This is a genomic window from Paenibacillus sp. YAE3 (assembly GCF_057546105.1).
The window spans coordinates 288358-337571 of the sequence record NZ_BAAIYF010000008.1; the positions used below are offsets into that span (position 1 = coordinate 288358).

General features: G+C 54.3%; 39 protein-coding genes and 1 pseudogene (1 of these 40 running past the window's edge). 6 read left to right on the forward strand and 34 right to left on the reverse strand.

Annotation, left to right across the window (positions count from 1 at the left end; translation table 11 throughout):
* From AC27KL_RS17540 to spoVAC, 7 genes are all read right to left on the reverse strand, one after another.
* Nucleotides 1-446, reverse strand: the 5' portion of a protein-coding gene (locus AC27KL_RS17540; RefSeq protein ID WP_487170485.1) for a YqeG family HAD IIIA-type phosphatase. It extends 79 nt beyond the left edge of the window; only the first 446 of its 525 coding nucleotides appear in the window; the start codon lies at nt 444-446; the stop codon falls past the left edge of the window.
* A 142-nt stretch (nt 447-588) separates the two neighbouring features.
* Complete coding sequence (locus tag AC27KL_RS17545) at nt 589-2814, reverse strand: transglutaminase TgpA family protein (protein ID WP_487170486.1); 2226 nt, start codon at nt 2812-2814, stop codon at nt 589-591.
* Nucleotides 2811-4055: a DUF58 domain-containing protein gene (locus tag AC27KL_RS17550; RefSeq protein WP_487170487.1), complete on the reverse strand. Its 1245-nt coding sequence runs from the start codon at nt 4053-4055 to the stop codon at nt 2811-2813. The genes AC27KL_RS17545 and AC27KL_RS17550 overlap by 4 nt, the downstream gene beginning before the upstream one ends.
* Before the next feature lie 5 nt (nt 4056-4060).
* Nucleotides 4061-5017: an AAA family ATPase gene (locus tag AC27KL_RS17555; RefSeq protein ID WP_339324036.1), complete on the reverse strand. Its 957-nt coding sequence runs from the start codon at nt 5015-5017 to the stop codon at nt 4061-4063.
* A gap of 339 nt (nt 5018-5356) precedes the next feature.
* Complete coding sequence (spoVAE, locus tag AC27KL_RS17560) at nt 5357-5707, reverse strand: stage V sporulation protein AE (RefSeq protein ID WP_036715182.1); 351 nt, start codon at nt 5705-5707, stop codon at nt 5357-5359.
* Nucleotide 5708: 1 nt separating this feature from the next.
* Nucleotides 5709-6722 (reverse strand): stage V sporulation protein AD, encoded by a 1014-nt coding sequence (spoVAD, locus tag AC27KL_RS17565; RefSeq protein WP_487170488.1) that lies wholly within the window; start codon nt 6720-6722, stop codon nt 5709-5711.
* Complete coding sequence (spoVAC, locus tag AC27KL_RS17570) at nt 6719-7219, reverse strand: stage V sporulation protein AC (RefSeq protein ID WP_339324034.1); 501 nt, start codon at nt 7217-7219, stop codon at nt 6719-6721. The genes spoVAD and spoVAC overlap by 4 nt, the downstream gene beginning before the upstream one ends.
* 486 nt (nt 7220-7705) lie before the next feature.
* Between spoVAC and AC27KL_RS17575 the strand changes: the two genes are divergently transcribed.
* Together AC27KL_RS17575 and AC27KL_RS17580 are read left to right on the forward strand one after the other, a co-directional pair.
* Nucleotides 7706-8779 carry a M42 family metallopeptidase gene (locus AC27KL_RS17575; protein ID WP_487170489.1) on the forward strand — a complete coding sequence of 358 codons (1074 nt, stop codon included), beginning with the start codon at nt 7706-7708 and terminating at the stop codon, nt 8777-8779.
* A gap of 189 nt (nt 8780-8968) precedes the next feature.
* On the forward strand, nt 8969-9322 hold the full coding sequence (locus tag AC27KL_RS17580) for a LytTR family transcriptional regulator DNA-binding domain-containing protein (RefSeq protein WP_036715185.1): 354 nt from the start codon (nt 8969-8971) through the stop codon (nt 9320-9322).
* Between the two features lie 78 nt (nt 9323-9400).
* Here the strand turns inward: AC27KL_RS17580 and AC27KL_RS17585 are convergent, their stop codons facing one another.
* From AC27KL_RS17585 to AC27KL_RS17640, 12 genes are all read right to left on the reverse strand, one after another.
* On the reverse strand, nt 9401-10222 hold the full coding sequence (locus AC27KL_RS17585; RefSeq protein ID WP_487170490.1) for an SDR family NAD(P)-dependent oxidoreductase: 822 nt from the start codon (nt 10220-10222) through the stop codon (nt 9401-9403).
* A 191-nt stretch (nt 10223-10413) separates the two neighbouring features.
* Entirely contained in the window at nt 10414-11382 is a 969-nt protein-coding gene (locus AC27KL_RS17590) for an ABC transporter permease (RefSeq protein WP_487170491.1), read from the reverse strand.
* Nucleotides 11383-11593: 211 nt separating this feature from the next.
* The gene (locus tag AC27KL_RS17595; protein WP_487170492.1) at nt 11594-12553 is read right to left on the reverse strand and encodes a carbohydrate ABC transporter permease; all 960 of its coding nucleotides are present in this window, start codon (nt 12551-12553) and stop codon (nt 11594-11596) included.
* A gap of 47 nt (nt 12554-12600) precedes the next feature.
* Nucleotides 12601-13485 carry a carbohydrate ABC transporter permease gene (locus AC27KL_RS17600; RefSeq protein WP_487170493.1) on the reverse strand — a complete coding sequence of 295 codons (885 nt, stop codon included), beginning with the start codon at nt 13483-13485 and terminating at the stop codon, nt 12601-12603.
* Nucleotides 13482-16046, reverse strand: a complete 2565-nt coding sequence (locus tag AC27KL_RS17605; protein WP_487170494.1) for a DUF5696 domain-containing protein — start codon at nt 16044-16046, stop codon at nt 13482-13484. The genes AC27KL_RS17600 and AC27KL_RS17605 overlap by 4 nt, the downstream gene beginning before the upstream one ends.
* 15 nt (nt 16047-16061) lie before the next feature.
* Complete coding sequence (locus AC27KL_RS17610) at nt 16062-18146, reverse strand: YIP1 family protein (protein ID WP_487170495.1); 2085 nt, start codon at nt 18144-18146, stop codon at nt 16062-16064.
* A 20-nt stretch (nt 18147-18166) separates the two neighbouring features.
* Nucleotides 18167-19054, reverse strand: a complete 888-nt coding sequence (locus AC27KL_RS17615; RefSeq protein WP_339324026.1) for a carbohydrate ABC transporter permease — start codon at nt 19052-19054, stop codon at nt 18167-18169.
* Between the two features lie 5 nt (nt 19055-19059).
* Nucleotides 19060-20040, reverse strand: coding sequence for a carbohydrate ABC transporter permease (locus AC27KL_RS17620; RefSeq protein WP_487170496.1), 981 nt, complete (start codon nt 20038-20040; stop codon nt 19060-19062).
* A gap of 5 nt (nt 20041-20045) precedes the next feature.
* The gene (locus AC27KL_RS17625) at nt 20046-22991 is read right to left on the reverse strand and encodes an extracellular solute-binding protein (protein ID WP_487170497.1); all 2946 of its coding nucleotides are present in this window, start codon (nt 22989-22991) and stop codon (nt 20046-20048) included.
* A gap of 75 nt (nt 22992-23066) precedes the next feature.
* Nucleotides 23067-24413: an ABC transporter substrate-binding protein gene (locus tag AC27KL_RS17630; RefSeq protein WP_487170522.1), complete on the reverse strand. Its 1347-nt coding sequence runs from the start codon at nt 24411-24413 to the stop codon at nt 23067-23069.
* A 427-nt stretch (nt 24414-24840) separates the two neighbouring features.
* Nucleotides 24841-26265, reverse strand: a complete 1425-nt coding sequence (locus AC27KL_RS17635; RefSeq protein WP_487170498.1) for a response regulator — start codon at nt 26263-26265, stop codon at nt 24841-24843.
* Complete coding sequence (locus AC27KL_RS17640) at nt 26240-28054, reverse strand: sensor histidine kinase (RefSeq protein ID WP_487170499.1); 1815 nt, start codon at nt 28052-28054, stop codon at nt 26240-26242. The genes AC27KL_RS17635 and AC27KL_RS17640 overlap by 26 nt, the downstream gene beginning before the upstream one ends.
* A 150-nt stretch (nt 28055-28204) precedes the next feature.
* Between AC27KL_RS17640 and AC27KL_RS17645 the strand changes: the two genes are divergently transcribed.
* On the forward strand, nt 28205-29809 hold the full coding sequence (locus tag AC27KL_RS17645) for a type 2 periplasmic-binding domain-containing protein (protein ID WP_487170500.1): 1605 nt from the start codon (nt 28205-28207) through the stop codon (nt 29807-29809).
* Between the two features lie 138 nt (nt 29810-29947).
* Here the strand turns inward: AC27KL_RS17645 and AC27KL_RS17650 are convergent, their stop codons facing one another.
* The 8 genes from AC27KL_RS17650 to nirB all read right to left on the reverse strand — a co-directional run bounded on the left by AC27KL_RS17650 (nt 29948) and on the right by nirB (nt 39644).
* Complete coding sequence (locus AC27KL_RS17650; RefSeq protein ID WP_487170501.1) at nt 29948-30922, reverse strand: metallophosphoesterase family protein; 975 nt, start codon at nt 30920-30922, stop codon at nt 29948-29950.
* A 565-nt stretch (nt 30923-31487) separates the two neighbouring features.
* Nucleotides 31488-33230, reverse strand: a complete 1743-nt coding sequence (locus AC27KL_RS17655) for an ABC transporter ATP-binding protein (protein WP_487170502.1) — start codon at nt 33228-33230, stop codon at nt 31488-31490.
* A 219-nt stretch (nt 33231-33449) separates the two neighbouring features.
* On the reverse strand, nt 33450-34151 hold the full coding sequence (sigK, locus tag AC27KL_RS17660) for an RNA polymerase sporulation sigma factor SigK (protein ID WP_036712481.1): 702 nt from the start codon (nt 34149-34151) through the stop codon (nt 33450-33452).
* A gap of 233 nt (nt 34152-34384) precedes the next feature.
* The gene (locus AC27KL_RS17665) at nt 34385-35011 is read right to left on the reverse strand and encodes a LysE family translocator (protein ID WP_487170503.1); all 627 of its coding nucleotides are present in this window, start codon (nt 35009-35011) and stop codon (nt 34385-34387) included.
* A gap of 131 nt (nt 35012-35142) precedes the next feature.
* Complete coding sequence (cobA, locus tag AC27KL_RS17670) at nt 35143-35910, reverse strand: uroporphyrinogen-III C-methyltransferase (RefSeq protein ID WP_487170504.1); 768 nt, start codon at nt 35908-35910, stop codon at nt 35143-35145.
* Nucleotides 35907-36779, reverse strand: a complete 873-nt coding sequence (locus AC27KL_RS17675; RefSeq protein ID WP_487170505.1) for a formate/nitrite transporter family protein — start codon at nt 36777-36779, stop codon at nt 35907-35909. The genes cobA and AC27KL_RS17675 overlap by 4 nt, the downstream gene beginning before the upstream one ends.
* A 60-nt stretch (nt 36780-36839) precedes the next feature.
* A complete protein-coding gene (gene nirD, locus AC27KL_RS17680; protein ID WP_487170506.1) occupies nt 36840-37196 on the reverse strand; it encodes a nitrite reductase small subunit NirD in 357 nt (118 codons plus the stop codon).
* A 12-nt stretch (nt 37197-37208) separates the two neighbouring features.
* Nucleotides 37209-39644 carry a nitrite reductase large subunit NirB gene (gene nirB, locus AC27KL_RS17685; RefSeq protein ID WP_487170507.1) on the reverse strand — a complete coding sequence of 812 codons (2436 nt, stop codon included), beginning with the start codon at nt 39642-39644 and terminating at the stop codon, nt 37209-37211.
* 328 nt (nt 39645-39972) lie between these two features.
* Between nirB and AC27KL_RS17690 the strand changes: the two genes are divergently transcribed.
* The gene (locus AC27KL_RS17690; RefSeq protein ID WP_487170508.1) at nt 39973-40596 is read left to right on the forward strand and encodes an ANTAR domain-containing response regulator; all 624 of its coding nucleotides are present in this window, start codon (nt 39973-39975) and stop codon (nt 40594-40596) included.
* Nucleotides 40596-40754 (forward strand): annotated as a pseudogene (locus AC27KL_RS17695) (anthranilate phosphoribosyltransferase); the annotation flags it as partial. The gene AC27KL_RS17690 and the pseudogene AC27KL_RS17695, both read left to right, overlap by 1 nt.
* A 123-nt stretch (nt 40755-40877) precedes the next feature.
* Here the strand turns inward: AC27KL_RS17695 and AC27KL_RS17700 are convergent.
* The 4 genes from AC27KL_RS17700 to AC27KL_RS17715 form a co-directional block, all read right to left on the reverse strand.
* Nucleotides 40878-41510: a VOC family protein gene (locus AC27KL_RS17700; protein WP_487170509.1), complete on the reverse strand. Its 633-nt coding sequence runs from the start codon at nt 41508-41510 to the stop codon at nt 40878-40880.
* Nucleotides 41511-41823: 313 nt separating this feature from the next.
* Entirely contained in the window at nt 41824-42891 is a 1068-nt protein-coding gene (locus AC27KL_RS17705; protein WP_487170510.1) for a lactonase family protein, read from the reverse strand.
* 212 nt (nt 42892-43103) lie between these two features.
* Complete coding sequence (locus tag AC27KL_RS17710) at nt 43104-44819, reverse strand: GMC family oxidoreductase (RefSeq protein ID WP_487170511.1); 1716 nt, start codon at nt 44817-44819, stop codon at nt 43104-43106.
* Between the two features lie 25 nt (nt 44820-44844).
* On the reverse strand, nt 44845-45645 hold the full coding sequence (locus AC27KL_RS17715; protein WP_487170512.1) for a gluconate 2-dehydrogenase subunit 3 family protein: 801 nt from the start codon (nt 45643-45645) through the stop codon (nt 44845-44847).
* A 149-nt stretch (nt 45646-45794) separates the two neighbouring features.
* Here AC27KL_RS17715 and AC27KL_RS17720 point away from each other — a divergent pair, with 149 nt between their 5' ends.
* Nucleotides 45795-46556: a hypothetical protein gene (locus AC27KL_RS17720; protein WP_487170513.1), complete on the forward strand. Its 762-nt coding sequence runs from the start codon at nt 45795-45797 to the stop codon at nt 46554-46556.
* 67 nt (nt 46557-46623) lie between these two features.
* Here AC27KL_RS17720 and AC27KL_RS17725 read toward each other — a convergent pair whose 3' ends face one another.
* The 3 genes from AC27KL_RS17725 to AC27KL_RS17735 all read right to left on the reverse strand — a co-directional run bounded on the left by AC27KL_RS17725 (nt 46624) and on the right by AC27KL_RS17735 (nt 49024).
* Nucleotides 46624-46824 carry a twin-arginine translocase TatA/TatE family subunit gene (locus tag AC27KL_RS17725; RefSeq protein WP_339324001.1) on the reverse strand — a complete coding sequence of 67 codons (201 nt, stop codon included), beginning with the start codon at nt 46822-46824 and terminating at the stop codon, nt 46624-46626.
* Entirely contained in the window at nt 46817-47572 is a 756-nt protein-coding gene (tatC, locus tag AC27KL_RS17730; protein WP_339324000.1) for a twin-arginine translocase subunit TatC, read from the reverse strand. Before tatC ends, AC27KL_RS17725 begins: the two co-directional genes overlap by 8 nt.
* 405 nt (nt 47573-47977) lie before the next feature.
* On the reverse strand, nt 47978-49024 hold the full coding sequence (locus AC27KL_RS17735) for an AIPR family protein (protein ID WP_487170514.1): 1047 nt from the start codon (nt 49022-49024) through the stop codon (nt 47978-47980).
* Between the last annotated feature and the right edge of the window lie 190 nt (nt 49025-49214).

Here is a 49214-nt window from a genome sequence, read left to right on the forward strand (position 1 = left end):
CTCGTCCCCCAGCCCTCGTCGCCGACCGATATCGGAAGCACCAATACCGTAAAAAGTCCCAAGCGGTTGCCGCCGTACACGTCGGTCATCATCTGGTCGCCGACGACGATCGTTTCCTGACCGGTCAGCCCCATCATGTTCATCGCTTTGCGGAACGGCGCATTGCTGGGCTTGCGCGCCTCATGGACGAATTCGATGTTCAGCGGCGCGGCAAACGCCGACACTCGCTCCATGCGGTTGTTCGACACGATGACGAGCTTGAACCCGATCTTTTTCACCTGGTCGAACCAGGCGACCAGCTCCGGAGTCGCAAGCGGTTCCTTGGCCCCGACGAGCGTGTTGTCCAGATCGGTGATGATACCCCGGTAACCTTTGGCGTATAGGTCCTCCAAATCGATATCAAATACGGTATCCACCCTTAGTTTAGGGATAAACATTTCAAACAAGTTGTTGTCACCTCAGTTTCATAGGACAAACTATACCATAATCCGCGTAGTTAGCAAAATAATCCGATGAAAGCAAATCGCCCGTTTCCGGGCTTTTCCAAAAAGAAAGCGCCCGCGAGGGCGCCAGGTATAAACCCGCGTGTCATGCCGCAAAATCTTGCGTCTTTTTGAACGCATCCCAAAGCTCCCGGCTGACCATGTGAACTTGTTTCCATTCGTCTTCGGTGACGGCCGCGGGGCTGTATCTTGCCTTCTCGAACAGCGCCAGCAGCCGGTTCAGGGAAGGAGCCAATGCAGGCATGTCCTTGTTCCATCTTTTGACCGATTCCCGCAGCGTTTCGTGCGAATCCCTGCGGATTCCCTTGCGCTTCAGCTTCCGGAGCCACCGCTCCGTCAAAACGACGACCTTCTGGTCCGGCGTCAGTTTCCGGCCCGTCCGGAAGCCCACGAGCAGGAAGCGGAGCGGAATCCGCAGCAACCATGCGGAATATGCGGCAAACAAGGCGACGATCACAATCGTGGTCCAGAGAACGACCGCGCCGGAAATGCCGGACGGCTGCGGTGCGGTTTCCGCGGGTTGCACGTCCTTCTGCACCTCGGGCTCCTGCTCCTCGACGGCCTCCGGAACGGTGACGGGCTTGCTGTCTTCCGCATGCGTAAGCAGCGGCATATTGAAGCCGGGCGTCGCTTCGACCGGAATCCAGCCGTAAGGGCCGAAATAAATTTCCGCCCAGGAGTGGGCATCGGCATTGGTTACGGTATAGGTCCCGCCGTCCGGAAAATCGCCGCCCTGGCGGTTCATCATGTCCGAATCCGCTTGCTGCATGCCGGGAGCATACCCTTTGACCCAGCGAGCGGGAATGTGAAGCGAACGGGCCATCATCACCATGGAAGTGGAGAAGTAATCGCAGTACCCCTCCTTCACTTCGAACAAAAAGCCGTCCACGAAATCCTTGCTCGTTTTGGCGGACAAATCGGGCTGGTTCGTATACCGGAAATTGTTTATTAGGTAGTTTTGCAGCAAACCGATTTTTTCATACGGCGTATCCGCCGAAGCCGTCACCTGCTCCGCAAGCTTGCGCGTCCGTTCCGGAAAGTCCCTCGGAATCTGCAGATAGCTGTCGTCGACGCCATGGTCGCCGTAGAGCTGCTTAAACGTTTTGCGGCGGATTTCATCCTCCGGAATGACCGGGATCTCCGAGACGACCGTATACGTTTTCGGATATTCCGGCTGTTTGGTCGAGGTGGTCCAGTGCAGGGCCGACTGCTGCGGGTCCCACAGCAATTTTCCCCCATCCGCGTTGTCGATGCTTTTGAGCTGGGACACGTGGTAAGCGCCGAACAGCACGGGATAGACATTATCGCTAAGCATCGTCACCGTCTGCTCCAGCTTTTCGGTTTCGGGGGCTTGCGGGGTTTCGCTCGGGAGCGTCTCTCCCGCTTCCACTTCCTCGTAGCCGCCTTTGCCGCCCTGGTCCGACCAGCCGCTCCCCGTATAAATTTGCCTCGTCTCGCCGCGCCAATAGCCGCGTTTGTCGGATTGAACCAGCATGACGGGGGAATAGTCGAAATTAAATCCCCCGCCCAAACGGCTGTCGTTTCGGCTGTAGCCCGAGGAACTGCTCTCCTTGGCGGAATCGAGCTCGCCGCCGATATCGGACGCGCCCCCCGCTCCGCCCGAAGTATCGATCCAAGCGGTATACGGGTCGGTCAACGTCGGAGGAACGTTCGGCATGCTGACGCCGGCGATGAACATGACGGAAAACAAAACGGCCGCATGGATCAGGATTTTGGCCGGGTACTTCCGCAGGCGCCGCCATCCGGCCGGAAAACGGGCCTGGAACCGACGGAAATGCTCGCTGACGAGCCAGCCGAGCGAAGCGAAAACCGTCCATGCCACCTCTTGCCAAAGGTTAACGGGCGTAAAGGAATCCAAAATGCAAAACGCGATCACGTTCATCCCCGAAAAAAGAAGGATCCTGCGCTTCGTGCCGACAAGCGATGCGCTGAGCACCATCAGCAGCCACGCTCCGAGCGCAATCCAAACGTAAGGCGACATATGTTCGATGTACTGCCGGATCCTGTCCGCAAAAGAGCCGGAAGGCGTGTACACCCAATACCGGACAAGCTCCCGGTGAATGATGTATAAAATAACGACGGCTTCAAGCACAACGCGGTATATCCTTTTAATAGGAAGCAGCATTTCCGCGATGGCAACGAACGTAATCGTCAGCCATACGATCGATTTGGTTTCCTCAAACCACGTAAAATCCATAAAAAAGATCCATTGCTGGCCTATGATCCAAATCCAAAACATGGACAAGGAATAAAACAGCGATTTTTTCGCAAAAGACAGCCAGTCGCTCATGCCGCTCCTCCTCCCAATGCCGCGGGCAGATCCTTTAAGTCGGCAACGGCGCAGCCGAACGTTCCCGCCGCTTTAAGCATCGAAACCCAGCCGTTTTCCTTGCCGGCATCGCCGGACGAACCGACCAGGATATGGGAAGGGGTGAACCCGCGCGTTCCGGCCCAACGCAGCGTTTCCAGCGTTTTGCCGCCGCTTTCCGGGCTGATCAGGACGAGCAGGGATCCGGACGGGATGAGCCGCGCGTGTTTCTCCAGCTTGGGCTGAAGTTCGCCGAAACCGTCCGACGTCACGTCCACCAGATGATGCATCATCCGCTGAAGTTCGCCCGGATTTTCGCTCGGAACGAACATTTTCGTCGGCTCTCCCGCCGTCAGCAGCCCGAGGCACAGCCTCTTTTGCATGGCGTAATGAATGAGCGAGGCCGCGGTCGACACGGCGAGCTCAAACTGCTTGTCCGAAGCGTAATGCCCGGAGATCGCGTCCAGCACGATCATGATTTTGGGCACCGAATCGTATTCGAATTCCTTCGATTTCCAGGATCCGGTTTTGGCCGTGGCATTCCAATGGATCCGCGAAATCCGGTCCCCGTAGACATAGTCCCTGACGCCGTTGATCTGCGTCGTTTCCCGGCGGGAAGCGATCGACCGCTGCGGCCCGGCAAGCCTGGAATTCCGGTCGATCATCTGCCAGCCCGGGATGGGCACCGTGCGCGGAAACACCCGAAATTGTCCGGGCACATGGAACGTGCCTTTATGTTCGACGAAGCCGAAGATATCCTCGGTCACGCACTGGGTTTCGGTGAAATAGTACCTCCCCCGCTCCAGCGGCGGCGTTTGGAATACCAGCTCGCCGCCGCCGCGAAAATCGGGGATGACGCTTTCCTCGAACGACCACGTCTCCCCGTTATGCCTTTTCATGACTTCGCGGATCACCACGTACGGCATCGGCAAAAATCCCGGCACGGCAAAGTTCAGGCTTACCTTCACCTGCTCGCCCGCCTGCAGCGTGTGGTCCTGCTCGAGCCCGGCGGAGAGGGTCCGCCGCCCGTGCACCCGCCGGATGCCGCCAAGTCCGCCGGCGATCAAATACGCGACAAGGACGGAGATCATGACAAGGAGCATCAGCGACGTTTTCCCGCCTTGAAACAGCACGAACAGCAGGCTGGCAGCCCATACCGCAAGCACGATCCAGAAACGGACATTCCGCAAAATCGGTCTTAAGGTCGTCAGCAGCGCCTTCATTCCGATCAACGCTCCAGCGCCACAGGCACATGAACCTGCTGCAAAATCTGTTTCACGACCGATTCCGCGCTGACGTGTTCGAGGCGGGATTCCGGACGCAGGATGATGCGGTGGGAAAGGACGAAAGGCGAAAGCACCTTGATGTCATCGGGCAGCACGAAATCCCTTTGCTGGATGAACGCATAGGCTTTGCCTGCCATCATCAGGGACAACGAAGCGCGCGGGCTTGCGCCCAGCATGACGGAAGGATGCTTGCGGGTCGCGCGGACGATGTTCAGGAGATAGTCGGCAACGGCTTCGTCGATGAACACGTTCCGGACTTCCTTCTGAAGCTCCGCGATGTTGTCCATCCGGGTTACCGGCTGCAATTGGTCGACAGGCTGTCCCTGCTTATGCTTCAGGAGAAGGTTTCGCTCTGTCGCCGCATCCGGGTAGCCCAGGCTGATCTTCATCATGAACCGGTCGAGCTGCGCCTCCGGCAGCATGTATGTTCCTTCAAAATCGATCGGGTTTTGGGTCGCGCACAGCATAAACGGTTTGGGAAGTTCGTACGTTTCACCGTCCACCGTGACGTTCCGTTCTTCCATGACTTCAAGCAGGGCCGACTGCGTTTTTGTCGTCGCGCGGTTGATTTCGTCGGCGAGCAAGATGTTCGTCATCACCGGCCCCGGACGGAAAAAGAACCTCTCTTCGCGGGGATGGAATACCGATACGCCGGTAATGTCGCTCGGGAGAATATCGGGATTGCACTGCACCCGTCGGTAATCGCCGCTCATGGATCTGGCCAGCGCCTTGATCATTTGGGTTTTGCCCGTTCCCGGGACGTCTTCGATCAGGATATGCCCTTCTGCCAGGAGAGCAGTAAGCAAGAGCTGGATTTCAAAGGCTTTGCCTAAGATGCAGGATTCAAGGTTCGTTCTTAAGGCTGCAATGGTTTGCAGGGATTCGCTGCTTACGGGCATAGATCCGTGCCTCCTTATTTCGTTCGTTATCGTTGGATTAAGGGAATGATCGTTCATCGAATATTGCTAAATCTTGAGATAAGAAGCATATATCTTACATTGTACATGATCCTTTCCCGAAATGTATATTGTGCAGGACTCCTAAATTCGTCGTATACCTCGACATTCCCCTTCCCCCGGGCCAAAGAACGCATCAAGAAACAAAAAATCCCGGCTCGCCAAAATCGCTCCCCTGCATCGGGTCGCGCAACGCAAAAAAGGCTCGCCCTGCAGTTCGAACGCTGCTAGGGAGAGCCCTTTGCTGTTGCTGTTGCTGTTGAGTTTTGAAAAACACGGCGGTTATCCGCGCGGACGGACGATCAAGGCTGCCAAAAACGAGAAAATGATCGCGGCCGATATCCCGGCGCTCGTCACCTCGAAGATCCCGGTCACGATTCCGACCCAGCCGTCCCTTTGCAGCTCCGACAGCGCGCCGTGCACAAGCGAGCTTCCAAAGCTCGTAATCGGAACCGACGCTCCGGCGCCGGCGAATTTGACCAGGGGGTCGTACAGGCCGAACCCGTCCGCGACCGCCCCGGCCACCACCAGCGTGCTCATCGTGTGCGCCGGCGTCAGCTTGAACGCGTCCATCATGATTTGCCCGATGACGCAAATTAATCCCCCGATGATAAATGCCCATAAAAATTGCATGTCAATCCTCCATTTCCAGCGCCACGGCATGGGCGATGCAAGGAATGCTTTCTCCCTGCTGGTAGGACAGCGGGGACAGCAGCGCTCCCGTCGCCACGACGAGCACCTTTTTAAGTTCTTTATTGGCCATTTTTTTCAGCAGATGTCCGTAAGTGACGACGGCGGAACAGCCGCAGCCGCTGCCCCCGGCTCTCACGTAAGTCTGGTTTTGACGGTCGTATACCATCAGGCCGCAATCGCCGAACTCCGTCTCGTCCATGGGGACGCCCGCTTTTTGCAAAAGCTCTTTGGCGATCGGCAGGCCTACGGATGCAAGGTCCCCGGTAACGATCAGGTCGTAATGTCCCGGCGTCAATCCGGTATCCCGAAAATGGGCTTCGATCGTGTCCGCTGCCGCCGGCGCCATCGCCGCACCCATGTTGAACGGGTCTTTGACTCCCAAATCCATGACCCTGCCGATGGTTGCCCTGGCGATGACCGGTCCGTTCCCGCTTTTGCCGACGATGCCGCAGCCGGAGCCCGTCACGGTATATTGCGCGGTGGGCGGTTTTTGCGCCCCGTATTCCGTGGGGTAGCGGAACTGTTTCTCCGCCGTGCAGTTATGGCTTGTCGTTCCGGCCAGCACCCGTTCGGCAGCCCCGGAATCGACGAGCAGCGCCGCAAGCGCCAAACTTTCCATCGAGGTGGAGCAGGCTCCGAACACGCCCAAATAAGGAGCTCCGAGCGTCCTTGCCGCAAACGTGCTGCTGATGATCTGGTTCATCAGGTCGCCGCCGATGAAAAACTGGATTTGCTCCTTCGTCAGCCCCGCCTTGACGACGGCCAGCTGGGAGGCCTGCTCCAGCAGCTTTCGTTCGGCTTTTTCCCACGTTTTTTCGTTGATTTCGAGATTATCGTAAATATAGTCAAAATCGGAGGCCAGCGGTCCCTGGCCTTCTTCGGGGCCTACGACCGTCGCGCTTGCAAGGATGCGGGGTTTCGCCTGAAACTCCCAAGTCTGGCCCTTGAGCCTCATTGGTGATGCACTCCCTCCAGTCCGAAAATGGCGTATACCAGCCCCACGAAAAATGCGGCGACGGTGCCGAACACGATGACGGATCCGGCCAGCTTGAACATATTGGCGCCTACGCCGAGGACGTATCCTTCGGCTTTGTGTTCCAAGGCGGCGGAGCACATCGAGTTGGCGAATCCCGTAACGGGAACCGCGGTCCCCGCCCCAGCGACCTGGGCGATTTTGTCATACACCCCGCAGCTCGTCAGGATCACGGAAATGATGATCAGCACCGCCACCGTCGGACTTGCCGCTTCCTTCGTCGACATGTCGAACAAAGCCATAAAAGCCTGCTGAATCGCTTGTCCGAGCAAACAGATGGCCCCGCCGATCAGAAAAGCCAAAATGCAATTTTTGAATATGCTCCGCTTCGGCTCGTGTTTTTGCGCTATGCTTTTGTAATCTTGGCTCGAAAGGTTGTCCAGCGAAAATTTTGCGCCTTTTTTAGTGCTCGCAGGCAAATGCGATACCCCCTCTTCCTCTTTTTTGGGCTCACGGAAAAATACGCGGTCCGGCTGTGTTGGAATGCCCTCGATGTGGCTTATTATTTGTCATGCGAAGGAGAGTTATGTATTTTGCGCAAATGCTTCCTGACGGCGAACAGCCGCCTCGCAAGCTTCACGGGCAGCCGTTTTACGCCAAAAGCTTCCTGATTTTCGCCATCGTGGCAATCAGAAACACATCAAAACGATGACAAGCAAAATAAGCAGTACGCAAACAAGGATGACCGCTTTGTTCATCTGTATGAACTCCATGGCATGATGCTCCCTTCTGCACCTGATCAGGGCGTTCATCTATATCTATCGTATTCGGGAAAAAGCGGGAGGTGCTTCACCGCGGCAACATGGACAATCCGCTTCGCGGAGTTCATACTATAAAAATGGGAAGTACATAAGAAATGAGGATGGCATCCATCCGGATAGCAAAGCGCAAAGGAGATCAAAAGCATGGACCAAAAAACAATGGACTTATTCCGCAAGCTGACCGAATTCCCGGCCGCTTCGGGCTTTGAAAAAGAACTTCGGGCATACGTCAAGGATTTGATGGCCCCGTATACGCAGGAATTCGTTCAAGACCGTCTCGGCAGCTTGTTCGGCGTGCTCCGCGGCGACGAGCAGGGACCGAAGGTCATGGTGGCAGGCCATTTTGACGAAGTCGGCTTCATGGTGACGGGCATTACCGACGCCGGAATGATCCGTTTCCAGCCGCTGGGGGGATGGTGGAGCCAGGCCGTATTGGCCCAGCGTCTGCAGATCATGACGCCAAACGGACCCGTGATCGGCGTCGTCGGCTCGATTCCGACGCATCTGCTGGACGAATCGCAGCGCAGCAAGCCGGTGGACATCAAAGCGATGTACATCGACGTGGGCGCGGACAACCGCGAGGATGCGGAATCGTTCGGCATCCGTCCCGGACAGCAAATCGTGCCGATTTGCGAATTCACCCCGCTTTCCAATCCGAAAAAAATCATGGCCAAAGCGTGGGATAACCGTTACGGCGTAGGCCTTGCCGTCGAGCTGCTGGAGGCGCTGCACAAGGAAAAGCTGCCGAACACGCTATATTGCGGCGCGACGGTACAGGAGGAGCTTGGACTGCGCGGTGCGCGGACGTCCGCCAACCTGATCCAGCCCGACATCTTTTTCGCTCTTGACGCAAGCGCCGCCAATGACATGACCGGGGATAAAAGCGCCTTCGGCCACATCGGGCAAGGCGTGCTTCTTCGCATTTTCGACCCGTCGATGCTGACGCACCGCGGCCTGGTCGAATACGTGCAGGATACCGCAGAGACCCACAAGATCAAATACCAGTATTTCGTGTCGCAGGGGGGCACCGACGCCGGGCAGGTCCATTTGAGCGGCATCGGCGTGCCGTCGACCGTCATCGGCATCTGCTCCCGGTACATCCATACGTCGTCCTCGATCATCCACACCGACGATTACGACGCGGCGAAGGAGCTTTTGATCAAACTGGTGAAGGGCCTTGACCGCACGACATTAAATACGATTTTGGAAAACGCGTAGTATCGCCAAAGAAACCGTCCGATCGATTCGTTATGAACGAAGGACGGTTTTTTGTTTGGCATCAACCGATTTTGTCCAAGCTTACAAAAAAAATCATAAAATTCACAAAAAAAGTAGCATACACCGCACAAAAATATGATAAAATGAAAGCGCTAACAGCTATCATCTTCTAAAGGGGGCTTTTGCAAGATGAACCAAAACGATAAGGTGATTACCGAATATTACGATTTCGATCCGGTCACCGACGCCTTTTTCTTCAAAACCGGCGCACAGGAGCAGGTTATTTTCCACGGCAGGAACTACATCATAAAAAAAAGACTGTCCTCCGCAGAACTCGCTTCGCTCAAATCCCAGCCCAATTTCGTCCGCGCCGCCTCAAATCTCTACGTCAATGTGAACAAAATTACAAATATCGACGGCACTACGCTGCATTTCCGGGACGAATTCGCCTACCCGCGCACGATTACGGTTTCCCGGCGCATTTTGGACCAAATCAAACGCCGCATGCCAAGCGCTCCCGACATCGCGTTGCCCAAGCAATGAATCCGGGTCCGGTTTTGTGAAGCGCCAAACGGCAGCCCCCCTACCGGGAGACTGCCGTTTTTTCATGAACGGATGATGTCAATTGACCCGGAAAGGTTCCACTTTCCGATATCCCCACGAGCTTTTTCCATCCTCCGGCATGCCCGGCAGGATCAGTCCCCCGTCGATCCGGATCGTGATTCCCGTAATATAGGAAGCCTGCTCGGAAACAAGCCAAAGCGCCGCCTGGCCGATATCCTCCGGCATGCCGATCCGGCCGAGCGGAACGAGGGAGCCCATTTGGTCTGCGGAAGGTTCCGGGTCCCGGACGAGGATGCCACCGGGAGCAATGCAATTGACCCGGATGCGGTACGGCGACAGATCCAGCGCGACGGATTCGGTCGCCCGCTTGAGCGCCGCTTTGATCCCTCCGTATACGGCGTCTCCGGGATACGCCCGTTCGGCGTGCGTCGATAGGATGTTGACGATATTTCCTCCGCGTCCGGCCGCGATCATATGCTTCGAAACCTCCCGCATGAGCAGCATCGGGGCACGAAAGTTCAGCTGCATCGTATAATCCAGATGTTCCAGCGGCAGTTCCGTAATCGAAGCGTACATCCCGACGCCCGCATTATTGATCAAGCAGTCGATTTGCCCCATCGTGCGCACCGCTTCCGCCGCCGTTTCCACCGCTTCGTCCGCTTCCGTCAAATCGCCTTCGCGCACGATGCACGCGCGGCCGGATAATTTTTCGATTTCCTCCGCGGTTTGTTCGGCCATGACGTCATCCCGGTAATGGGTGATCATGATTTCGTATCCCGCTTGCGCCAAAGCAAGCGCGATGCCGCGCCCGATGCCCCGGCTGCCCCCCGTAACGAGGGCCGTTTTTTTGGCCGTCTTTGCCTGATCGTGATGCTCCATGATTTACGCCTCCTTCTCGTGCTTCAATATCAAGACCGATGTTTAGAATTCACGTTAGCGTGATCCAAGGATGCTCTATACTGATCAAAACGCATAAAGAAGAAAAAGTCAAACATGGATATTTCATCAAATTCAGGGCGGACGAAAAGCCGGTCCGGGCGAGCCTCCCGCCGCCCAAACCGGCTTTTCCTTTATTTTGCCATGCTTTTTTTGCCCGTCGCCCGCACTCGCGGATCCACCAACGTATACAGCATGTCCGCCGCCCAGTTGGCTACAACGACAACCCCCGAAACGGTCATGATGATCGCGATCAAAACGGGGAAGTTGCGCTTCAAAGCGGAGGTGACCATCAACGTGCCCAGGCCCGGCCAATTGAACACGTTTTCGACGATGGCCGATCCGCTGATCAGGACGGGAATGTCGAGCGCAATGAGCGTGATGACGGGAATGAGCGCATTTTTGAGCGCATGGACGTAGATGACTCTTCGTTCCGAGGCTCCTTTCGCCCGCGCCGTCATCAGAAAACCGGCATCCAACACCTCCATCATGCCGTCTCGGACAAACTTCAAATAATAAGCGAGCATGCCGATCGCCAAGGTGGCCACGGGAAGAATCATATGCTGGATCAAATCCCATAACTCTCCCTCTTTGGAAGGCGTGTGCATGCCGCTCGGGGGCAGCCATAAAAGCTGCATCGCAAAAATCTGCTGCAGCCAATAACCGAGCACGAAGCCGGGAACGCTGAATCCGATCACGCTTAAAAACAGCGCCGTTCTGTCCGAAACTCCGTATGGTTTGGTGCTGTTATGTATTCCCCACGGGATGGCGACCAAAAGCGTAAGGAGCCATGCGATGCCCAAAAGGAAAAAGCTGTTTTTGGCATGCCACCAAATGTAATCGTCGATCGGAACAAAGTTATAGTCGACGCCCAGATCCCCTTTTGCAAGTCCCTTCAACCAGCGAAAATACTGTTCGTAAAGCGGCAGATCCAGCCCATGAAGATGCTTCTGCTCATCCACCCACTTATATTGCTCTTCGGTCATGCCGATGCTCGCCCATGGATTTCCCGGCATGAGATGCATGAGGACGAACGCAATTGTTGAAACGGCAAACAGCACGACAACGGATTGCACCGTCCGAAAAAGGATGTACTTCCACATATGGGGTGCCCTTCAAGCTCCTTTCCTCTGAAAAGTCACTCTATCAACTTCCACATATTAGTAGGATACACCAAGATCACGCAAACCTAAAGACAAAGTTCTGCAGAAACCGGCGGCTTTTGCGAAATGGAACGCAAAGGGCTGCCGCATATGCGGCAGCCCGATTGGATTGCAAACGACCAAAACATAACTTTATCGCAAACCTCAGCCGTCAGCCGACGATGCCGGTCCGTTCCACGCTTTCGACGAAATACCGCTGCACGAACACGTACAAAATAATGATCGGCGCGATAAACAGCAGCTCCCCGGTATTTTTGATCATATAAGCATACAGTCCGTCCTCGAACTGCGTGGCCGTCCACATCGTCGGCAGCATCGTCGAAAGCACCTTGATTCTCGTCAGCAGCAGCGACACGTAATAATTGTCGTTCCACATCCAGACGAAGGAAAACAGGAAGACCGTCACGATCGCCGGAACGGCGTTCGGCAGCATGATGCGGTAAAACGTCTGGAATACGCCGCAGCCGTCGATATACGCGGCTTCCTCCAGCTCTTTCGGGATTCCCCGGAAAAACTGCCGGAATATGAAGATAAACAAGCCGCTTTTGATCCCCATCCCCGTCGCCGCCTGCAAAATGAACGGCCAATAGCTGTCCAGCAGGTTGATGCCGTGCCCGCCGAATACCGACAAAAGACCGGCCAAGTCAAAAAAGCGGTAGTTCAAATAGGTCGGGATCATCAGCGTCTGCGGCGGGACGACGATCGTAAACACCGCAAGCGCAAACAGGATGCCGCTCCCCCGGAACCGGAGCCGGGCGAAACCGAAGGCCGCCAGCGAGCAGGAGATGACCTGGAGCAAAGTCGTCAGCAGCGCAATGAACAGCGAGTTAAAAAATGTATCGGCATAATGCAGCGTCTCGGCCGCAAACCGGAAATTGTCGAGCGTAAAATGCTTCGGGATCCACAGCACGGTCGGGTCGAGCATATCCGCTCGTTCTTTAAAGGAAATCGAAATTTTAAAAAATATCGGATACATAATGACGAAACATAAGCCGGTCACCAAAACCGCCCGAATCAGAACCCATGCGGCATGCTGCATTTTGAGCAGCGGTTGCTTTTCCCTGGAAAAACGGGCGGCGCCCGCCGCCGCCTGAACCACAACCTGTTTCAAACCTTTCCCTCCTTTAAGAACCCAAAAAGATGCAGGTCCGCCTTGGATCAATCGAAATAAAACACTTTTCGGGACACGAGACGAACCAATACGAGCAGAATGATGGAAGTCACCGCAAAATAAGCCCACGACATCGCCGCGCTCAGGCTGAAGTTCAGCGCCTTGAACGCCGTGTCGTTAATGAGCACGCTTAATTGGTTGTAATTGTAGGAGTCGATGACGGTATAAACGATGTTCGTCAAAATGAGCGGGCTCACCATCGGGAACGTAATTTTCCAAAACGCCTCGTATCCCGTCGTGCCTTCGATTTTGGCGGCTTCGTACAAGGCGGGAGGCACGGATTGAAGCCCGGCCAGAAAGATCAGAATTTGCACGCCCGAATGGCTGATGATTTCGTAAATGCGGTTGACGGAACCCGTGATGTACATCGTCACCCCGCTGCCGAAGCCGGACTCCAGCAGGAGCGCTTCCAGCTCGCTGCTTTTGAGGCCCGCGTCCCCCCCGCCGGTCACCGTTTGCGCCACTTCGGCCAAATTGCTGCTCTGCTCGATGGACAACAGATTCGTGGCAAGCAGCACGGGCAGGAAAAATATCGCTCGCGCCAGCACCCGTCCCCGGAACCTCTGGTTGAGCAGTGTTGCCGCAAACAAGCTGAAAACGACGATCGAAGGGATATTGATCAATAAATCCGCCACAGCGTCCAGCAGCACGCGGTTAAAGGTCGGGTGTTTGTAAAAAATCTCCTTGTAAAACTGCAGTCCTGCGAACTTGGTATCGAATCCGCTCATCGCGACGGTCAAATGGTTAAAGCTGTAGACCAGCGACTCGTACAAAGGGACGGCAAACAGAAACACGAAGCCCAAAAACCATGGGCCGATAAACAACACGCCTAGCAGCGACTTTTTTTGCGACAGCGTCCAGTTTCTTTTCATCGCTTTGCACCGCCGATCCGGTAGCTCTCGGCTTCCAGGAGGCCGCCGTCAACGGCAACCGCCGAGGCGTTGTAGTTGACCGTAACGGTTTTGCCGTTTTCGTACGTCGTCCGGAATACGCCGGCCGCCAATTTTTCGTGGTTGACGATCCGCTGATTCCGCACATCCTTCAACACCGCGTTGGCTTCCCGGTAATAATCCGCCGCTTCGTCCAGCCAGTCTTCGTAGCTTGCCGAATACAAATCGTTAAAATCGGTGTCCCGTACGGCCGACCCCTGTTTGTAAAACCATTGATAATACACGCTCGAGCCGGTCTCCAACGTCTTGAGCAGGCTGGCCCGGGCGCTTTGATCCCTGTCCAGGTTGATGGGCGAACCCGAATAATCGATATACCCGTGCACGACCATTTGGTAAAAAGGGATTTCTTCGTCCGCAATGTTAAGGCCGCTGCTCCGGGTCGGCGCATTCACGATGACATCCGCATAAGGCAGCACGCCCGCATTTCCGCCGTTCACCATCGTTTTCCCCGCCCCCTCCTTCAGCATTTCCACCGCTTCCCCGATCAGCGCCGCGCTTGTCTGCCGATCGGTCGTCCCGCCGGATGTCACGTCGGAATGGAGCTTGTCGCCCAAGTCCCGCAGCGATATCCCGCCTGCGTCCCATGGCCTGTAATCCCGCAAAAATTCGTCCACAAGCCCGGAAAGCTTTTTGGGCGACAGCAGGTAATAATCCAAATCGCCCCTGCTTGCCGTCACCGGATCCGTCTTGTACTGCGCGACCCCGTCCCGGAACAAAAAGCTCGCCCCGTCGCGCGAAGGCTTAAATCCATGTCCGCTGCGGTAAACCTGCAGGAAGGAAACGTCGGGATACAGCTCAACGTTTTGCGCCTTTGCGTAAGCCACCAGTTGTTTGAATCCTTTATTTCCTCCAAGCGCGGCATCGACGTCGATATCGTCCGGATAATGATGGGCCAGCCCGCCGTTGAACCATCCCGAATAACGGAGTTTGATGCTGCCGACGCCGTTTTCCTTCAGCATGCGGAGGATCGTTTCGGCTTCTTTGAAGGTCGTCAGCGGCTTTACGGACCGGTACGGGATGCCGAGGAACGTGTCGCGGACCGGAATGGAGCCGACAAGTTCGAGCACAAAAGGCGTGTCTTGGGAAGCTTCAAGCTTGGTCAGTTTACCGTTTTGCACAAGATAATCCTGATAATAGCGAGCCATGCCGACGTAATCCGCCGGCTTCCCGGCGAAAAACGCGTAACGAAGCTTGATCCCGCCCCGGTACATCTCCGGAAACATCGGGCTGTCCTTTTTGACGCTGCCTGCGCGGTACGTGAACAATTCCATCGGCTTCAGCAAAAATTGGGCGCTGACCCGGTTATAGGAGTTGACCCGGCCGCTGATATCGGCATGGACCGAAGCGATCGCATCCCCGTCCTCGATGATGCAGAAAAACGCTTCGTCCCCTTTTTTCATGCCGAAAACGGGCAACCTTGCCGTCTCGGTGAATTCCTTGAATTCCGCCTCCGCCGTTTTTTCTTTTAAGGTCCGGTCTTTGCCGTATATCGGCATGCCGAACGGCAGCGCGGCCGTTTTTCCGTTGTTCAGCCGGATGAGCGCCCCCGACCCGTCGGGGACGAACATATACCCGTTTTCTTTCGTCCCGGCGGCGCCGAACATTTCGAGCAGCTGGATCGACTCGATCGGAAACAGCTTCGTATCCCGGATTTCCTCCACGGGCACCCGAACGATCAGGTTCGGTCCGTCCAGCAGGTATTCGATCGGAATCGTAAACTTCGCGGCCGCGGCGGACTGCTGTTCGCCCGCCTGATTCATCTCATTGTCCTTTTTGGCTTCTTGCGCGGTGTAACCGACGGATTCGAGGATCGCGACGACGTCCTTGACGACATATTCGGGCATTTCCTTCCGTTTGTAGACCTGGGTTTCCTCATCGAGGAAAAACCGTTTCTCGATCTCGAATTTGACGGCCTCCTCCTGGATTTTGCTCAAAATCAGCCGGTCCATCCGTTCCTTCGAAATGAATTGCGGAATCGCCTCGAGTCCTTTCTGAAAATTTCCGAGCTGGTACACGACTTTGGCGCCCCCGTCCGTTTTTCGGATTTCGAACTGCTTGCGCTTGACCGCTTCGGTATAATTGTTCGCGTAAAATGTCTGCCCCTTTTCGTTGTTGTAGACGATGGAAAATTGCGCGGACAGGTTTTCAAGGTTCACTCCCTCCGCTTTTTTGTCTTCGTCCCGGTCCTGCGGATTGGAATGCCACGTCCGCCCGCCTCGTTTGTCTTTGACGGCGATTTCCGTCGTTTCCGGATCCATGTAGAGGGCAAGGTATTCGTTTTCGGCCATCAGGTTCAAACCTTCGGTTTTGCTTTCGAAACGGGCGGATTCGTCTGGTTTATGATCCCCGGTCAGGCTGGCCGGCTCCTTGGCGGCTCCCGCCGCTTCGCGGTCGTCCCCGGGCTTCATGATCTGAAAGCTTGCAAAAGCGATAAGCCACACGCCGAGGAGTCCCGCCAGCCACCATCTCGTTTTGCTTCTCAACCGTTTCTCCCCCCTTTACAAACGAACGATGATTTCGCGGTACAATGCCTGAATGAACGTCGCCATCTGCTGCACCAGGCTGAAGCAAAGAATGCCCAGGAAGACGATAAACGCCATGACCAGCACGGTTAAAAACAGCGTCGCGACGGTTTTGCCGATCGAATATTGATGCACCGTCATCGTGCCGACGAAAAGAAGCCAGGCAAACCAAAGATACGCGACGGAATCGAGCAAATAATAAAACGGGCTTTCGGCTTCTGTCATCACATTGCTGATCCCGATTTGCGGCAAAAAGACGATGACGAGCGGCAGCGCCGCATACCCGGTCGCCGTGACGATTTCTTTGAATTTCCCCTCGCCGTCCATCAGCGTCGTCAGCGACCAGTTCGAAATACAAAACAGCAAAAACGGCAGAATGATGTATTTCAGCTCATCGATGCTGCTGAGTTCGGTCGGCTTGTTGAAATTGACGACGAACCCGGCGTACTGGCGTTTCAGTATCATCGTGACGACCAGCATAAGCAATATGAATAACGCGATGGCCACTTTCCCTTTATTTTCGTATTTCAGCTCCCAAAAGCTGCTGAACGGGCGGACCATCGTGCGCAGCGGCATTCTCCACGCGGCCGTGTCCGCGTAATGGATGACCGCCTTCCGCCGGGCCCGGACGATCCGCAGCGCGAGCAAGGCTCCCGCCGCCCCGATCACGACGCTCATGACGGTTCCGAAATGGTTCCATAAATATTCCGAACGATAACGGTTTAACGCCTCGGAATAATATTTGCGGTTGTTTCCGTTCTTGAAAAATTGCAGCGCCTGCTTGTTCTCGCCCTTTTGCAGCATCGATTTGCCGATGCCGATATACGCGATGTCAAAATTGGCATTCAGCTTCAGCACTTCTTCCCAATGCGTGGCGGCCTCGTCGTCTTTCCCGTTAAAATGGGCCTTCACCCCGTCCCGGATCAGCGATCCGTAGCGGGTAGGGGCAAAAACGGCAAGCCGGTTCATCCCGGCATCCAGCACGGCCACCCGGTCGCCCAGCATCGCCAAGGCCGTCGGTTTTTGGAACCGGTTTTCGCTCATGCCGACGCCGCCGAACTGGTACAGCATGTTGCCGTCCCCGTCGTACGTGAATATCCGGTTGCGCCTTGAATCCAAAGCGCTGTACATGCCGCTCCCGTCGTATATGACGTCGATGAACGTCGAGCTGCCGGCGTTTTGGACCGTTTTTTGCTTGGACGCGTCCACCTGGATGGCGGAAACGTCCCCGGCCGGATCGAAATATCCTTCCCGCCGCAAGACGTCCTCTCCGCCCGGGTTAATACGTTTAATCGGATTTGACGCATTGACTTCCGAAGAGACGGCATAAATAAATCCTTTGTCGTCCAAATCCATGTTGGCGAATTCGATCGGCAGGAACAACTGCATTTGGCTGCTTTGCTCCCGGGTGGAAAAGCGTTTCCAGAACAAATCGACGGGACTGAACCGGACCTTGTTCGTGCCGACGTACCCCCGGAAATTCCCTTTGGCGTCGAACTCCATAATGCCTTCGTACGCGCCTTGGGCGATAACGTACAGCCTCTGGGTTTTGTCCACGGCTACCTTTAACGGAAAATATTGAAATCCTTTCGGAATCATGTCGGATACCGGAGCCCCGTAGACCCGGATCAGCTTGCCGCTCCGCTCCATTTCGACCACCCGTCCGTTTTGCGTGTCGGCGACGAACAGATGCTGCCGGGTCCGGTCGACGTAAACGCCGCTCGGTTTATTGAACGTGTCCTTGGTTCCGCCGTTGTCGAAAGAAGCGATCACCCCCGCCAGGTTTCCCTTTTCGTCCAAATGGACGATCCGGTTGTTGCCCGTGTCCGCAATGTAGATGTGCCGGTCTCCGTCCACAAAGACGTCCTGCGGCTCATTCCAATTGCCGATGCCCAAATCGGAGCCGTAAATCGTTTGTTCCGCCACATACGGATAAGGCGCGGGTTCGGCTTCCCTCCAGTACGAATAGTTGTAACCGTGGTCCGGCGCTTCCGCCTTCACCGGAGTCCCGACGGCAAGAAGCGCCAAAACGCATAGCCAAACCGTCCATCTTCTGATCACTAGCGCGCTCCCCCTTACCATCAGTCTTTCATCCCCGATGTCGACATCGTTTGAATGACGTTGCTTTGCGTCATGATGAAAATCGCTACGGGCACAAGCATCATAATCAATGCCGCCGCGGCCATCGGCCCGGACCGGACGAAACCGCCCGACAAAATTTGGCTGAACGCGTAATCCATCGTTTTCAGCTGCTCGCTGTAGATGAACGACGCGCCCTGTCCGCCCGTGCCGGTTCCCCACAAGCCTTTGAACGAAAAAATGATCAGCGTCAGCCACGCCGGTTTGACGGTCGGCATCACGATGTTCCAGAAAATGCGGTACTCGCTGGCACCGTCGATTTTGGCCGCTTCCAGCAGCGAGTCCGGGATCTGCTCCATGAACTGCTTCATCAAAAACAATCCCAAAGACGTGGCGAAAGCCGGAAAAATCAGCGACCAGTACGTGTTCAGCAGTCCTAGCCAGCTGACGGTCAAATAATTCGGGATCGACGTGACCTGAGGGGCGAACATCAGCGACAGCACGACGAGCGTAAACAACAGGTTGCCGCCGGGCAGCTTTAATTTGGCCAGCGGATAGGCGGCCATCGAAGCCAGGACGACATGCCCGGCCGTCCCGAGAAACGCGACGAAAAAGGTGTTGAAAATATACCGCGACAGCGGCACCCAGGAATTCGCGAAAATGAGGAACAAATCATAAAAGTTATCCAGCGTCGGATGGCGAACGATAAACGTCGGCGGAAACAGGAACATCTCGTCCAAAGGTTTCAGCGCGGTGCTGACCATAAAGACGAACGGCGCGGCCATAAACGCCCCGGCGCAGGCCAAAAGCACGAAAATGGCGATGTCTGCCGGCAGCGACCGGTTTACTTTCTTTTCCCTGCGCAGCCGCAGCTGAAGTTTTGCCTGCATGGGATCTACTCACCCACTTTCCTGAGCAGTTTCTGGATCACCATGTTCGTGCCCAACATGATGATGAACAAAACGCTTGCGATGGCGCAGGAGTACCCCATTTCGAACCGGATCGTGCCGTAATCGTTCAGATGGGTCACGATCGTGTGCGCCGCATATTGCGGGCTCGGAAATCCCGCCATATTGGTCGCGACGTCGGCAACCGCAAAGGAGCTCGTAATTTGCATGACCGCCCCGAACATCAGCTGCGGGCGCATCGACGGCAGGGTAATGTGCCACAGTTCCTGCCAGCGGTTTTTCACGCCGTCGATCGCGCCGGCTTCGATCAAGGTTTTGTCAAGGCCCTGCAGGCCGGCGATAAAAGCGAGAAAAGCGGTCCCGAGGCTCAGCCAAAGCTGGACGAGCATGATGATGAACAGCATGTATTTCGGGTCCTGCAGCCATTGGACCGGCTCCAGGATGAATCCCCATTTCATCAAAAAAGCATTCACGTAACCGAAGGAATCGCCCGAAAAAGCAACCTGCCAAATCAAATAGACGTTGCCCGAAATCGACGGCGCATAAAAAAGGAGCGTTACCACCGCCCGCAATTTCGGCGACAGTTCATTGATCAGCCATGCGAGCATAAAGCAGGCGATATAGCTGACCGGTCCCGTAATCACCGCAAACAGGAGCGTGTTTTTCAGCGCGATCAGAAACACCTCGTCCTTGATGAACAACGTCGCGTAATTGTCCCAGCCGATCCACTTCGGCGGCTCCAGCACGTTAAAATACGTGAAGCTTAAGGCAAACGCCATCAAGACCGGAAATGCCGTAAAGATGAAAAACAAAACGAAATACGGGGCAAGCAGGACGTACCCCTGCTTCTGCTGCCTCATTTGCTGCATCAGCGCTGCCATTTTGCCCGGGTTTCGGCCGGGGGCGGGCGGCGGGACGCTCCTTGTCGGATCTGGAAGTTTCATATGAACTTGCTCTGCCTCGGACATCGGAATCACCTCTCCTTTTCGCCTGCCGGCAGCCCGAATTCTTTCCGTTTTTTCGTGATTTCGTCGTTGACGAATCGCGTGTAATTGCGGATCGCCTCCCGCGGATCCTCATTGGAAATGACCACGCTGCGGAAGGCGTTGTCCAAATGCCGCCCCGTAAAATAACCGCCGGGCACTTCCGGAATGCCTTTCGCCCATTTCCACTGTTCCATAAGAACCCTGTAATCCTTGACCTGCCAGGGCAGTTGCCCGGCCGCTTCCAGGTTCGCCGTGGCAAACCGGCCTGCTGGCCCGAAAATGGCCTCGCTTTCCCATCCGAACTTCGCCTGGACTTTCGAACTCGACCACCACTGCATAAACTTCCAGGCTTCCGGCTTGTTTTGGCTGCCCTTAAGCATGACCGCCGCGTTCCCGGATGCCGGCACGTCGCGCCGAATGGAGCCGTCTTCCCGTTTCGTGCCGGGAACGGGGCCGATATCCCACAGCCCTTTCAATTCGGGAGCCGTGACGCTGATCATGTTAAAGCGGGTGTAATCGGCGATGCCGATCGGCATTTCCCCGCTGCGGAAGCGGTTCGTGAAGTCGGTTTCGATCGGCAGCTTGTAGGTCGTGTACAGCTCCGACCATTCGATGAACGCCTGAACCGACGTTTCCGAATCAAGCGCGCTCGTTTTGCCGTCTTCGCTATATAGCGTTCCGTCCTTCTGGTAAAGCAGCGTGCCGAAGGTCGGATTGACGGGCAGGCTGCCGCTCTCCTGGACGTTGGAGCCCGTTTTGACAAGAACCTGGATCGGGAACCCGAACAACAGATTGTTTTTTTGCAGCTCCGGAATCATGGCATACACGTCATCCCAGGTTTGGGGAACTTCGAGGTTCAGCTCGTCAAGAATATCCTTGCGGTAAAACAGCACCGGGAAATATTGCTCCACCGGCAAACCGTAAACGGCGCCGTCAAACGCATACGGAACAAAAGCGCTCTCGCTGTACTGCCGCTTCACTCCCTCAAAACCGGGATATTTCGATAAATCCTCGACGCCGCCGCGCAGCGCATAATTCAGCGGCTTATCGTTGCCTACGGCGAAAGCGACGTCCGGACCGCGGCCGGCCAGCATCGCCTGCAGCAACACCGATTCGCTTACGACCTGGATCTCGACGCCGATGCCGGTTTCCGGCGTGAAGGATTCCTCGACCATCCGCTTCAAGATTTTGGCTTGGTCGAGCCCCATCGTGATCCAAACCTTTATTTTTTTTCCGTTTTTGCCGTTGGACGAGCCAAGCGCGTTGTAGTCGTTAAAAAACGATAACGCAAACGAACCGACCTGATGTTTTACGTTGTTCCATACGCTCGCGCCTGCGGACGGCATGCGCCGCTCGGGAGAGGCGACGACCAAGTAGTCGATGGATAAAGGCATGTTATTGATGGAGTAAATCCAGGAGCCGAGCGAGCTGACGTTCGATTTGAACGTCTCCAGCCGGCGGGCTACCGTATCGGGATGATCGGCCATATCGCGAAGCTGGTAGACGATCCGCTTCAGCGTAGCGGTCCGGTCGCCGCTGCCGCCGGCCTGTTCGATCCGCCGGGTAATCGAATCGATCAAGTCCGCTTGCCTGCGGAATGCGTCAATCATGTCGGGGAGCTTCGTTTCAAGCTGGTAGTCGCGGTATTCGTCCGGCACGACGCCCGTGATCATGACGATCCGCCGGTACATGTTGTTGAGCTCCAGCACGCTTGATTCGATGGTGCGCAGGTAAAGCGACATTTCGCCCAGCGTGACGTCCATCCGGATTTGATGTTTCCCTTTGCTCAAATAAAACAGGTACGGGCTTTTGCCGTCGCCGATTTCTTTCAGTTTCCAATCCGGGGAAAAGTGGAACGCGATGTTTTCCGCTTCCTTGAACGGAACGCTGCCGTCGATCAGCAATTTGCGGTACGACGCGGCTCCCCGCTGCATGCTTTGATTGTATTTCACGCCGATTTTATACAATCCGTCTTCAGGCACCTCGATGTCCCACGAGATCCACTGGCCCGCCTTCGACCAATTGAACGAGCCGATCGTATTGAACCTGATTTTGGTCATGTCGTAAGGTTCGGTGGCCGGGCTGCTGCGGTCCATCATCGGGTACAGCACGGCGCTCGACTTCAAAGCTGCCGCTTCGCCCTGGATTTTGATGAAGGCGTCCGGCGCTGCCTTGTACCCGTTGGCTTGGTAACCCTTGGACACTTCCTCGTACGCAGGAGCTTCGGGGAGCTGAAAAAGCTTGATATAATCAATCATCATCGGCTCCTTTTCGGAGACGAGGGAGATGACGTGTTTTCCTTTTGAAAAATAAAACGAATACGGTTCTTCATGCCGCCCGTCCGAGCTTTGAATGCTGACCTCCTGCCACATCGCTACTTCCGCCTGCCCGGTGTAGATGTCGTTTCCTTTTTCATCCTGCACGGTGCCGCCTTCATTTTTCCACAACCGGTAAAACACAAGGTTTCTGGCCTCCGCAAACGGAAGTTTCCCGTCGATCAAAAGCTCCCGGTCCATGTCCGAGCCTTTTCCCGGCATGGCCCGGTAACGCAGCGCCATATGGTACAGGCCACCTTCGGGAACATCCACCGTCCATGAAACGCTGCCCGATTCGCCGGTTTGGATCACCCTGCCCTCCGCCCCGTCGATGCCTTCAACCACCGTGACGTTCATGCCTTCCGCGCTCGAATAAGCGTCCCCTTTGACGAGCAGCTCGCGGTCAGGCCGGCCGGCGCCTTCGTATTGGCGAATGTAATCGTCGTAACTGTCTTTGCTCGTCGACCCGAGCTTCAAGCCTGCGAGCGGCGAATCGACGGGTGCGGCTGCCCCCTTCGCATCCTGAAGCGGGGCGAACGGCAGCGGCTGCGGAAACAAGAAACATATCGCGGCCAGCAGCGCAAGCAGCGCGATCCGGCGGTTCGACTTCCGCGTCATCGGTGCATCCCCTCCATATGTAATCCAGCACCCCGGCCGAATCCGCCGGAGTGCTGAACCACAGCAACTTTTGCCTTATTTTTTGGTCGTGACGTCGATCGCTCCCTGCGCCATCGGCTTGATCCGCTGGACGGCCTGAGAAGGCGATTCTTTGCCGCTCGCGATGTTTTTGAACGCTTCCTCCAGCACGTCCGGCAGACCGACGTACGCCTGGTAGTTGATCAGCTTGAACGAACCGTCGAACATCTTTTTCATCGTATCGAGCGATTCTTTGTTTTTCATGTTCGGCTCTTCTTTCTGCAGCTGGATCTGCTTGCCCTTTTCCACGTCGAATTCGTACAGCTCGCTCCAGGCAGCCAGCACCGCCTTCGGATTTTCGACGCCTTGCGGTATGAACCACAGGTTCATTTTGTCGTACGGGGTGACGTATTCGGCGGCTTTGGGTCCTTTCGGGAAAAAGACGTATCCGATATCGTTCGGTTTATCCTTGACGTAACCGAGGTTATCCCAGCGATAACCGTTGACGAAAGCCGTTTTCCCGCTGCCGAAGTCGGCTCCGTCCGACCGCCCGACGACCTTGTGGACGTTGTAGAGATCGTTGAAAAACTGCAGGGCTTCCATCGCGTTCGGTTCGTCCATCACGAATTTGTTCGTCGCTTCGTCTTCGATTTTGCCTTCGTTGGTGTAAATCAGCACGGACGCGAGCAGCGACTCGCTGTCGAAATACAGCGGAACTTTCCCGCTTGCTTTGACCTGCTTCAGCATGTCGAGGAACTTACCCCACGTCCATTCCCCTTTTTCCTGAAGTTCGTACGGGTCCGGCAAGCCCAATTTTTGCAGCAGCGTTTTGTCGTAGTATAAACCGTGGCTTTCCGTATACGGCAGCGTAACGCCGTATTGCTTGCCCTGGTATTTGCCGTTGGCAAGCGTCACCGGGTTTTGGCCGAAGGCCGGATTGTTCATGTCGATCACGCCGTCGAGCGGCTGCACGTATCCTTCGATGACCAGCTTCGGAAACGCCTCGCGGATCGGAATCATGACGATGTCCGCGAATGGTTCGCCCGCAACGGAGGACGTAATCAGGCGTGCCGTCGTGTCCTCGACCGTCACGTATTCGATTTTGGTGTTGTATTTTTCTTCGACTTTCTTTTGCAGCGCTTTTTCCTCGTCGTTCAAATACGCGTCCATCCCCCACCACTGTCCGATGCGCAGCGGCTTGCCCCCGAAATCAAGCTTTTCTTCCGGTTCCTTCGCGGGCTGTTCTTCCTTCGCTTCCTGCGTTACCGGAGCGCTGCTATCGTTTCCGGCGGCATTTTCGGCCGGTTTGGCATCGCCTCCCGTCGTTCCCGCCGCGCCTTGGCCGGAGCAGCCGATCATCGACAGCATCGCCGCAAACATCAACGCCATGGACCATGCTTTCATCGTCTTCAAGCGATTCCCCCCTATAATGTTCAATGATTTGAAAAATCCTGCCTTCACCGGATGTTTCCGCTTCGATCGCTCTCCCGACAAGGCCCCCTTTCCGACATGGCGGGTACGGCCGGAGTGTAACCGCTTTCATTACTGGCAAACGGGAAATCAGGCTTTCATCTCCCTGCCAATAAGGGCAAAGCGGCCGCCCTTCCCGTCCATCTACGCTGCGTTCATGCGACGCATTACCGCCTTCCTCTCCAATATAGCTTGAAAGCTTTTTCCCTTGTATTCATCCGATAGAGGCATTCCCGTACATGCTCATCCTGCCGCACTAGCCAAGCTTCCCGCCAAACGGCTAACAATCGTCCATAGGATTCTAACGTTCATCCATACCGAAAACCATCCGCCCCGTCTGGCAAACGCTGTCCGCAGCGGTTCACGAAAATTGTTCCCGGAATTGGGTCGGCGTGCGGCCGGTCACCTTTTTGAACATTCTCGTAAAATAAAAATAATCCTGGTACCCGGCCTTTTCGGCAATTTCGCCGACCAAATCCCCCGTTTGCTTGAGCAGCTCGCAAGCATAAGAAATCCGCAGCCTGGTGACGTAGGAGGTGAACGTTTCGCCCGTTTCCTTTTTGAACAGCTGGCTGACGTAGTTCGGATGGACGTAAAATGTTTGCGTCAGCGTTTGGATCGAGATGGCATTGCGGTAGTTGTCGTGCACATACTGCAAAATCGACTTGAAGGTTTCGTTGCCGCTTTCCTTCGCTTCGTATTCGGTATGCGGGCCCATGCCCCTGATCGCTGCCATGCTCAAATCATCGATCATGTCGAATCCGCTGGCGAACTGCTCCATCAACTGCTCGTAGTTCGGCAGCATGCTGTCGTTTTCGTCCCCATGAACGCTGTACAAAAACGCAAAAGCGGCGTTGTACAGGTGCAAAGCTTCCTGAACCGTCACCCGTCCCTCCCGGAACAACCCTTTGATGTCGTCAAAACAGCGGAGCAGCGCCGTCAAGTCTTTATTTCCGATGGCGGCGCCGATTTGCCGGATGCGTTCCTTCACTTCCCCTTGGGCATCCCCCCGGTCCCAGAACACCCCCGGCTTCCCTGTAATGAAATATTGGTTGGACAGCAAAGAAGCCGACCCGATCGCCTGCTTCAGCATGCGAACCTCGCCGCATCGTCCGCTGATTCCGGCGCCTTTGAACCCCTGCCGCGCTGCAAGTTCGCCGGCAGCGGGCCCGAGCCGGTCGTAATCCATGACGTACAGCATTTTCGATCTGCCGATTTTCAAGCGAAGCCCGGGCCCGGGCAGCGGGTCCGGCTGCGTTCCGTCTTCGAAAGCCGCTACCAACGCGCCGATGCCATGGGCGGGGTCCAACTGAAGCCCCCATTTTGCGAGTTCGGCATGCAGGCGGTCCGAATCGGCATCGGTTCGTTCGGTCAGCAGGTGTAACAGGCGCGATTCGGCGTGAACCCGTTCCGTATCGAGCGTTTTTTTCAATTTGGCAAGCACGCCGGCAATTTCTTGCTCGTCATACGGTTTCAGGCAATAAGCCGATGCCCCGAAATTAAGGGCCCTCTGCGCATAGGCGAATTCCGCGTACCCGCTGACGACCACGAATTTCGGGGCCCAAGGAAGCTCGCTTCCTTTTTTGATCAGCTCGAGTCCCGTCATGCCCGGCATCCGGATATCGGTAAACACCACTTCCGGTTTGGCGCGTTCCATCCATTGAAGCGCTTCCAATCCGCTATATGCAGCGCCTGACACTTCGAAGCCATGGCTGCCCCAATCCACGCTTGCCTTCAAGCTTTCCACGACCCAGCTTTCGTCATCGACGATCAATACCTTGTACATGAACATTCCTCCTTGCCGGCATCCTTAATCTTATTTTCGTTCCTTCCCCCAGGGTGCTGCCGATGTGGAGCCCGTATTCGCTGCCGAACGTCAGCTTGATCCGGTTGTTGACGTTGGCGAGCCCGATGCTTGAGACCCTCGGCTCGTTCCGGCTTCCGATGTCACGATCCTGCCGGTGCAAAGCCTCGGCTACCTGCGCCAGCCGCTCGGGCTCCATCCCCAAACCGTCGTCTTCGACCGTAAGGACCAGTACCTGATCGTCATGCACGCTTCCGCGGATAGTTAGCGTCCCCTGGGATTCCTTTAACTCCAACCCGTGAAACACCGCATTTTCCACGAGCGGCTGCAGGATCATTTTCGGGATCAGGCACCCCAGCGCCTCCCCCGACATCTCGTAATCCACCTTAAATCGCCCGCCGAAACGAATTTGCTGGATTTGCATATACGACTCGACGATGTCCATTTCCGTCTGAAGCGTCACCATGTTTTCCCCTTTGATGCTGTAGCGGAAGATTTGGCCGAGCGATTTGGCGATGTCGCGAATTTCATGCACGCCCCGAACCGCCGCCATCCCTTTGACCATCTCCAGCGTGTTGTACAGAAAATGCGGGTTGATCTGGCTCCGCAAAAACGTCAGCTCCGATTTTTTGTTTTCCAGCTCGGCTTCGTACAGCATCGCGTTTGTCTCGAGCAGTTGATGCGTCAAATGGTCGACCTGATCCAGCATGCTGTTCAGGCCGGTCGACATGACGGTGATTTCGGCGTATCCCTGAAGGGAAATCCGGTTTTTCAGCTTGTCCAAATCCCCCCTCTTAATGTTATTCATGAAGGACATCAGCTTTTTGAGCGGGAGCAAAATGTTGTTCGCGACCAGCCTGAACAGCACCAGCATAACGGCCGCTCCGGCAACGGAAATGACCAGCTCCAGCCTGCGTATTTTGGATATGTCGGAGAACAGCTCGGACATGGGAATCATGCTGACCATCATGCTGTTGATTTCAGGCAGATTCTCTTTTTGCACGACATAGGTCTGCCCGTTCAGCTCGAGGTTCATCGGCTTCGTGGAAGCCGGGCGGCCCGCAATGATGCCGCTCAGCCTGCTTCCGACCTCTTCCGGATCGCCGCTCGACATGATGTTGTTGTCGCCGTCGACGAGATACACAAGCGTGGCGGATTCGCTCGACAAGGAACCGGCCCTTCCGATCAGCGCTTTCGGGTCGATGACGAAAAACAGCGTGCCGATGACGGAATGAAACCGTTCGCCGGGCTGCAGCGACCTCATGTTCATGCCGACCGGAATGACGTTGCGGGACGGGTACATATCCCCGAAATCCTTGAGGCCGAAATAACGGATGGAATCTTCGGGCGCAATCGAATTCGCGTAATACGATACGAGCTTGTTCCCTCCGTACAAATCGTACCAACGCCCGTTTTCCCCCAAAACGACGATATCCAAAATACCTTCCTTCAAGTTGCCCATATTGATCAGCAGGCTGTTGATTTTTTTCGAGTATACGTAGGCTTCGGCTGCGTTTTGCTCGATCAGGAATTTTTGCACGTCCTCGTTATAAGCAATATTCGTCATCAGCCGGTCGATGACGTCTTTGTTCGCATGCACCGTCTCTTTGATTTGCGCGCCAAGATCCTTCGTATACCTTTCGTTGTTGTCCCGGATGATTCCGGACATTTGAAAATAAGTCGCGACGATAATCGTCAATATGACGGCGGCGATGGATGCGGCAATAAAAGACAGCTGCGAACGTATCGATAATTTCCGGTAAAAGGACACGGCCCGATCCTCCGTTGATTTTAATGGATATGGACGATAATTAGGAACATATTAACATAGTTTGGCAGACGCTAGGAGAATTCTCTTTACTCGCACTTTCTTTTCCATTACGATCTGTAGGAGAGGACTTCTTTCAAAGGAGTTGATCGTTTGATCCGGTTCAAAGCTTTGATGTTGGTATGGATGGCGGCCTTCATGGCCGTAAGCGGAGCGGCATGCAGCGGCAAAGAACCGCTTGAGCCCGCAGCCCCGCCCCGGTCGGACGGCTATGAGCATCTGGACGTTTCCATCGCGTTTTGGGACATCGGCAGAGCGTTTGAAAAAAACGATGAAGTGCTGCAAAAAATCGAACGCGATTTCAACATCACGATCAAGCCCGTGCAAGTAAACGACGCCGACGATGAGGAAAAATTCAAAATATGGGCCGCCTCCGGCCAATTTCCCGACCTGTTTGCGCATTCGCTCGTCAGCGACTCGCCGGGGATTTATGCCGATTGGATCAAACAGCGCTTGATCCGGCCGCTGCCCGACGATCTGACTCCTTATCCGAACGTGTACCGGGTGGCGCAAATTCCCGATACGCTCGCGCTGCGCCGCAACAAAAAGCTGTACATGCTTCCGCGCATCGCGTACCCGACCAACGATTTGTGGATGCTGGAGCGGGTCGTGTTCGTACGCAAGGACTGGATGGAAAAACTCGGCTTCACGGACCCGAAAAACTTCGGGGAATTCTCCGATATGATGAAAGCGTTTACCAAGAACGATCCGGACGGCAATGCCCTTCATGATACGGTCGGGCTGACGGCAGCGAACCTCGATTATTTGTCCTGGGTGTTCAGCCCCGCGTTTCCGCAATTTGCCGCAAGCAAATGGGTGCAGGAGGACGATCAGTGGATTCCGTATTACGCCTCCCCCAAAATGAACGCCGTCGCGGCCCAGTTCCGGCAGCTGTACGCGGACGGCGGCCTCGACCCGAACTTTTACCTCGTCAAAGAAATCGATGCGCTCGAACAGTTCGCCCAAGGCAAAGCCGGCGCGCTAGCTTATAAGGCAACGCCCCAGAGTTTGAGCAAAATGGTGCAGATGTGGAATCAATACCATCCCGGCAAAGATTTTTACGATTCGGTCAAAATTTTGCACCTGTGGCCTGCGGAAGACGGCAACCGCTACTATTACGTCGCGTCGACGTATTGGACGGAAAGTTATTTCAGCGCCAAAGTGGATGACCGCAAAATGGACCGGATTTTAAGGCTGTACGATTATTTGCTGTCGCCGGAAGGCAAAATGCTCATGAAATACGGGATCGAAGGAAAGGATTACGAGTACCGGGACGGAAAGATCGTCATCACCCGGCCGCGGGAAGAGACGGGAGAATATGTCAGCCTCCAAAAGCTGTATCCGTCCACCGAAATTTTCCGCAACCTGGCTTCCTGGGGACGGGAGCAGTCGTACCGGCTCGACCCGGTCAACCAAGAGCTTTACGGCGAAAAAAACATCCGTACCAGCCTGGAGGAAATGCGGTGGCTGCTGAACAACGCAAGGGCAACGCCGTTTATGTATTCGATCATTTCGCTTTCCACCGACAATAAAGACAAGCTAAGCGCCGCCATCCATCCGATGGAAGATTTGACGAAAGCGGTGCTGGGCACGGGCGACCCCGTGAAGTTGTGGCAGCAAAACCTCATCAAGTATAACCAAATGGGACTGCAGCAGGCGATCCGGGAGGTCAACGACAAACTTGCCTCGGGCCAATGACCGGCGTAAGTCGGGTCAGCAGTCGGATGCGCGACAAAAGGCGGCGGACATTCAAATTCCGCGCGCCTTTTTTTGATGTGCTTACCCTCCGGGGACTCGGAGCGGGCAACTAAACAACGGCATCCATAAAGTCCGTTATTACGACGATTTAACCTCTTTTCCTTCGGGTTGATGCTCCGGCTGCTCGTATACGACGGTCCCGTCGTTTTGGCGGATCCAGGTCGCAAAATCCCTTTCCCCCGCTTTCAATTGAATGACCCGGGCCCCCGTCGGGAAATGGTCCTTCCGTTCGCCGCCCAAGTAGCTGACGTATTTGGTCGCCCTGCCGTAACAAAGCCGGATGCCGTGCAGCGTGCCGCAAAAATCGTTGGCATGGTCATGCCCGACGAAAGTGCCCATCACGTCGCCCATTTCGAGCATCGCCGCAAACATCCCCGAATTGAACCGCGGGGCGGAGCAGGTGCCGTCCAAACGATGCCCGTAGCATACTTCCGTTTCCCATACCTCGTTGTACTCAGGCAGCGGAATATGGAAAAAAGCGAGCGCAGGCAGCGGCTTCCCGCCGTTTTGCCCGGTTAACGCCTTCGATTCCGATACGTACCAATCGATCTGGTCCCTACGGATCCAATCGTACCCGCCGAACGGGGAATAATCGCCGCTGTCGAGAAAATAAAGCGCTGATCCCGCTTCGCCGCGGTCGTTCATGACGGTTAACGTAAAGTTTCCCGCCCCGCTGATCCCCGGCGGATCTTCCTTGGCGACGCAGTATTTGTGCTCCAGCTGCAGCCGGTGCATCTCGGCCCGGGTGACGATGCCTTCCGAATCGTGGTTGCCGAATACCGCGGCCCATGGAATGCGGCTGTTTTCGGCGACGGCTACGGCTTTGCGGAACGACGCCATCGGGTCTTTCGTCCTTGCGCTCGCGATGACGTCTCCGGTGAACACGATCAAATCGGGCTGCTCCTCCCGGATGACCATCTCCATCAAGCTTTTTGTTTCCGCATCCAGTTTGGGGGAATCGGGATCGACGTCAAATTCGTCGATAAACTCGACGTCCGTAAATTGCACGATAACAAACGTGCCGTCATCGCGGAATTTCAAATTTTTGTTCATCCTGCGGCCAGCCTCCGTTCCTGCTATGGATTTTTGCGGCATGTTTTATGCCGGTTGCGCTTTGCCTTCGTTTCTGCATATGGGTGCATTCCAGCCGATCAAGGACGGCCGCGCCTTCCTGCCCGCGGATCAAATCAGTATCCGTTCATCCGGTATATTACTGCGGCAGGCGGTCTGGGGATCGGTTTGGAAAGCGGTTCCAAAAATCGCTTCGGCGCCACCTCCATGATAAGGCATCGGAGGGACGAACATCCAGCCCATACTCGGCGTTTTTTTTCATGCTCCGTCAAAAATATTCTGCCGGGCCAAGATCAGCTGCCAGCGCGGGTAAACAAAAAAAAACGCCGCCGGGCGTTTTGCGGCTGCCGGGAAACGTCCCGACAGCTGGGGGTCTTCATTTTGCGCAGTCGAGTTCATGATCGAAAACCGGGATCCGCGGTTCATCTTATTGTTTTTTTCCGTCACGGCAAAGTAATTTTCTTCATCATCCGCAGAGTTAAATACTCTTCCGGCTGTATATTGACAATTTCTCAAAAATCGTATCGGAAGCCAGCTTAGATCACACTTATATCCTCTGTTTTTCATGCATCGAGTAAAAAATGCCTTTTTGGGACAACAATTCATCCGGGCTGCCTTTCTCCGCAATCTTGCCGTGATCGACCACGATGATGTAGTCGGCATTTTTAACCGTCGACAGTCGATGCGCGATCACCAAAATGGTTTGACGGCCTTTCAATTTTAACAAAGTATCATTTAAATGACTTTCCGTGATGGCATCTAAAGCCGAACTATATTCATCCAACATGAGAATTTTGGGATCATGCATGAAAGTTCTGGCCAATAAAATCCTTTGAATTTCCCCGCCCGATAAATTTTCTCCGTTGCTCTCCACCTTTGTATCATATTTGTTCGGCATAATCTCGACAAAATCTTTCACATGCGCAAGTTCAACCACATGATCAAACCTTTGGAGTAATGCTTCATTCAGCTCTTCCTTTTGGATGGGATAAATAATATTCTCAAGAATGCTGTGGTTCCAAAGGATCGGTTTTTGCGGATTATAGCCCACATACTTTCTGAACTGATGGATGTTGAATTCGGAAATGCGGATTCCGTCAAGCAATATTTCTCCAGACTCCGGTTCAATATGCCGGTGAACTAATTCGAACAAGGTGGATTTTCCCGAGCCGCTTAAACCTACAATGCCGACAAAACTCCCTGGTGCTACATCGAGGTCAAAATTTGAAATTCCGGGGGAGTTTTCACCTGCATGGCTGTATGAGACATTTTTCAATTCCAGCCTGGGGATTCTATTGAAATCAGGGGTGAGACTACCATATGGCAACTTATCCAATTGAAAAATTTCATTTATATTCCCCATAATGACCTTCATTCTGGTCAAATCGATATTGACTGTAAACAACGACTTAAAAATACTGTAGAGTCTCGGGAGCAATATAATAAACGCAAGTAACGTGCCCGGCGAGATTTTTCCAGATAATATTAAATAGAGGCTGTAACCGTAGATGATGCCCGTAATTAAGGAGATCACCGTATCCGCGATCAAGTTTACGACCATATGATGAAAAACATAGGATTTTTTGGATACGTTCCAGGCTTGATCATTCCATTCATTCCATCTCTTTTTTTCCACCTCTTGTCCATTAAAAATTTGAACCGATTTAAGATTGGAAAAGAAATCATTTAAATAACTCATGCCCTTTTCCAGGATCGAATAATAATTTTCGTCGAGAGTTTCGGTTTTTTTTCTAAATCGTTTGAAGATGTACATAAAGACCGGAAACGAAACGATTGCAACCAACGTAAGCTCGATGCTCATTGAAAACATGATCCACAAAGTGGCAAACAATAAAATGAGATTAGAGACGACCGACATCACGGTCTCTACAACGAATACTTCGCATAACATCCCGACTTGGGAAGTTAGCCGGTTCATCATTTCTCCTCGTCCAACCTGATCCATATGTTTAGGTCTAATTTGAAGTACATGCGAAAATAATCGCATTCTTAAGTTTTTTGAAAGTTTATTTCCCAGTTCATTATTGTAATATGCGGTAAAACTATTGAGCGCGGCAAATAGAACCGGAATGAGCACGATGAACAAAATATAAAAAATGGCGGTATTGATTTCCTTTCTGGGCAAAAGCTCATCGAACAACTCTTTGAAAATTACGGGTTGCAGGATGGAAACGAGTGAAGCGGATATATTGAAAAATAAAATGAGAAACAGCACTTTTTTGCTTTTCTTTAAAACCTCGATAATGGCACTCCTGGCTTGATTCACCATTACACCGCCTCTCGCAATCATTTTTCCCGGCTAACGCATCTTGGCCCTAGCGTACTTAGCACAATAGATCCATTCAAGATCATCTTATCGGGTGCCGCAGATGATTTGTACCTGTCAAAATATATGTATTCACCCTAAAAATGATCGAAATCCAGCCGGGCTTGCCCCGTACCCGAACGCAAAAAAAGCCGGGCTGCTCGCCGAGCTCCCGGCCACTTCTTATTGTTTCTGCTTGTAAAACTCGTGGTACAGCTTCATGAGCGCCCTTTTTTCGATCCGCGACACGTAGCTGCGGCTGATGCCAAGCTCCTTGGCGATCTCCCGCTGGGTCCGCTCCTCGCCTCCGAACTCCAGCCCGAAGCGCCCCTTGATGACTTCCTGCTCGCGTTCGTCCAGGATGTCGAGGTTGCGGTAAATTTTGCTTTTTTCGATTTTCAGCTGCACCGTATCGGCGACGTCGTCGGCTTCGCTGCCGAGGATATCGATAAGCGTGATTTCATTTCCCTCTTTGTCGGTTCCGATCGGATCGTGGAGGGAAACGTCTTTTCGTGTCTTTTTAAGGGATCTTAAATGCATAAGTATTTCGTTTTCGATGCAGCGCGCGGCAAACGTGGCGAGTTTCGTGCCTTTTCCCGTCTGAAAGCTTTCGATCGCTTTGATCAGCCCGATCGTGCCGATCGAGATCAAATCTTCCAAGTCCTCGCCGGTATTGTCGAATTTTTTGACGATATGAGCCACCAGCCGCAAGTTATGTTCGATCAGCATGTTGCGGGCATGAGCATCCCCTTCGGACATCAATTGAAGGTATTTGCTCTCCTCTTTTTCCGTCAGGGGCTGAGGAAAAGCGTTATTTTTGACATACGATACCAGCAGCGTCAGTTCTTTGATAAACAGGGCAATAAAGCTGAATAATCCGGGCACAGATGACACCTCCTGCTGAATGGCTTAGGACACCGCGACTTCGTCAAAATACCACGGCGGCTCACAAGTGCGGTCTGTTCATTCTATGTGGGCGATGACCCATCTGTGCCTGTACGGAGCGAAAAAACGGGTTCCGCAGGCGGAGCTTCCTTTTGCACGCCATCGTCAACATAAGCAGCGATAAAAAAGAAAAAAGCCGAACGGTGTCACCCGGACGGCTGCAAAACGATGGCTTATTTGTTCTGGAAAGCTACTTTCAATCCCAGCGCGATGTAAATCGTCCCAACGATTTTTCCGCTCCAGCGGCCCAACCAGGAGATTCGCTTGACCGCCCTCCCGATCGCCTGTATGCCCGCGGCAAGGGTCGACGTGTAAATCACGCTTAACATGACGAAGACGAGGCCGAGGATCAAAAATTGGATCAGGGTCGAACCTTGCCCCGGATGGACGAATTGCGGCAAAAACGATAAAAAGAACAGGGATGTTTTCGGGTTCAACACTTCGATGACGACGGCTTGGCCGAAAATCTTGGCGGAGGTCTGCGGCTCGACCTGCGGGAGCTGCGGGTCCGACGGTTTTTCCATGATGGCGCGAACGCCCAAATAGAGCAGGTAGGCGGCTCCGGCGAATTTGACGGCGTTAAACGCGATCGAAGAGGTCATTAAAATGGCCGAAAGCCCGATGCTCGCAAACAACGTATGAACCAAATCGCCCGCCGCGATGCCCAGGCCGGCGATCATGCCGGCTTTGCGGCCGCCCTGGACCGCACGGGAACCGACAAGGAGAACGGCCGGGCCCGGGATAACAAAAAGTCCGAGGACGATTACTGCAAAAGCGCCCAACGTAGCCAACGAAACCATGAATCTCCCTCCTGTTTGCTTTATCGCTTTAAATCAAAGCCTATTCTATCATGAATGCAGAGCTTTGGGCAGGGCCTTTTTTGCGATCTAAAGCGGTACTCTGCCGGCCGTTTACGGCAAGGCCGCTTAAATCAGCCGATCCGCTCCCGGGCTTCTTCGGCCAGCCGGAGCAGCTGCTCCCGTACGCGGACGACATCGCCGACGATAAGCAGCGCCGGATTTCGGGCCTGCATCCGTTGGCAGATGTTAAACATGGTGCCGACCGTCCCCGTAAAAATGCGTTCCGCTGCGCACGTGCCTTGTTCGATGACCGCCGCCGGGGCGGATTCGGGCTTGCCGTGCACGATGAGCTCCCGGCAAATTTCCTCCATTCTGCCGACGCCCATGTATACGACAAGCGTATCGACGCCCTGCGCCAGCAAATCCCAGCGAACGCCGCTCGCCTCGCCCGAAACGCCGGTGCCGCTGACGAAAGCAACCGAGGAGCTGAGGCCCCTGTGGGTCAACGGAATGCCTGCCGAAGCCGCGGCCCCGATCGCCGAGGTTAATCCCGGCACGATTTCGCAGGGGACGGCAAGGGCAGCCATCGCTTGCGCCTCTTCCCCGCCGCGCCCGAACACCAGCGGGTCCCCGCCCTTGAGCCGCACGACGCGCAGCCCTTTCATCGCATACGCTGCCAGCAGTTCATGGATTTGCTCCTGAGGTACCGCATGCCGGCCCGGGGCCTTGCCGCAATACGTAAGCATGGCCCCTTCTTTGGCATATTTAAGCAGTTCTTTGTTCGCCAATCGGTCGTATAAAATGACGTCCGCTTCCTGGATCCGCCGCAGCGCTTTCAGCGTGATCAGCTCGGGATCGCCGGGGCCTGCGCCGACAATCGATACGCTGCCCGGCTTCATAGGCTGCGCTCCGCGGGAGTGGCCGTCCCCGGCTTGCCGGCATCCTGCGAGCCGCGCCGCGCTTGACGATGCCCCTTGTTTCGTCCGAAGCCGCGCTGGGACCCATAAACCATAGCCCCGGTAAACAAGGCGCCCCCCAAGAAATTGCCGATCAGCACCGGGATTTGGTTCCACAGCCACCAATCGGCCAAACTCACGTTTGCCCCGAGCATCATGCCCGCCGGGATGACGAACATATTGACGACGGCGTGTTCGAAACCTTGCCCGAAGAAGATCAGAATCGGCAGCCACATCGCCAGCACCTTTCCGATGGTCGAATGAGACGTAAACGCCATGACGGCGCCAAGCGTTACCATCCAGTTGCACAGCGCGGCCTTGATCACGACGAGCAGGAGCCCTTCAGCGCCGAGCTCCTTGTAAGCAAGCGTCTTGGCTTCGCTGGTTTTGACAATCGTCTGCACGAGGGGGCTTCCCATATCCGTCCCCATTTTGGAGGCGGTCAAGGCATACAATCCCGCGTAAACCAAACAGCCGATCACGTGCCCGAAAATGACCCATCCGAAGTTTTTCGCCATCGCGGCGGCGGAGGTTTTCCTTTGCGCCACGGCCAGCGGAATGAGCGCAAAACTTCCCGTGACGAGCTCCAGCCCCAGCAGCACGATGATCACGAATCCCGCCGGAAATACAAGCGCGCCCGCCATGCCGACGTTCGTCTGCGTGGTGGCGGTGAATGCCAGCGTCGTGGCGCATGCCAATATCGCTCCCGACAGCATGCCGCGAATGAGCATTTGCGTCCGGCTTAGCCGCGTTTTTCCGGCGCCGGCCTCGATCATGTCGTGAAGCACCTGATCCGGTTTCACGTAATCCATGGACATCACTCCCCGAGAAATAATAAGGGTTACTCGCATAGGGACGAAGGGCAGGGGCCCTTACCCCGCCGCCTGATCCGGAGGCGCGGTTTCCCCGCGTCCGGACCGTCCGCATAAATACATCGCGCCGCTGATCGGATCCACTTCCACGGCATACGTGGCCACGCTGCCGGTATCCGGCTCGCATACCCGTCCGCTCGAAAGATCGATTTTCCAATCATGCAGCGGACAATGGACCGCGCGGCCGCAAACCATCCCTTCGGAAAGTTTGCCGCCTTTATGCGGACATTTGTTTTCCACCGCCAGCACGCTCCCGTCCGCCAAACGGAACAGCGCGATTTCGGTGCCTTCGAACAGGAAGGTCCGCGCCCCTTTGCGGTCGATGTCCGATACGTTGCCTATATGAATTTTGACCATGAGCAGATCCCCCTAGTTTCCCGCCGATGCCGCTTCCGGAAGCGGCTCGAAGTTTTTGCGCAGGGCGCCGTCCGCCACGATCTCCTTCCAAGGGTCGTTCAGCCTGCTGAGCGCCTGCTTCACCCGCGCGAAGAGGGCAATCCGGTCTTCCTTGTTCTCCAGCGCCTTTTTGACCGACCCCAATCCAACCCGCTCGATCCATACCGAGGTACGCTCGTTCCATTGGGCATTTTCCCGGTAGTATTGCAAAAACGCGCCTGCCCATTCGACGACCTCGTCTTCCGTCTTGACCACGCAAAGCAGTTCCGTCGCCCGGACATGCACGCCGCCGTTGCCGCCGACATGCAGCTCCCATCCGCCGTCGATGGCGACGACGCCAAAATCCTTGATCGTCGCTTCCGCGCAGTTGCGGGGACATCCCGACACCGCAAGTTTTACTTTGGCCGGCGTATTCAGGCGTTCGAATTCTTTTTCAAGCCGGATCCCCATCCCGATGGAATCCTGCGTGCCGAAACGGCAGAAGGTGGAGCCGACGCAGGTTTTGACGGTCCGGAGCGCTTTGCCGTACGCATACCCCGAAGGCATGTCGAGTTCCGCCCACATGTTCGGAAGATCCTCTTTTTTGACTCCCAGCAGGTCGATCCGCTGCCCGCCCGTAATTTTGACCATCGGCACATCGTATTTTTCCGCCACCTCGGCGATTTTTTTCAGCTCGGACGGGGACGTCACGCCGCCGTAAATCCGCGGGACGACCGAATAGGTGCCGTCCTTCTGGATGTTGGCGTGGTACCGTTCGTTCGTGAATCGGGATTCCTTTTCATCCGCGTACGATTCCGGAAACAGCATGCCCAAATAATAATTGAGCGACGGCCGGCATTTGGAGCATCCCTCCGGGTTGTTCCAGCCGAGCACATGCATCGTTTCCTGAACCGATTGCAGCTTCATCCGCGACATTTCGGCCACGATTTCGTCGCGGGTCAGCGTCGTGCAGCCGCATATGCCTTCTTTGGCCGGTTCACCTGCCGCATCGCCCGCATAGAGCTGAACCAGACCCTGAACTAGCGGTTTGCAGCCGCCGCAGGAGCCCGATGCTTTCGTGCAGGCTTTGACGGAGGCGACGGTCGTGCAGTTTTTCGTCAAAACGGCATCCTTGATCGATTCTTTGGTCACCCCGTTGCAGCCGCAAATGATTTCTTCGTCCGCCATGGCCGCCAGGCGCTGCTCCGCCGTTTCGGTTCCCGAACCTTGCGCCGAAAATCCCAGCAGCAGCTCCTTCTCCCTGCCTTTGACGGACTCCCCTTTTTTCATCAGCGAAAACAGCTTCGAGCCGTCGGCGGTATCGCCGAAAAGCACCGCGCCGATCAGGCGCTCTCCGGAAATGACGATTTTTTTGTATACTTGATCGACTTCGTCCTGATAGCGCAGCGATCTTGCGCCCTCCGTTTCGGCAAAATGTCCCGCGGAAAAGACGTCCACGCCGGACACCTTCAATTTCGTTGACGTGACCGAACCCGCATAACCTTCCGTCTCCGCGCCCGCCAAATGTTTCGCCAGCACGGCCCCCTGCTCATACAGCGGTGCGACGAGCCCGTACGTGATTCCCCGGTGTTCGGCGCATTCGCCGACCGCGTATATGCCCGGAATATTCGTCTGCATCAGGTCGTTGACCACGATCCCGCGGTTGACGGCAATGCCGGCTTGGCGCGCAAGCTTCACGTTCGGCTTGATCCCGACGGCCATGACGATCAAATCGGCTTCCAGGCGGGTACGGTCGCTAAACACAAGCTCCCTCGCCCTCTTCCGGCCTGCGATTTCCTCGGAATGCTTGCGGAACAGAAACTTCATTCCTTGCGCTTCCAGCTCCTTCTGCAGCATTTTTGACGCCGTTTCATCCAGCTGGCGTTCCATGAGATAAGGATGAATGTGCACGACCGTGACGTCCATCCCCAGGTGAAGCAGGCCCCTGGCCGCTTCCAGCCCGAGCAGGCCTCCGCCGATCACCGCTGCCTTTTTGTATTTCCGCGACGCTTCGAGCATCGTTTCGCAGTCTTGGATATCGCGGAAACCGATCACTCCTTCCTTGTCCGCACCCGGCAGCGGAAGCATGAACGGATCGGAACCCGTCGCCAGAATCAAAACGTCGTAATCGGCGGCTGCCCCTTTGTCCGAATACACTTTCCGCACCAGCGGATCGATCCGCGTGACCGTGTGCCCCGCGTGCAGGCGAATCCGATGTTCCTCGTACCAGCTCCAATCGTTCAGGATGACTTCGCTCATGTCGGCCCCGCCGGCGAGAACGGACGACAACATGATGCGGTTGTAGTTCGGATGGGGCTCGGACCCGAAAATCGTCATCTCATAGGCCTCCGGCGCAAGCTTCAGCACATGCTCGATCGTCCGGATGCCTGCCATGCCATTGCCAACCAGCACAAGCTTCTTCCTATCCATATATCCCGCTCCTTTCTCTATTGGAAGCCAGATCATGCGGCCCATAAAACCATAAAAAGCCTGCTTTTCGTTATCCGGGTAAAAAGCGCAAACGCACTTTCACGATCCGGGTTACGAAAGCAGGCTCCATTGCCGCATTCAGGATACGCCATTGTATCCTTCCCATTTGTTCTTGAGCAAAAATATACCGTATGCCAGCGCCACTTGTCAACATATTTAACATGAAATCATCATTTATAATTAAAACGTCGACATCCGCAGGGTTTTGTGTTATATAAATTAACATTGATATATAACATTTCGCAATTCAGAAGGGAGCGTGCCATACATGCGTTCGTTGCTCGTGATCCATCAACCGTCCGCTGCTTTGGAGCGAAGCGCATCCGATTCCAGCGGGACGCATCGACCGGAATCCTTGCTTCGCTCCTGCGGATATCAGGTCTGCCTTGCGAAAAACCCGGAACAGGCCGTGAAGGGAATCGCCGCGGCGGACGGGACGGTGCTCCATTTGCCGATCGGCGACATTCCGTCGTGGAGCTGCAGACTGGAACAGCGGAAGCCGACGCCGATTCTCTGGTGGTGCAATGATGACGTTTCCGCCCAGTCTCTCAGCTTATGTAAGGAAGATGTCATTATTGACGGGATCCTGTTCCCGGACATGAAGGCGCATGAGCTGCACTGGACGCTTTTCCTGAGCTTCAGGCATTTTAGCGAAAGGCAGCAATGGAAAAGCGAAAAGCAACAGCTTCTGGCACGGATCGAGGAACGGAAATGGATCGACAAAGCGAAAGGCATTTTATGCGAGCTGAAAAACATATCGGAGGCCGAAGCATATGACCTGCTGCGGAAGCAGGCCATGAACGAGCGGAAACGAATGGTCGACGTGGCAACCTCCATCGTCCGTCTTCACCCTTTGCTTCGCCCATCCGACTCCGGAGGGATCAACCAATGATGAATCGATGGTTAAAGGAAGTCGCCCGCGGCAAAAGGGGAGCCCGGGATTTGGCCTATGAAGAAGCGCTGCAGGCCGCCGAAGCCATTGTAGAAATGAAGGCGACCCCGGCGCAAATCGGCGCTTTCCTGATCGCCCAGCGGGTCAAGGAGGAAAGCGTGGATGGAGCTTGTTAAAAATCAGCCCTCCGCCGTATAAATTTGCCGGCGAATATTCGCATCTGCTGCTTGGCGTCAAATAGCCCGCTGCATACGTTATGTCTGCAGCGGGCCTTCACTTGATCAGCTAAATTCCAAGGCGCCGACCCCTTGGACATGCGCCCTTATCGGAAAAATATCGGCATTTTTTTCGGCAAAAAACCAGCGCCGGCCTTTTCTTGCGACGATCAGCAGCCCGTGCTCATCTCCGACCGGGGCGAATTGGTCGCTGCCTTCCCGATACTTCGGAAACCCCCGGCCGACAAGCTCATCCACGAACGGCGGCACGTCCTCCTTAACGATGCCGATTTCGCTGACGCAAAGCAGGCTTTCCGCTCCAAAAGGCCGGTCGGATGCGTCGTTCAGGCTGTGCCTTGCGATCAGTTCCACGATATTGCCGGCGGGGTCCTCAAAATACAACGAGTGGGCGTCCCAATCGACCGAATACGTTTCGTCTTCGCCGTTTTCCCGGTTCAACGCCGCTTTTCCGGAAATCCAGGCCTTCGCCTCCCGGAACTGATTTTCGGGGATGTTGAAAGCAAAGTGATAAAACGGCCGCCCCTCCGCCGTCTCCTCGAAGGTCAGCTTCGTTTCGCCGATGCCAAACGTGACGAAGCCGCTCCCTTGTGCGATGACCGGCACTCCTAATACGTCTTTGTAAAAATGTTTTACCGCACCCATTTCAGCGGTCTTAAACGTGACGTCCGTAAAACGCATTTCGATAACCTCCTTATCCGTCTGCGATTCTTTGTCTAGATCTTATCGAATCGGCCTTCCTTTTTCAATACGGTGCATGAAACGCAGACGGGCGGCGGTCCTTTCCCCTGCTTTATAAGAAAAACGTCTATCGACGTACTTTCTCAGTAGACAGACCGCGTTAAGATGAAGTTTTTTTGCAATGTCCGGAAGTCATGGTTCTGAAGTTTATACTTTCTGAAATTATAAAAAAGCCCCGGATCCCCGGGGCTCTTGCACATCATATGAAGTTTTTCGGCAAAGTCCAATCCTTCGATCAAACCTTAAGCCCGTGTTAAAACCGGTCGGCCCAAACGCATACCGGCTTCGAAATTTCAACGGATTTACCCGTGAAAGCCAGCTTCCCGCTGGTTTCGTCACGCGTGAAGACGGCCAGGTTGTTCGTATCCCGGTTCGCGACAAGCACGTAACGTCCGCCGGGAACGATCGAAAAATGGCGCGGATGCTTGCCTTCGGCCGATGCATGCTGAACCGCCTGCAATCTGCCGTTTTCGGCGTCCACCGCGTACACAACGATGCTGTCATGCCCGCGGTTGGAGCCGTACAGGTAACGTCCGTCTTCCGAAATCGTGATCTCCGCGCAGCCGTTCTCGACGTTGACGCCTTCCGGCAGCGTCGATACCGTTTCGATTTCCGTCAGCGTTCCTTGATCCGCGTTATACCGGAATGCCGTCACCGTCGACTGCAGCTCGTTGATGACGTAAGCGAATTTTCCGTTCGAATGGAACACGAGGTGACGCGGACCGGCGCCTTCCTTCACTTTTGCTTCGCTCGTCGGAACAAGCTTCCCTTGCTCCCGGTCGATTTGGTATGTAAAAATCGTGTCCAGTCCCAAATCGCATACGAACAAGAAACGCTGGTCCGGGCTGTAGAAGGAGGAGTGAACGTGGGATTTTTGCTCCGGCTTGCCCCCTTCATGGTTGCGGATGTCGAGCACTTGGCCGACGGTGCCGTCTTCCTTCAATTCAACCAGGCTGATCGATCCTTTATGATAGCTTGCCAAGGTCAAATAGCGGTTATCCGCGCTGCGCTGGATGTGGCAGGACGGTCCGTTCAAGGCATTGGAGCGGCTGGTTTCCTTCAGCTTGCCTGCTTCCGCGTCGATCTCGAACGACACCGCGTCGCTCAGCTTCGACCCGTCCGCCGCGGCCGTTTCACTGATCGCGTACAAACGCTGCCGGGGCGTGTCCACATTCAGGAACGTCGGGTTTTTGAAGCCGGATAACTGATCGAGCCGGGTAAGATCTCCGCTCGTTTCGTCGAATGCATATACATATACGCCGTCCGCAGATTCTTCGGCATAAGAACCTACAAATACGAGCATGCGCTGTTGGTCTGCCATTTGGTTCGCCTCTTCTCTAACATTTTATAGGACTTTTGCAAATCCAATATGAAAACATTGTATCATTTTCAGACGGTTTCCGGCAAAGATTTTCAAGCCGCGGGGGCTGCCTGACATCGGCCATTGCGCGCTCTTTCGGCCCAAAACGGCGTTCCTTGCACACAAAAACCGCCCCGGATCCGGATGATCCCCTGGGGCGGCTGTTGAAGGTGTTATACAAGACTTCCCGGCTTTTTATGGTATTTGATAATCCCTTCGGCGGCCCGGTACGCCAGCGCGCCTACAGTGCCCGTAGGATTGTAGCCGCTGTTATGCGGGAAGGCGGACGCGCCGATGACGAACAGGTTGTCGACGTCCCACATCTGCAGGTAATTGTTGACCGCGGAGGTGTCGGGACTGCTTCCCATGATGACGCCGCCGGTGTTGTGCGTCGATTGGTACGTCGTAATTTCGTACGGCGCCAGCTTCGTGTTGGCCACGACCTTGTCCGCGCCCATTTCCTTCAGGATTTCGCCGCATTTGGCCCCCATGAATTTAACCAGCTCCCGGTCCTGGTCTTCGAAGTCGAACGTAATCCGCATGAGCGGATCGCCGAATTCGTCCCTGTACGTCGGGTCCAGGTCCAGGTAGTGATGGCGGAATGGCATGCAGGAACCTTGGGCGCCGACGTTGAGATGGCGGTTCGCGTATTTAATGGACGCCGCCTTGAATTCCTTGCCCCAAGTCGGCGTTCCCGGCGGAACCACGTTGTTTTGGATCGGCCGCGCCCCGGTTTGGCTGTAGGAAATGTTGGCCCCGTGGATGAAATTCAAATCTTTATGATCGAAGTTGTCGCCGTTGAAATCGTCGATGCACATGCCGAGCGCCCCCGCGCCCGCAAAAAGGTTGAATTCCTTGTCCTCGTAAAAACCGACGGCGGCCCCTTTCAGCACTTGGTATGCGTAGTTTTTCCCGATGACGCCCGTTCCGGTTTTCGGATCGTACGGCTTGCCGATGTTGGACATGAGCAGCAGGCGCACGTTGTTGAAGACGTAACTGGTCAGAACGACGATGTCGGCCGGCTGTTCGTATTCTTCCCCGGTGGTCGTATCGATGTACAGCACGCCGGTCGCTTTGCCGCCTTTGTGCAGCACCCGTCTGACGTTGGAATGCGTGCGCAGCTCGAATTTTCCCGTGTTTTTCGCCACCGGGATGACCGTCACGACCGGATCGGCTTTCGCGCCGTATTCGCATCCGAAGCGTTCGCAGAAGCCACAATACTGGCAGGCCGCGCGGGCGATGCCGTCCGGGTTCGTGTATTGGTCCGACAGGTTTGCGGAAGGCATGTGGTACGGATGGTAGTTCAACCCTTTGCAGGAGTCGGCGAACAATTTCATTCCCGGCGTCGTTTTCATCGGACCCGTCGGATATTTGTCGGAACGTTTGCCGCCTTTCGGGTTATCTTCCCCGGAAATGCCGGCGATTTTTTCGAATTTATCGAAATACGGTTCCAGCTGTTCATATGTAATGCCCCAGTCCTGGATCGTCATTCCGTCAGGAATTTTGTTTTTCCCGTAACGTTCGATCGTTTTGGATCGGATTTCAAAATCGTACGGCAGGAAACGGAAGGTTTGCCCGTTCCAGTGGACGCCGGAGCCTCCGAGCCCGTCGCCGAGCAAAAAGGAACCGTAGGAGCGCATCGGCAGCGCCCGGATTTTTTCGTTGCCGCGGAACGTGATCGTCTCCCGGGACAAATCCTGGAACATCTCGTACCGCAACGCGTAACGCAATTCGTCGTGAACCATGTAATAATCTTCGGTTTTTCTTTCCTTGCCGCGTTCAAGGCCGACAACGGACAGCCCCTGCTTGGTCAGTTCCGACGCAATGATGCCGCCGCCCCAGCCGACGCCGACGATGACGACATCCGTTTTAGGCAGTTTCGTAGCCATGAATCAATCACCTCTCGTTTAGTTTTTAGGAATGTGGCAGATGTTCTTTCAAGCTGACCGGCGGCATTTTGGCAAATTGGTCCTGCTCGATGATTTTCGCGTAGGACATTTGGTTGCCGGGGTAATTTTTCAGCTTCCAACCGTTCATGTTGTTGTTGCCGCCGTAGAGCGGGTCGGCGTACACGCCTTCCATCGTTGCGCTGAACAGCGTCTTGAAAAATCCGCTTGCGGAAATGGTCGTCAGCTTCACCTCGTCGGTTTCGAAAGCCTTAAGGATGGCATCCTGCTCTTCCGGCGCCAGATCCTTGAATTTTTTCTGATATTTTTTATTGCTGTAGTTCTGGATTTCCTGAAGGCCGATATCGAAAATTTCCCGGCGTTTCAGGCGGCCCTGGTAGCCCTGCGTCGTTTCCCCTTTATAGAAGGGGCCCTGCATGTATTCCCTGCCGTTGTTCCCCCATTCGCCTGCAAGCTGGTGGTCGATGTAATAAGCGACGCCAAGCTCTTTGGCTCCGGGTCCGTTATCGTCCGCAGGAAAAAGGCGCTCCGTGGCGGCTTCCGTAATCAGGAATTGTTCCTGCGTGAAATACATCAGCGCTTGGTTGAAATTGACGGGTTCAGCCGCGGGAGCCCCGCCCTTGTTTCCATTTCCGGTATTGGCATTGTTGTTGGTCGTTGCTTTTTTCGGGGTCCGCAGCAGGCTGCCGACCACGCCGCCTACGATCAGGCCCCCGACGGCATAACCCGAATTTTTCAAGAAATTCCGGCGCGACTGATCCGGTTCTCTATGGTCCTTCAACTCTTTGTCTTCAGTTTCGTTTGCCATAAAAGTCAACCTCCAACTGTGTGGATGCACGCCCATGAATTTGGGGCAGCATCAGTTTTTTGTTATTTTGTCGAAATATCCCACAAATAATACATCCTCCGAAAGATAATCATACTCATATGTTCAACATATCCAGGGAGGGATCATCCATGAAAGGACCCATCGCCAAATTAGCCGTTCCGGCCATTTGCGCCGCCGTGGCTTTGAGCGGCTGTAACGGCAACGTCAAACAAAATGCGCAGACGAACCCCGTCCGGATTCAATCGAACGCGAACCAAAACTACGCGTCGGACCGGTTGACGAATGACGGGCTCAGAGGCGGCACGAATGCCGAAGGGCATCCGCATCTCAACAGCATCAAAGTGATTCCGAAGTTCAACGGCGAAAAGGTGCGCACGACCAACGAAAACGGCACGACCTACAGTGGAATGGGCTCGGGGGTCTACAGCCGCATCGGCACGTCCAGCCTGCATAATACGCCGGAATCCAAAACGCTCGAAGACCGCCTGGAATCGGCAGGCATCACCGGGATCAGCGTGCTGACCCTCGGAGACTCGGTCTATATCGGCGATCCGGACGGCCACACCCATATCCGCAACTCCGAACCGCAGCCGCATAAAGTGCTCAGCCCGAACGAAGGGTCGTCCGGCAAAGGATATATGAGCCAAAAAGGCGGCTACGGCTACACCATCGGCCAACGCGACAACACGAAACACAATCTTAACGTGATCCGTGCCGAAGTGGCCGGCGTATACGGCAAAAAGGTAAAGGTCTACACGGTACACGACCCGAAAGCCATCCAGGCGATCCATCGCGTGAAAACCGCCATGCGGGCGGGCACGCCGGTCTCCAAAATGAACAAAGACCTGGCCGTCATCAAAAAAAGCGCGCATGTGGACCAAAACAAATAAAGCTTGAACGAAAAACACCTCCTCGGGCGCAACACGCGCGAAAAGGAGGTGTTTTTTCGTCAACACGCTAATTTTTTTCGGCAAGCTTTTCCGGCTCTGCGGCCGGATCGCTCGTAATTTCCTCGACGACGCCTTTGGTGGAGGAACGGAATTCCCGCAGCGTGTCCCCCACGGCCCGCCCGAGCTGGGGAAGCTTGGATGGGCCGAATACGACCAGGGCGATCATCAAAATGATCAAAAGCCCAGGCAGTCCGATATTGTTAAACATGGTTGGCTCCTCCTTTCGGATCTAGAAGTGGATGCTCCGTCTCCTTCCGGTCCAAATACCACCTGGAGACGAGAATGCTGAGTTCGAACAACAAAATCAGCGGAATGGTCACGGACAGATGCGAGACGAAATCCGGCGGCGAAATCATCGACCCGATGACCGCCAGGGCCAGATACACGTATTTCCGCGCCTTTTTGAGCTGCGAAGGGCCCAGAATGCCCAAACGGGTCAGGAACAGGACGACCGCCGGCATTTCAAAAGCAAGCGCAAGCGGAAACACGAGGCTGAACATGAGGGAAAAATACCGGTCCATCCCGTACGTTTCGATGGCTCCGACCGTTTGGTTCATTTTCGAGAGGAAGGAAACCATCATCGGAAACGCGACGTAAAAGCTGAAGGCGATTCCGATCATAAACAGGACGAAAGCCAGCGGGACGAACCAAAAGGTTTTTTTGGCCTCATCGTTGGTCAAGCCCGGACGCACGAATGCCCATATATGGTACAGCGCCAGCGGAACGGTAAAAAACACCGCCACCAGGAAACCGCATTTCATATAAATGAACATGCCGTCCGTCAAAGAAAACACATTCCACTCGATGTCGGCGGCAGCCGGCCGGTTTTTAATGTACATCAGCACCCGGGGAGACACGTACAAGCCGGCTGCCAACGTTACGATAAAAAAGAGCATCACCCAGATCAGCCGTTTTCGGAGCTCCGTCAGGTGGGTGACCCATTCTTCACTGTTCATCCATGAACCGCCTCCTCTTGTAGCCCCTGCCGGGCAAGCCGTACCGCAGATGGCGCCCAGCGATATGTATATTGTATCCAGAATTTTCAGAATTATAGGTAAATTTGTCGACAAAGGGCGAAACAGGCGATAAAAAGAATCGTGCAGGTGTCAAATACATACTCTGTGGGACTTGATGCACTATTAGTTATACTAGCCGCATCGAGTTCTACCACTCCCCCCGGGAGTAGTAATACTCATTTCAGTTCCTATTTAGATAATATCGATTAACACAAAAAAACCGAGAGAGGGAGCTTCTTTTCAAAGAAGTGTCCATCTCTCGGGTCACAAATCAATTGTATTGTCATAGAGGTCGTGTCTCAAAGTCCATTTTAAGAATCAGGAATTCTGAATTAAGCTATAAATTTACCTGTGTTCTTGTAAATCCCTGTTTGAATTTAAAATCGCTTCAAGTTCAACTTTTAATTTTTCTAGAAATCTAGGGCCCTTTGCTATTTTATCTGTGGCCCCTAATTTATCAAATGTTGCTTTAGTTAAATCTATACACTGAGTTATAAGATCCTTTGAGATATCTTCTATTTCTAGATCAAATATTTTCTTATTTGATGGGAAAAGTGTTTTCGTAGCCAATGCAAACACAGAATATATAACATAAAACTTTAGATTCGTTACAAGCGATGGTGAGAATCCCATTTCCTTTAGTGAGAGTTCGACTTTTCTACCACCAAAAGCAAGTATATAATAAGTGTTTAGATCATTATTTTTATGGTACAGCTTCTTGTAAGCAGTATTGTCTTCAAGTAGAGTAGATGGTCTGGCACGAGCTGAGTCGGGTCTTTGCATTAAGACAGACATCAAGCACTGAGCTAAAAAAGAAACGCTTATAATATCCCTTGGTTTCTTGCCTTCGTTTTTATAATAATTTTTACGTCGATCATAATACAAATCACGTGGTTTTAGATAGTCCTCGATCTGTCTATGAATAGGATCTGTTACTCGTAATGAATATTTAGGGATAGGTGTTTGACTATTTGTTGCTTTTATTATCTTATCTCTCGCTTCTTCTGTTTCAGGAACAATTATCCTTACAAGTAAGTTCCGTCGTTCATTCAATTGTCTATCAGGATAAATAGCAAAATGGCGGAAAATTTCACTTGAAGTTTGCAAACCATTTACTATTTCCGGATTTGTTATTATAATTTCCTTTCCCCCAGGAGCTGAAGCCTCTGTTGCAACTATTGTTACCCCATTATTTAACCACCAAAATTCCTCATTACTTTCGCTGTCCTCCAATGTTTCTTGGATATCATTATTGACAGCAGTTTTTCCTTGGTAGTCTCGAACATTTGATTCAAATATATACTTTATTAAAATCCCATCTTCATCAGTTATAAATTTAAAATAATCAGCTAAATTCACTAAAGCGATAAAAACTTGTCCAGATGAAGACATTGGATTTTCGGAGACTTTTAATCTAAAGACACTATTTGTTCTCGATTGCGATATTCTTACAAGTGAGTGTTTTGCATAATTCCGTTTCAGAGAAGAAGCGATAGCATATTCACTGTCGTTAAGGGGTAATTTTCGAAAATGGTATTATATGGATGAAGAAAAGGGCAGACTTGCAGAATTTTAGAACAGC

Bases quoted from the DNA above. Each gene is read 5' to 3' on its own strand.
- AC27KL_RS17545 (WP_487170486.1), bottom strand. From the start codon at position 2,814: ATGAGCGACTGGCTGTCTTTTGCGAAAAAATCGCTGTTTTATTCCTTG.
- AC27KL_RS17550 (WP_487170487.1), bottom strand. From the start codon at position 4,055: ATGAAGGCGCTGCTGACGACCTTAAGACCGATTTTGCGGAATGTCCGT.
- AC27KL_RS17555 (WP_339324036.1), bottom strand. From the start codon at position 5,017: ATGCCCGTAAGCAGCGAATCCCTGCAAACCATTGCAGCCTTAAGAACG.
- spoVAE (WP_036715182.1), bottom strand. From the start codon at position 5,707: ATGCAATTTTTATGGGCATTTATCATCGGGGGATTAATTTGCGTCATC.
- spoVAD (WP_487170488.1), bottom strand. From the start codon at position 6,722: ATGAGGCTCAAGGGCCAGACTTGGGAGTTTCAGGCGAAACCCCGCATC.
- AC27KL_RS17575 (WP_487170489.1), top strand. From the start codon at position 7,706: ATGGACCAAAAAACAATGGACTTATTCCGCAAGCTGACCGAATTCCCG.
- AC27KL_RS17580 (WP_036715185.1), top strand. From the start codon at position 8,969: ATGAACCAAAACGATAAGGTGATTACCGAATATTACGATTTCGATCCG.
- AC27KL_RS17585 (WP_487170490.1), bottom strand. From the start codon at position 10,222: ATGGAGCATCACGATCAGGCAAAGACGGCCAAAAAAACGGCCCTCGTT.
- AC27KL_RS17590 (WP_487170491.1), bottom strand. From the start codon at position 11,382: ATGTGGAAGTACATCCTTTTTCGGACGGTGCAATCCGTTGTCGTGCTG.
- AC27KL_RS17600 (WP_487170493.1), bottom strand. From the start codon at position 13,485: ATGAAAAGAAACTGGACGCTGTCGCAAAAAAAGTCGCTGCTAGGCGTG.
- AC27KL_RS17615 (WP_339324026.1), bottom strand. From the start codon at position 19,054: ATGCAGGCAAAACTTCAGCTGCGGCTGCGCAGGGAAAAGAAAGTAAAC.
- AC27KL_RS17620 (WP_487170496.1), bottom strand. From the start codon at position 20,040: ATGTCCGAGGCAGAGCAAGTTCATATGAAACTTCCAGATCCGACAAGG.
- AC27KL_RS17625 (WP_487170497.1), bottom strand. From the start codon at position 22,991: ATGACGCGGAAGTCGAACCGCCGGATCGCGCTGCTTGCGCTGCTGGCC.
- AC27KL_RS17630 (WP_487170522.1), bottom strand. From the start codon at position 24,413: ATGAAAGCATGGTCCATGGCGTTGATGTTTGCGGCGATGCTGTCGATG.
- AC27KL_RS17635 (WP_487170498.1), bottom strand. From the start codon at position 26,265: ATGTACAAGGTATTGATCGTCGATGACGAAAGCTGGGTCGTGGAAAGC.
- AC27KL_RS17650 (WP_487170501.1), bottom strand. From the start codon at position 30,922: ATGAACAAAAATTTGAAATTCCGCGATGACGGCACGTTTGTTATCGTG.
- AC27KL_RS17655 (WP_487170502.1), bottom strand. From the start codon at position 33,230: ATGGTGAATCAAGCCAGGAGTGCCATTATCGAGGTTTTAAAGAAAAGC.
- AC27KL_RS17665 (WP_487170503.1), bottom strand. From the start codon at position 35,011: ATGGTTTCGTTGGCTACGTTGGGCGCTTTTGCAGTAATCGTCCTCGGA.
- cobA (WP_487170504.1), bottom strand. From the start codon at position 35,910: ATGAAGCCGGGCAGCGTATCGATTGTCGGCGCAGGCCCCGGCGATCCC.
- AC27KL_RS17675 (WP_487170505.1), bottom strand. From the start codon at position 36,779: ATGGATTACGTGAAACCGGATCAGGTGCTTCACGACATGATCGAGGCC.
- nirD (WP_487170506.1), bottom strand. From the start codon at position 37,196: ATGGTCAAAATTCATATAGGCAACGTATCGGACATCGACCGCAAAGGG.
- nirB (WP_487170507.1), bottom strand. From the start codon at position 39,644: ATGGATAGGAAGAAGCTTGTGCTGGTTGGCAATGGCATGGCAGGCATC.
- AC27KL_RS17690 (WP_487170508.1), top strand. From the start codon at position 39,973: ATGCGTTCGTTGCTCGTGATCCATCAACCGTCCGCTGCTTTGGAGCGA.
- AC27KL_RS17700 (WP_487170509.1), bottom strand. From the start codon at position 41,510: ATGCGTTTTACGGACGTCACGTTTAAGACCGCTGAAATGGGTGCGGTA.
- AC27KL_RS17705 (WP_487170510.1), bottom strand. From the start codon at position 42,891: ATGGCAGACCAACAGCGCATGCTCGTATTTGTAGGTTCTTATGCCGAA.
- AC27KL_RS17710 (WP_487170511.1), bottom strand. From the start codon at position 44,819: ATGGCTACGAAACTGCCTAAAACGGATGTCGTCATCGTCGGCGTCGGC.
- AC27KL_RS17715 (WP_487170512.1), bottom strand. From the start codon at position 45,645: ATGGCAAACGAAACTGAAGACAAAGAGTTGAAGGACCATAGAGAACCG.
- AC27KL_RS17720 (WP_487170513.1), top strand. From the start codon at position 45,795: ATGAAAGGACCCATCGCCAAATTAGCCGTTCCGGCCATTTGCGCCGCC.
- AC27KL_RS17725 (WP_339324001.1), bottom strand. From the start codon at position 46,824: ATGTTTAACAATATCGGACTGCCTGGGCTTTTGATCATTTTGATGATC.
- tatC (WP_339324000.1), bottom strand. From the start codon at position 47,572: ATGAACAGTGAAGAATGGGTCACCCACCTGACGGAGCTCCGAAAACGG.
- AC27KL_RS17735 (WP_487170514.1), bottom strand. From the start codon at position 49,024: ATGTCTTCATCTGGACAAGTTTTTATCGCTTTAGTGAATTTAGCTGAT.